Genomic DNA, 57,671 nt, shown 5'->3' with positions numbered 1-57,671 from the left:
CACGCTCAAGGCCGGCGAGACGCTCGGGGTCGTGGGGGAAAGCGGCTGCGGCAAAAGCACCCTCGCGAAGCTCATCATGGGGCTCGTCGAGCCTTCGCAAGGGTCCGTCGCCGTCGGTGGGAAGGACGTCCAGAAGCTCAGCCGGGCCGAGCGGACCAGGGCGCAGATGGTGTTCCAAGATCCGGTCGGGTCGCTCAGCCCTCGGCGTACGGTCAAAGACTCGATCGCGGAGCCCTTGCGCGCCGCCAAGGTCTCCACGACGCGGCGCGCGGAACGCGTCGAGAAGGCGCTCGGCCGGATGGAGCTCGACCCGGCGATCCTCGACCGCCTGCCGCATGAGCTCTCCGGCGGGCAGGCGCAGCGGATCGGCATCGCGCGGGCGCTGGTCGGCGAGCCCGACCTGATCGTCTTCGACGAGCCCACCAGCGCGCTCGACGTCACCGTGCAGGCGCAGATCCTCGATGTCATCGCCGATGTCGCGGCGGACGCGGGGCACGGCTCGGTCTTCATCTCGCACGACCTCGCCACCGTGCGCGGCTTCGCCGACCGGGTCGTCGTGCTCTATCTCGGCCGCGTCGTCGAGGAAGGGCCGGTCGACGAGGTCTTCGACCATCCCAAGCATCCCTACACGCGGGCGTTGCTGGGCAGCGCGCCCCGGCTCGGCGAGACCCGGACGGCGGACGTCGCGCTGGTCAAGGACCTCGACGAGGCGGACGCGGCGGCCGGATGCGCGCTGGCCGCCCGCTGCCCGTTCGTCACCGACGCCTGCCGCTCCCAGGAGCAGATCCTTCAGCCGTACGGCGAGAGCCGGGCCGCCTGCTGGCGCGTCCCCGAGCTGCCCGCCCTGATCGGAAAGAGCACCTCATGACCGACCGTCCCGTGCGGCTGGCCGTCGACATCGGCGGCACCTTCGTCGACGCCATGGAACTCGACACCCGGACCGGCGAAGTGCGCTTCCGGAAGGCCTCCACCACGCCGGCGCATCCGGCCGAGGGTGTGCTCAACGCGATCGCCGCGCTCGGCACGGACCTGTCCGAAGTGGAGCTGTTCATCCACGGCACCACGCTCGGCCTCAACGCGGTCCTCGAGCGGCGCGGCGGCAACACCGGCATCATCACCAACGAGGGGTTCCGGGACATCTTCCTGATCGGCCGGGGCAACGTGCCCGCCGACCACATGTATGACTTCCGCTACCAGCGCCCGGAAAGCCTTGTGCAGCGCCGCTTCACCGCCGGCGTGACGGGCCGTCTCGACTACAAGGGCCGGGTCATTCAAGATCTAGACCCTTCTTCCGTACGGGCAGCCGCACGTGAACTTGTCGAGGTGCAGGGGGTCACCTCGATCGCGATCTGCTTCCTGCACTCGTTCCTCGACCCCACCCACGAGCGCGAGGCGGCCCGCATCATCCGCGAGGCCTACCCGGAGGTGAGCCTGTCGCTCTCCACCGACATCGTGCGGGAGTACCGGGAGTACGAGCGGACCAGCACCACCGTGTTGGAGGCGTACATCCGGCCGATTTTCGAGCGGTACGTGGACGAGCTGGAGGCGGGGCTGGCCGCGGGCGGGTTCGCCGGGCGGTTCCTCATCATGCGCTCCGGCGGCGGCTCGATGACCGGCGCGGTGGCGAAGACCTCGCCCACGCACACCGTGCTCTCCGGGCCGGCCGGCGGGATCGTGGGCGCCGCCTACCTCGCCGAGGAACTGGGCCGGGACAATCTGCTGACCTTCGACATCGGCGGCACCTCGCTGGACGCCTGCGTCATCGAGAAGGGCGGCGCGGTCGCCGCGTACGAGGCCCAGCTCGAGCATTTTCCGCTGCTGATCCCGACGTACGATATCCGGACCATCGGCGCCGGCGGCGGATCGATCGCCTGGCTGGACCGGGGTTTGCTCAAGGTGGGGCCGCAGAGCGCGGGCGCCGCGCCCGGCCCGGTCTGCTACGGCCGCGGCGGCACCCAGCCGACGGTGACCGACGCGGCGGTGGTGCTCGGATTCGTCGACCCGCAACGGTTCCTGGGTGGCGAGATGGGGCTGGCCGACGAGGCCGCCCGCGACGCGATCCGTTCGCAGCTGGCCGAGCCGCTCGGGCTGAGCGTTCCCGAGGCGGCGGCCGGCATCTTCGACGTGTTGCTGGCCAAGACGGTCGGCGCGGTCCGGCAGATCACCGTCGAACGTGGACACGACCCGCGGGTGTTCTCGCTGCTGGCCTTCGGCGGTGCGGGCCCGCTGCTCGCGCCGCTGCTGGCCCGGGAGATGGGCATCGGCGAGGTGCTCGTGCCGTTCGCGCCGTCCGGCTTCTCGGCCTGGGGCATGCTCTCCGCCGACATCGTCAACGACTTCAGCCGTACGGTGATGACCACGCTCGACGACGCGGACCTGGCGGCGCTGGAGCCGCTGTTCAAGGAGACCGAGGCCGAGGCGGTGGCATCGCTGACCGCGCAAGGCGTTCCGTCGGGTGACGGGGTTCTGGAGCGGCAGTTCGAGCTGCGCTACCTCGGCCAGGAGCACAGCCTCATGGTGACCGTCGGGTCTGTCCTGGACGCGGCGGCCGTGCGTAAGGCTTTCGACGATCTGCACCACGCGCGCTATGGCCACACGATGAGCAATCCGTTGCAGATCCTCAATTTGCGGGTGCGCGGGATCGGCCGCACGTCGCGGCCGGCTCTTCCCACTATTGAATCCGGTGCCGGCGCCATTCCCCGCACTCACCGGGATGCCTACGACTTCGGGACCCGAGCCATCGTTCCCTTCGCTGTCTACGACCGGGAATCGTTGCGCGCGGGCGACACCTTCTCGGGTCCGGCGCTGGTGGACGAGGGCACTTCCACGACGGTGGTGCCGAGCGGGCAGCGCGTGACTGTCGACTCCCACGGCTACCTGGTTGTCACACTGGAGGTCGCGGCATGACCACACTGGACGGTGCTCGTGTCGAGGTGGTGCGCAGCTATCTGCTGTCGGCCGCCGAGGAGATGCGGGCCACGCTGATCCGCACCTCGTTCAACCCGGTCATCTACGAGGTGCACGACTTCGGGCTGTCGGTCTACGACGCGCACATGCGGCCGGTCGCCGAGGCCACCGGGCTCACCGTGTTCCTCGGCGCCAACGACTACTCGCTGCGCAAGGGCGTCGAGTACGTGGGCGTCGAGAATCTGCACCCCGGCGACGTGGTGCTGCTCAACTACCCGTACTGGAACGCGGCCCACGCCTACGACGCGACCCTGTTCGCGCCGGTCTTCGACGAGGACGACCTGATCGGCTTCCTCTGCATCCGGGCGCACTGGATGGACCTGGGCGCCAAGGATCCCGGCTACGTGCTCGACTCCACCGACATGCACCAGGAGGGCCTGATCTTCCCGGGAACCAAGGTGGTCTCGCGCGGGGAGCCGGTCAAGGACATCCACGAGCTCATCCGCTTCAACTCCCGCATGCCCGACGCGGTGCTCGGCGACCTGCACGCGCAGATCGCGGCGCTGCGCACCGGTGAGCGCCGGCTGCTGGAGATCTACGCCAAGTTCGGCCGGGAGACCGTGCTCGCCGCGATCGAGCACATCATCTCCGACGGCGAGGCCCGCACCCGGGCCGCGCTCGCGCAGCTGCCGCAGGGGACGTGGACCGCCGAGGACTACGTCGACGACGACGGCATCACCGACGATCCGGTGCTCATGAAGGTCACCGTGACCATCGCGGACGAGAGGTTCATCGTCGACTTCGCGGGCTCCTCGCCGGCCACCCGCGGGCCGATCAACATGCCGTTCGGCGCGACCGAGGCGATCTGCAAGGTCATCCTCAAGTCGCTGACCTCGCCGAACGAGCCCTCCAACGCCGGCACGGTGGCGCCGCTCGAGGTGCGGGCCGAGCCGGGGACGCTGTTCCACGCCGTCTACCCGCAGCCGACGTTCACGCTGTGGACCGGGATCGTGGCGTTCGAGCTGATCCTCAAGGCGCTCGCCCAGGGCATGCCCGACCGGCTGCCCGCCTCCAGCGGCGGCGACGTGCCCGGCTTCATGATGGTCGGCATCCACCCGGACACCGCCCAGATGTTCGCGGTCAGCAACAACGACCTGGTCGGCTGGGGCGGCACCGCCGACCACGACGGCACCGACGCGGCCACGCACGTCTCGGGGGCGACCGGCCGCGGCACCCCGATCGAGGTGATGGAGGCCCGCACCGGGATGTTCATGGAGCGCGTGGAGATCCGCACCGACTCCGGCGGCCCCGGGCGGTTCCGCGGCGGATGTGGGCTGCAGCGGGACATCAGATTCGTGACGCCGGGCGAGTTCCTGACCGTCATCAAGAAGACCAAGACCCAGCCATGGGCCTTGGACGGCGGATTGCAGCCCGACCCGAACCAGATCGTCGTCTTCCCCGGCACCGACCGTGAGCACCGGGTCAGCACCAAGCGCGTCAATGTCGTGCCCGGCGACCGGATCACCATCCTGACGGCCGGCGGCGGCGGGCATGGCACCCCGGCCGACCGGGATCCGGCGGCCGTCCGGCGGGACGTGGCCGAGGGATACGTCTCGGCCGAGGCGGCCCGCGATGTCTATGGGGTCGACCTCAATGGCTGACGGCGCCACGGTTGAAGTGATCCGGAGTCATCTCGCGTCGGCGGCCGAGGAGATGCGGGCGGCGCTGGTGCGCACCGCGTTCAACCCGGTCATCTACGAGGTGCACGACTTCGGCATCTCCATCTACGACCGGTCGCTGCGGCTGGTGGCCGAGTCGACCGGGCTGTCCCGGTTCCTCGGCGCCAACGACTACTCGATCCGCAAGGGCGTGGAATACGTCGGCGAGCTCTCCCCCGGCGACATCGTGCTGCTCAACTATCCCTACTGGAATGCGGCGCACTCTTACGACGCGACGATGTTCGCCCCGGTGTACGTCGCCGAGGAGCTGGTCGCCTACCTCTGCATCCGGGCCCATTGGATGGACCTTGGGGCCAAGGACCCCGGCTACGTCCTGGATTCCACTGACATGCACCAGGAAGGCCTGATATTTCCGGGCACCAAGGTCTACTCGCGGGGAGAGCCCGTCCACGACATCCACGAGCTGATCCGCTTCAACTCCCGGATGCCGGACGCAGTGCTCGGCGACCTGCATGCCCAGATCGCCGCGCTGCGGACCGGTGAGCGGCGGGTGGCCGAGATCTTTTCCCTCTACGGAGATCGGGTCGATGAGGCAATCGACCGATTTGTCGAGGCAGCGGCATCCTCGGCGGCCGATGCGGTGGCGCGGCTGCCGCAGGGCAGCTGGACGGCCGAGGACTGGCTGGACGACGACGGGGTCAGCGACGAGCCGATCCTGATGCGGGCCACGGTGACCATCGCCGACGGCACGTTCACCGTCGACTTCGCGGGCTCGTCGGACGCCGTACCCGGGCCGGTGAATCTGCCTCTGGGCGCGACCATCGCGACCTGCCGCGTCGCCTTCAAGGCGATCACCACCCCGGAGGAGCAGACCAACGCCGGCCATTTCGCGCCGCTGCGGGTGCTGGCCGAGCCGGGCACGCTGTTCCACGCCGTCTACCCGGCGGCGACGTTCACCCAGTGGACCGGCACGGTCGCGCTCGAGCTGATCTACAAGGCCCTCGCGCAGGGCATGTCCGACCGGCTGCCCGCCTCCAGCGGCGGCGACGTGCCCGGCTTCATGATGGTCGGCACCCACCCCGACACCGGGCAGATGTTCGCGGTCAGCAACAACGACCCGGTCGGCTGGGGCGGCGCGCCCGACCACGACGGCATCGGCCCGGCCAACCACCTCTGCCAGACCCAGGCCCGCAACACGCCGGTCGAGGTGCTCGAGGCGAAGACCGGGATGTTCTTCGAGCGGGTGGAGATCCGCACCGACTCCGGCGGCGCCGGCCGGTTCCGCGGCGGGTGCGGGCTGCGCCGGGACATCCGGTTCGTGACCGACGGCGAATTCCTTTCGGTCATCAAGAAGACGAAGAGCGCGCCGTGGGCGCTCGACGGCGGCCGGCAGCCCGAGCCGAACACCGTCGTCGTCTTCCCCGGCACCGCCCGCGAACGGCGGGTCAGCACCAAGCGCACGCCGGTCCGGGCCGGCGACCGGGTGACGCTGCTGACCGCCGGCGGCGGCGGGCACGGCGACCCGGCCGGGCGGGACCCGGCCGCTGTCCGCCACGACATGGACGAGGGGTACGTCTCCGCGGAGGCGGCCCGGGATGTGTACGGGGTGATCGTATGAGCCAGCTGCTCGCCAACTGCACCGTGCTGGACGCCAGGGTGCTCGACGGGGTGCCGCCGCAGAAGGACGCCGCGGTGTGGGTCACCGGCGACCGGATCGCGGCCGTCGGCCCGTACGCGTCGGTCGCCGCCACGGCCCGCAAAGCGGGACCGGTCGTCGAGCGTGATCTGAACGGCGCGTTCGTGACGCCCGGCCTGGCCAACATGCACACCCATTTCTCGCTGTCGCTGCCCGGCAAGGGCGGCGACCGGGTCAAGGACCTCGGCCCGCACGACCTGGCCCTCTACATGGCCGACGGCGCCCGCCGCACGCTCGAGTGCGGCGTCACCACGGTCCGCAATGTCGCGGAGAAGGATCACGCCGACTTCGCGCTACGCCGGGCCATCACCGCGGGCCGGGTGCCGGGGCCGCGCATGTTCACCGCCGGGCGGGCGCTGGTCTGCACCGGCGGGCACGGCCACGAGAGCGGCGACACCCTCGAGTGCGACGGCCCGGTCGGGTTCCGGCACGGGGTGCGCAGCCAGATCAAGGCCGGCGCCGACCTGATCAAAGTGATGATCTCGGGCGGGATCGCCGGCGAGCACGAGGGCATCGCGACCCCGCAGCTGTTCGCCGACGAGATGGCCGCGGTGATCGAGACCGCGCACGCCTGGGGCCGCAAGGTCACCGCGCACGCCGGGCCGGCCGAGGTGATCGGGGCGGCCGTGGCGCTCGGGCTGGACTGCGTCGAGCACGGCTACCAGCTCACCCCCGCGGTGGCGCGGGCGATGGCTTCGCAAGGGACCGCGCTGGTGCCCACGCTGCTGGTGACGCGCTGCAAGGAGTTCTTCGACGAGCTGGGCGTGCCCGAGTGGATGCAGTGCCGGTCGCTCGGCGCGGGGCCGCGGCACCTGGAGAGCTTCGCGATGGCGGTCGAGGCCGGGGTGGAGATCCTGCTCGGCAGCGACATGCCGCCGTTCTGGTCCTTCGAGGGGACCAACGCGACCGTACGGGAGCTGGAGAACCTCGCTTCCTCGCTGGGCCCGGCGCGGGCGCTGCACGCGGCGACCCGCGGGCCGATCCGCTGGCTCGGCGCCGAGGACGACCTCGGCACGGTCGAGGAGGGCAAGTACGCGGATCTGATCGCGATGTCCGAGGACCCGCTCGAGGACGCCTCGGCGTTCCGCGGGGTGCGCTTCGTGATGAAGGGCGGCGCTGTCGTGAGGGATGGGGAGTCCGAGTGAGCTTCGCTGAGGCCGGGGCGGCCGCCATCGCCGCCGGCATCGACGACATGTACAAGGCGTTCCTGGCCGGGGACCGCGACCGCTTCGACGAGCACCTGCACGCGGACGTCACCACCTGGGAGACCCACCTGCCCGGACCGCTGCGCACCCGCCGGGAGCTGGACGAGTACCGCACGACCAGGGACTCGGCCGGCCGGCGACCCCGCCTAGCGGTGCTGACCGCGACCGAGAAGCGGATCGACGTGTGGGGTTCGTTCGGGGTAGCCCGCTACCTGCTGGTCGCCCGGGAGACCGACACGGGTCCCGAGCAGCACAGCCGGGTGACGGATGTGCTGCGCTGCATCGACGGGCGCTGGCGCATCGTGCACCACCACTCCGAGTTGGTGCGGCCGTGACCCGGCGGCTGATCGCCACGTCGTTCGGCGAGCCTGCTGACGTGCTCCGCGTCGCGGACGTCCCCGATATTGCGGAAATTTCGCCCGGCTTCGTGCGGATCGCGGTCCGCGCCACCGGGTTGAACTTCCTCGACGTGATGCTGTGCCGGGGCGAGTATCCGGTGCGGCCGGACTTCCCGATGACGCCGGGCGTCGAGACGGCCGGGCGGGTCGTCGAGACCGGGCCGGGCGCCGAGCACCTGCTCGGCCGCGAGGTGCTGGCCTGCCCGGCGCTGCCGCACGGCGCGCTCGGCTCGTCGGTCACCATCGACGCCCGCCTGGTGGTCGAGCGGCCGTCGCACGTGGATCCGGTTACCGCTGCGGCGTTGCCGGTCACCTATCAGACGGCGTGGTTCGCGCTCGAGCGTGCTCGGGTCGCGGCCGGTGAGACCGTGCTCGTGCATGCCGGCGCCGGCGGGGTGGGCATCGCGGTCATCCAGCTGGCGGTGGCTCGCGGCGCGCGGGTGGTCGCCACCGCCGGCAGCCCGGCCAAGCTCGACGTCTGCCGGGCTCAGGGCGCCGAGGTCGCGGTCGGCTACGACGACTTCGAGAAGGCTTTCGACAGCGTCGACGTGGCGATCGATCCGGTCGGCGGGGACCTGCTCGGGCGATCGCTGGACTGCCTCGCCTTCGAGGGACGGCTGGTCAGCGTGGGGATGGCCGCCGGGCCACCGCCGCCCGTCGACCCGGGCCGGCTGATCGGCCGCAACACCGACCTGATCGGCGTCTCCTGGGGATCCCGGTATCCGTCGGCCCGGCCGGACGCGGTGCGGCACGCCTACGACGAGCTGTTCCGGATGTGCGCCTCCGGCGAGGTGCGTCCCCCGGTCAGCCGGGTGGTCCCGCTGGACGAAGCGCCCGCCGCGCTCGCCGACCTGGCCACCCGGCGCACCACTGGCAAAGTCGTCGTGCGGCTCGACGACAGCGGCCGCCCCGGCGACATCGGGCGGCCTGACGACTTCGTGTCACTCGATGAGGAGGAGGCATCATGAGCGATCAAGACGGCGACATGGAGATCTATGACCTGCGGGTCTGCGTCGACCGGATCGAAGGGCGGTCGGTCTGCGGCATGGCGGTCGGCGACTACTTCGAGCTGACCGAGAGCGCGCACCTGACCATTCCCGAGGGCAAGCATTTCTGCGTCTACGCGCTCGCCTCGGTGCTGCCGTTCCTCGCCGCCAAGCAGCGGGACCTGCCGGCCGGGGACTGGCTCGCCCAGGACTCCGACTTCATCTGCCCGGACCCCGGCGAGCGTCTCGTCATGCGGGTCTCGCGCACTCAGAAGCGGCGGATGAACTCGTCGGACCTCACCTGATGCGTACGGAAATCGGCCTTGGTCTGCAAAGCGACAAACCGGCGGGCACCTATGCCCGGCTGGCGCGCGCCGCCGAGGAGGCCGGCTTCGATGTGCTGACCGTGTTCGGGGACCTGATGTACCAGCCGCCGATCTTCCCGCTGCTGGAGATGGCGGCCGCCACCAGCCGCGTGCGGCTAGGGCCCGCGTGCCTCAACCCGTACTCGATGGCTCCTTATGAAATCGCCGGCCAGGTCGCCGCGCTTGATCTCGCCTCGCATGGCCGCGCCTATCTCGGCCTCGCCCGGGGCACGTGGCTCGGCGCGGTCGGCCTGCCCCAGCCCCGGCCCATCACCGCGCTGACGGAGGCGGCCGAGGTGGTCCGGCGTCTGCTGCGTGGCGATTCCGACGCGTACGCGGGGAGCATGTTCAGCCTTTCGCCGGGCACCGTGCTGCGCTACCACCGCTATCGCCCCGACCCGCCGCTGCTGATCGGCGCCTGGGGGCCGCAAGGAGCGGCGCTCGCCGGGCGGATCGCCGACGAGATCAAGGTGGGCGGCAGCGCGAACCCCGACATGGTCCCGGTGATCCGCTCGCGCGTCGGCAACGATGAGGTCGGCATCGTGCTGGGCGCCGTCACCGTCGTCGACACCGACGGCGAGGCGGCCCGGGCCAAGGCGCGCACCGAAGTCGCCATGTACCTGGCCGTCGTCGCCGACCTGGACCCGACCGTGACACTGCCGGACGGGCTGGTGGCGGCGGTGTCCCGGCTGGTCGACACGGGCTCGCACGCGGAGGCCGGGCGGCTCATCCCGGATGACGTGCTGGATCGGTTCGCGTTCTCCGGCACGCCCGTGCAGGTTGCTCGGCAGGCTCAGGCTCTCATCGACGCCGGGGTGCAGCGGGTCGAGTTCGGGACGCCGCACGGGCTCACCGACGATCGTGGGGTGGAGTTGCTCGGTTCCGAAGTCTTGCCTCTCTTGGTCAGGAGCTGATCGTGGAAGTGCTGCTGGTGCTCGGGCCTGGTCTCGTGGCCGACCGGGAACTGCTGGTGTCGCTGGCCGAGACCACCGCCAAGGAGCTGGGGGTGGGACTGCGGACGGTGGTCGCGAGCGGGCCGGTCGAGACGGCTGCCGCGGTCGCGGGACATGACGGGCCGGTTGTGGCGTTGCCGGCCGACTCGGCGCTGATCGGCGACGCGCCCGATTCGGTGGTCTGGTATGACCTCACGGTCGCCGACGCGGTCCTCGGGGCGAACCATCTACACGGCCGCGGGGTGTGGGGGCTGGTGTGGGCCGTTCGGCATGCCGTGCATCGGCTGCGGCGGCCGGCCGAGCGGATCGCCTACGGCGATCACCCGGAGCAATGGGCGGAAGAACGAGTCGGCGGGGCGCCATCCACAGTCGGCGTGCTGATTCACGGCGGGTTCTGGCGGTCGATCTGGGCGGCCGACCTGATGGACGCGCTGGCGATCGACCTGGCCGACCGGGGCTGGATCGGCTGGAACCTCGAATACCGCCGGCCGGACCGGCACGGCTGGGCGGCCACCACGGCCGACGTGGCGGCCGGGGTTGCGGCGGCTCGGGAGCGGCATCCGGGTGCGCGGATCGTGCTGTTCGGGCATTCGGCGGGCGGGCAGCTGGCGTTGCGGCTGGCGGCCGACGATCCCGGCATCACGCTTGCGGTTTCGCTCGCCGGGGTGCTCGACCTGGGCGAGGGGCAGCGGCGCTTCCTGGGCGAGGGGGCGATCACGACCGCGCTCGGTGGGGCGCCCGACGAGGTGCCGGAGGTCTATGCGGAGAGCGACCCGATGCGGCGGGAGCTCGCCTCGCCGGTGCTGCTGGTGCAGGGCAGCGGCGACGGTCTCGACCTGGTCGACATCAATCGGCGCTTCGCGGCGGCCTCGGGCGTCCCGCTGCTCGAGCGGCCGGGCGACCACTTCGACGTGATCACCCCGGGCTCGCCGATCTGGGTCGAGACGCTCGCGGAAGTGGAGCGCCGGATTTCACGCTCGTGAACAAGGGTCAGAACAGGCGTGGGGTGACTACCGAGACGACGGTGGTCACGGCGTCGGTGTCGTTGTACATGCTGTGCGGAACCGATGAGCGCAGGTGCACGCTGTCGCCGGGCAGCAGCCGGTGCTCGACGCCGTCGACCTCGTAGAGCAGCTCGCCGGTGATCACGTACGCGAATTCCTCTCCGGCGTGACCGTACGCGGCCTCGCGCTGCCCTCCCGGCGCGATGTGCACCAGCATCGGCTCCAGCACCAGGCCCGCGCCCCGCTCCGACAACATGCGGTAGGTCTGCTGGCCGGACACGTACTGGGTGGCGGCGTTCTCCGCCCGGGTCAGCGTGAAATGGCCGGGCAGCGGCGGCACGACCGGCTCGTGCGGCGCGGCGGGGGTCGCGTCGAAGAAGTCGGACACCGACTGGCCGAGCGCGCCGGCCACGCTGCCCAGGGCGGTCAGCCCGATCGACGAGATGCCCCGCTCGACCTGGGAGAGGAAGCCGATCGACAGGCCCGAGCGCGACGCCAGGCTGCGCAACGTGAGGCCGCGCTGCTTGCGGAACTCGCGGATGCGCGGCCCGACCTGCGCCGAAGGGGTGTCCTCGAGCTGCTCCGTGGCTGGCACACCGACCTCCCGTGGAAATGACCAGTGGTGTTTGATCGTACCTAATTTTCACCAGGCGGTCATGAACCGATCGGCGTGATCGGCTGCCAGGACAGCGGGGTCGACAGGACCATCGTGCTGGAGGGTGTGCCGTGCGCGCCGAGACGGTCGATCACCTCCTCGAACGCCTCGATCGAGGCCGCCGCGACCTTGAGCACGCAGCAGGTGTCGCCGGTGACCCGGCTGATCTCCAGCACCTCGGGCCAGGTCGGCACCTTGTCGTCGCGCAGCACGCAGGTGGGCCCGTAACAGGACATCCGGATCAGCGCGAGCACCTCCCGCCCGGTCTTGGCGAGGTCGACGTGGGCGTGGTAGCCGGTGATCACCCCGGTCTCCTCGAGCCGGCGCACCCGCTCGGCGACCGCGGGCGGCGACAGGTGCACCCGGCGGGACAGCTCGCTGTAGGAGAGGCGCGCGTCGTCCTGCAGTTCGCGCAGCAGAGCCCAGTCCATGGCGTCCATCCGGTCGCACCTTCCGATCGAAAACCGATCTCGCGAATCTAGCCCCCAACCACGGGTAATCGGTGGTCAGCACCGTTAAATCGGCATTCCGGAGGAGGCGCTCGCGGAGAAAGTATGGAGCGCGTGGAATCCGTGGACACTGCGGTCGTACGGCCGACGACGGCTGCGCAACGAGACGAACGGTCGGCCCGTAACCAGGGGCGTCCGACGCTGGAGTTCGGGCAGCGCGTGCCCTACGACTCCTACGTGCACGCCAGCACGTTGCACACGCTTCAGCGCACGCTCAGCGGCGACCCGGGCGAGATGTCGTTCCTGGTCGTCAGCCAGATCATGGAGCTGTATTTCAAGCTCATCCGGCACGAGCTGATCCAGGCTCGCGATCACGTCCGCGCTGATCAGCCGTGGCCCGCGCTGGCGCCGCTGCGCCGCGCCGCGCTGCACCTGGAGGGTCTCAACGCGGCGTGGCAGACGCTGCGCTGGATGACCCCGGGTGACTTCAACCGCTTCCGGGATCTGCTCGGCGAGGGCTCGGGTTTCCAGTCGGCGATGTACCGGCAAGTGGAATTCATGCTCGGCCTGCGCAACCCGGCCCTGATCCGCCCGTTCCGCGGGTCCGCGGCGTTCGACGAGCTCACCGCCGCGATCCAGGAGCCGAGCCTGTGGGACGAGGTGATCGCCCTCCTGGCCCGCAGCGGCCACGACATCGACCCGGAGCTGGTCGGCCGGGACAAGAGCCAGGAGCACGAGCCCGATCCGACGGTCGCCGAGGCGTGGGTGCACATCTACCGCAACGACGGGCCCGACAACCACCTGCGGATGCTCGGCGAGGCGCTGACCGAGGTGGCCGACCGGTTCGGCGACTGGCGCTACCTGCACCTGAAGGCGGTCCAGCGGACCATGGGCGCCAAGACCGGAACCGGCGGCTCGAACGGGGTGGCCTGGCTGCAGCGCAGCATGGGCCGCACCGTCTTCCCCGAGCTGTGGACCGCGCGAACGGACATGTGATGGACCTGGACGAGAAGGACCCCGGCCACCGTCACCTGTTCCACATCCCGCCGGCCGAGGGCGGCGGCTACCCCGAGGTGGCGTACTTCGCCGGCAACTCGCTCGGGCTGCAGCCGAAGGCCACGAGGACGGAGCTGAACGAGGACCTCGGCGAGTGGGCGCGGCTCGGCGTCGAGGGCCACCTGGACGCGGGCCGGCCGTGGCTGCCGTACCACGAGCTGCTGACCGCCCCAGCCGCCCGGCTGGTCGGCGCGCTGCCGTCCGAGGTGGTGGTGATGAACTCGCTCACCGTCAACCTGCACCTGCTGATGGTCTCGTTCTACCGCCCGGCCGGTAAGCGAACGAAGATCGTCATCGAGGACGCCGCCTTCCCCTCCGACAGCTACGCGGTCCGCAGCCAGGCCCGCTTCCACGGCCTGGACCCGGACGAGACGGTCGTCCGGCTGAAGCCCCGCGAGGGCGAGGACACGCTCCGCGTGGACGACGTAGTCAGCCAACTAACCGACGAGGTGGCGCTCGTGCTGCTCGGCGGCGTCAACTACCTCACCGGCGAGCTGATGGACATCCCCAGGATCACCGAGGCCGGCCGGGCAGTCGGCGCGGTAGTCGGCTGGGACCTGGCGCACGCCGCCGGAAATGTCCCATTACAGCTTCACGAGTGGGGCGCCGATTTCGCGGCCTGGTGCTCGTACAAGTACCTGAACTCCGGCCCCGGCGCGCTGGCCGGCGTGTTCGTGCACGAGCGCCACCACGGCAACCCCGAGCTCCACCGCTTCGAGGGCTGGTGGAGCACCGAGCCGTCCACCAGGTTCGAGATGACAGCCACCTCCCGCCCGCCGCGCAGCGCCGACGCCTGGCAGGTCTCGAACCCGCCGATCTTCGCGATGGGCCCGGTCCGCACCTCGCTGCGCATCTTCGACGAGGTCGGCATGGCCGCCCTGCGCGAGCGCAGCCTGCGCCTGACCACCTACCTGCGCGGCTTCCTCGACCAGGTGACAGCCACCCGCCCGCTCTCCGTGATCACCCCGCGCGAGCCGGAGCGGCACGGCTGCCAGCTTTCCGTACGGCTGCACGAGGGCAACGCGGGCGCGCTCACCAAACGGCTGCGCTTCGAGCACGGCGTGATCGCCGACGCCCGCCAGCCGGACGTCGTCCGGTTCGCGCCGGTGCCGCTCTATTCCACCTACGAGGACTGCCGCCGGGCCGCCGACGCCCTCGCCAAGACCGTGGAGGAAAACCGATGAGGGAACACGTCGCGGTGATCGGCGCCGGGCTGACCGGCGGCCTGCTCGCCTGCTATCTGGGCCGCCGCGGCTACCGCGTGGATGTCTACGAGCGCCGTCCGGACCCGCGGCTCACCGGCGCCGAGCGCGGCCGCTCGATCAACCTGGCCCTCTCCGAGCGCGGCATCGACGCCCTGCGCCGCATCGGGCTGGCCGAGGAGGTGCTCGCCGACGCGCTGCCGATGCGCGGGCGGATGGTGCACCCGCTCGGCGCGGAGCCGAACTTCCAGCCGTACAGCATTTCCGGGGACCGGGCGATCAACTCGATCGGCCGGGGCGCGCTCAACGACGCGCTTCTCGACGCGGCGTCGGCGACGCCCGGTGTGACCATCCACTTCGACCATCCGCTCACCGAGCTCGATCCGGAGACCGGGACCCTCGGCTTCGCCGATGGAAGTCAGGCCAAGGCGGACATCGTTCTGGGTGCCGACGGTTCCGGTTCCGCGACACGAGGGCTGCTTCTCGCGTACGCCGGGGACGCTTTCGAAGAGACGGTGAGTTTCCTCGACTACGGCTACAAGGAACTGACCATCCCGGCCCGGGACGGCGGCTTCGCGCTGGACCCGGGAGCGCTGCACATCTGGCCGCGCGGCACCTCCATGATGATCGCCCTGCCGAACCCGGACGGCTCGTTCACCGGCACCCTGTTCTGGCCCAACGGCGGCGCCGGCAGCTTCGCCTCGCTGGGCAGCCCGGCCGCGGTCGAGCGGCACTTCCGCAAGAACTACCCCGACCTGATGGAGCTGATCCCCGACCTGCCCGGCGACTACCGGCACAATCCGGTCGGCCTGCTCGGCACGGTCAAGTGCGGGCCGTGGCAGATGCTGGGCCGGGTCGCGCTGATCGGCGACGCCGCGCACGCCATCGTCCCGTTCTACGGCCAGGGCGCCAACGCCGCGTTCGAGGACGTCGTCGAGCTCGACCGCTGCCTCGAAGCCACCGGCGACGACTGGTCGGCCGCGCTGCCGCTGTACGAGCAGGGCCGCCGCGAGAACAGCGAGGCGATCGCCGAGATGGCCCTCGCGAACTTCGTGGAGATGCGCGACAAGGTCGCCGACCCGCTGTTCAAGCTGGGCAAGAGCATCGAGCACACCCTGGAGCGACTGCTGCCGGGCGTCTATGTTTCGCGGTACGAGCTGGTCTCGTTCTCCACCACGCCGTACTCGACGGTCCGCCGCCGGGTCCGCCGCCAGCACCAGGTCCTCGCCGGGGTGGCGGCGGCCGCCGGCGTGGTCGCGGCGGCCCTGATCGGAAAGGCGGTGCGCCGATGAAGGTGCTGCGCAACTTCGTGGCCGGCGAGTTCCGGGCGCCGAGCGACACGTTCGCCAAGTTCTCCCCGGTCACCGGCGAGCAGGTCTTCACGGTCACCGAGTCGGACCGCGGCATCGTCGACGAGGCGGTCGCCGCCGCGCGCGACGCGGTGCGCGGACCGTGGGGCCGCACCACCGAGCAGGAGCGCGCGGCGACGCTGCGCCGGATCGCCGACGAGCTCGACAAGCGGTTCGACGAGCTGGTCGAGGCCGAGGTGGCCGACACCGGCAAGACCATCGCGCAGGCCCGCACGCTCGACATCCCGCGCGGCGCCGCGAACTTCCGGTCGTTCGCCGACATCGTGGCCGCCACCGGCACCGAGTCGTTCACGACGGCGACCGCGAGCGGCGGGCGGGCGCTGAACTACGCGGTCCGCAAGCCGATGGGCGTCGTCGCGATCATCGTGCCGTGGAACCTGCCGCTGCTGCTGCTCACCTGGAAGGTCGCGCCCGCGCTGGCGTGCGGCAACGCGGTCGTGGTCAAGCCCAGCGAGGAGACGCCGGCCTCGGCGACCGTGCTGGCCGAGGCGATGGCCGCCGCCGGCGTGCCCGAGGGCGTCTTCAACCTCGTGCACGGGCACGGCCCGGAGGCGGCCGGCGAGTGGCTCACCACCCACCCCGACGTGGACGCGATCACCTTCACCGGCGAGTCGGCCACCGGCTCGGCGATCATGCGCGCCGCCGCCGACGGGGTGAAGGCGGTGTCGTTCGAGCTCGGCGGCAAGAACGCCGGGCTGGTCTTCGCCGACAGCGACCTGGACGCCGCCGTGGCCGGCAGCGTCCGGTCCAGCTTCACCAACGGCGGTCAGGTCTGCCTGTGCACCGAGCGCCTGTACGTGCAGCGGCCGGTCTTCGACGAGTTCGTCTCCCGCCTTGCCGCAGCCGCGAAGGAGCTCACCTACGGCTGGCCGACCGACGAGGGCACCGGCACGATGCCGCTGATCTCGAAGGCGCACCGCGACAAGGTGCTCGGCTACTACGACCTCGCCCGGCAGGAGGGCGCCACCGTGCTGGCCGGCGGCGGCGTGCCGCACCTCGGCGACGCGCGCGACGGCGGCTCCTACATCGAGCCCACGGTGATCACCGGTCTCGGTCAGGACGCCCGCGCCGTACGGGAGGAGATCTTCGGCCCGATCTGCCACGTCGCGCCCTTCGACGACGAGGAGGAGGCCTTCGCGCTCGCCAACGACAGCGCCTACGGCCTCGCGGGAACCGTCTGGACCCGCGACGTCGGCCGGGCCCTGCGCGCCGGGAGCCGCCTCGACGTCGGGCTCGTCTGGGTGAACACCTGGTTCCTGCGAGACCTTCGCACGCCGTTCGGCGGCATGCGAGCCTCGGGGGTGGGCCGCGAGGGCGGTCGCCACTCGCTCGATTTCTACTCGGAGTACACGAATGTCTGCGTGGACATGGCATGACAACTGTCGTTGACGAGCTTCTCGACGCCTACGCGTCGAAGAAGCCGATCGCCCCGGTGCGCGAACGGCTGATCCCGGTCGGCGACATCGACGCCGCCTATGCGGCACAGCGGGCCCAGGTCGAGATCTGGGTGAAGGCGGGACGCCGGCCGGTGGGCGCGAAGATCGGGCTGACCGCGCCCGCCGTGCAGCGCCAGCTGGGCGTCGACCGGCCCGATTTCGGCGTGCTGCTGGCCGACATGGCGGTGCCGGACGGCGCCGAGATCGACCACGGCTCGCTGCTGCAGCCACGGGTCGAGGCGGAGGTGGCGTTCGTGCTCGGCGCCGATCTGCCCGAGCGTCAGGTGACCGTGGCGGACGTCGTGCGAGCCACCGACTTCCTGCTGCCGGCCATCGAGGTGGTCGACTCGCGGATCGCCGGGTGGGACATCACCATCGTGGACACCGTCGCCGACAACGCGTCCAGCGGTCTCTATGTGCTCGGCACGTCGCCGCGGCGGATTTCGGATGTGGACCTGCGGCTGTGCGGCGCGGTGCTGGAGCACGCGGGCGAGCCGGTCTCGGTGGGCGCGGGCGCGGCCTGTCTCGGCAATCCGCTGCACGCGGTGGCCTGGCTGGCCACGACACTGGCCGCCGCCGGAAGCCCGCTGCGGGCCGGCGACGTGGTGCTGTCGGGCGCGCTGGGCCCGATGGTCCCGGCGAAGACGGGCGCGTCCTACGAGGCGCGGATCTCGGGGCTGGGATCGGTGCGGGCGAACTTCTCGACGGGAGAGCAAAGATGACGGTCGGCGTGGCCGTGATCGGGTCGGGCAACATCGGCATCGACCTGATGTTCAAGGTGCTGCGCACCTCCTCGGAGCTGCGGATGGTGGCGATGGCGGGCATCGACCCCGATTCGGACGGGCTGGCCCGTGCGAAGCGGCTCGGCATCGCCACCACCGCTAAAGGCGTCGAAGGGCTGGTCGCGCTGCCGGAGTTCGCGGATGTGGGGATCGTCTTCGACGCCACCTCGGCGGGCGCCCATCGGCACAACGACGAGGTGCTCAAGGCGTACGCGGTGAAGGTTGTCGATCTGACGCCCGCGGCCATCGGGCCCTACGTGGTGCCGCCGGTCAATCTGGCGGCGCACCCGGGCGAGCGCAACGTCAACATGGTGACCTGCGGTGGCCAGGCGACGGTGCCGATCGTCGCGGCCGTCGCCGCGGTGACCCCCGTCGCGTACGCCGAGATCGTCGCCTCCATCGCGTCGAAGTCGGCCGGTCCGGGCACCCGGGCGAACATCGACGAGTTCACCGAGACGACCGCGCGGGCCCTCGAAGTCATCGGCGGCGCGGACAAGGGCAAGGCGATCATCGTGCTGAATCCGGCCGAGCCGCCGCTGCTCATGCGCGACACGGTCTACTGCCTCTGCCCTTCCGTCGCTGATAGAACAGCCATCGCGGCATCGATCACGGCGATGGTCGCTCAGGTCCAGGAATACGTGCCGGGGTATCGCCTCAAGCAGGAGGTGCAGTTCCGGACACTCGACGACGGGCTGCTCGTGTCGGTGTTCCTAGAAGTCTCGGGCGCGGGGCACTACCTGCCGGAGTACGCCGGAAACCTCGACATCATGACGTCGGCGGCCGTGCGGACCGCGGAACGGATGGTGGCGGCATGACCGACTGCACCGGAGTCAGCGAAGCGTTCGTAGGGCCAGAAGGGCACGCCAAAGGAGGCTCTGCATGACCGAGATCTACGTGCAGGACGTGACCCTGCGGGACGGGATGCACGCCATCGGCCACCGGTACACGGTCGAGCAGGTGCGGCAGATCGCCGCGGCCCTGGACGCCGCGGGCGTGGCCGCGATCGAGGTGGCGCACGGCGACGGGCTCGCCGGGTCGAGCATCAACTACGGCCGGGGCGCGGCCGCCGACGCCGAGTGGATCAGCGCGGCCGCCGACGTCATGCGGAACGCCAAGCTGACCACGCTGCTGCTGCCGGGCATCGGGACGATCGCCGACCTGCGGGCGGCCCGCGACCTCGGGGTGACCAGCGTGCGGATCGCGACGCACTGCACCGAGGCGGACATCTCCGCGCAGCACATCGGCTGGGCCCGGGAGAACGGGATGGACGTCTCCGGGTTCCTGATGATGTCGCACATGAGCCCGCCGGCCGAGCTCGCCAAGCAGGCGAAGCTGATGGAGTCGTACGGCGCTCACTGCGTCTACATCACCGACTCCGGCGGGCGGCTCACGATGAACGACGTGGCCGAGCGGGCCGACGCGTACCGGCAGGTCCTCGACGCGGGCACCGAGATCGGGATCCACGCGCACCACAACCTGTCGCTGGGCGTGGCCAACAGCATCGTGGCCGTCGAGCACGGGGTGTACCGGGTGGACGCGTCGCTGGCCGGGATGGGCGCGGGGGCCGGCAACGCGCCGCTGGAGGTCTTCGCGGCGGTGGCCGAGCTGAACGGCTGGAAGCACGGGTGCGACGTGTTCGCGCTGATGGACGCGGCCGACGACATCGTGCGGCCGCTGCAGGACCGGCCGGTGCGGGTGGACCGGGAGACGCTGTCGCTGGGCTACGCGGGCGTGTACTCGTCGTTCCTGCGGCACGCGGAATCCGCCGCGTCGACGTACGGCGTGGACGTGCGCACGATCCTCGTCGAGCTGGGCCGTCGCCGGATGGTGGGCGGCCAGGAGGACATGATCGTGGACGTGGCGCTGGATCTTGTTGGAGAGACGAAGAATGACTGACTACGCCGACGCGCTCGACGACGCGCTCACCGGGGTCAAGGAGCTGCGGTCGGGCTCCTTCGCGACCGATGACCCCTACGCGGTGCAACGGGACGTGGTCGACCGCCGGCTGGCCCGGGGTGAGAAGGCCGTGGGGATCAAGCTCGGGCTGACCAGCCGGGCCAAGATGCAGCAGATGGGCGTCGACGAGGTCATCTGGGGGTGGCTCACCGACGCGATGCGGATCGCCGACGGCGGCTCCCTCGACCTGTCGCAGCGGATCCACCCGAAGGTCGAACCGGAGGTCGCGTTCCTGGTGCGCGGCGGGGAGATCGCGGCCATCGCGCCGGCGATCGAGGTCATCGACTCGCGATGGCTGGACTTCAAGTTCACGCTGCCCGAGGTGATCGCGGACAACACGTCGGCGGCCGGGTTCGTGGTGGGGAACTGGCAGCCGGTTCCGGCCGGCGTCGAGAACCTGGGTGTGCTGCTCGAGATCGACGGGCGCGTGGTGCAGATCGGGTCCACGGCGGCGATTCTGGGCGATCCGCGGCGGGCCTTCGCCGAGGCGGCGCGGCTCTACCCCGGCCGGGCCATCCCGGATGAGTCGATCGTGCTGGCGGGGGCGGCCACCGCGGCCGTGTCCGTCAAGCCCGGCTCCGCCGTACGCGTCGAGGTGGAAAAGCTTGGGACCGCTCAGCTGAAGGTTTCGTCGTGACCGCGCGGGTCGTGGCCGGCAAGGCCACGCCACGCGGGAGGTTTCCGCATGTGAAGGTGGCCGGCGGGTTCGTCTTCGTGAGCGGGACCAGCAGCCGGCGGCCGGACAACACGATCGTCGGCGCTTCCGTCGACGCGCTCGGGACCACTTCGCTCGACATCGCCGCGCAGACCCGGGCGGTTATCGGGAACATTTCAGACATTCTCCGCGAGGTTGGCGCGAGCCTGGAAGATCTGGTCCAGGTCACCACCTATCTCGTCAACATGAATGACTTCGGCGGCTACAACGCGGTATATGGCGAATTTTTCGACGAAAACGGGCCGACGCGAACGACCGTCGCCGTGCATCAGCTGCCCCACCCCCACCTGCTCATCGAGATGCAAGCCGTAGCGATCCTGCGCAAGGAGGCACAGCCATGACCGACCCGATCAACTTCCCCGGCTGGATCGACGAGAACAAGCACCTGCTCAAGCCCCCGGTCGGCAACAAGCAGATGTTCCCGACCGGCGACGACTTCATCGTCATGGTGGTCGGCGGCCCGAACTCGCGCACCGACTTCCACGTCGACCCGTACGAGGAGTTCTTCTACCAGGTCAAGGGCAACATGCACGTCAAGACGATGACGCCCGAGGGTCCGAAGGACGTGCACATCCGCGAGGGCGAGATGTGGGTGCTGCCCGGCAACACGCCGCACTCCCCGCAGCGGCCCGAGACCGGCTCGATCGGCCTGGTAGTCGAGCGGGTCCGCGAGGAGGGCACGCTCGAGAAGTTCCAGTGGTACTGCTTCGACTGCAACGCGCTCGTGCACGAGGTCGAGCTGCAGGTGCGCGACATCGTCGAGGACCTGCCGCCGGTGTTCACCGCGTTCTACGAGGACGAGAAGGCGCGCACCTGCGACAACTGCGGCGCGCTGCATCCGGGCAAGGGCTGATGGAGGTCATCGACGTACACACCCACGTCGTGCCGAAGGGCTGGCCGGACCTTGCCGTGGCGTGCGGCGGGGACGGCTGGCCCTGGCTGAAGGTCGAGACCGAGCGCGAGGCGGTCATCATGATCCGCGATCGCGAGTTCCGCCGGATCGACTCGTCGTGCTGGGATCCGGCCGTCCGCTTCGCGGACATGGCCGACGATGGTGTGTCACGGCAGGTGGTTTCGCCTACGCCGGTCTTTTTCGGTTATGACCGTACGCCTTCGCAGGCCGCTCGTTTGGCGCGGATCTTCAACGACTTGGCACTGGACGTCACGGCCGGCGACTCCCGGCTCATCCCGTTCTGCCAGGTGCCGCTGCAGGACCCGGCGGCCGCCTGTGCGGAGCTGGATCGCTGCCTCGCCGCCGGGCACGTGGGCGTGGAGATCGGCAACCACGTGGGCGACCGCGATCTGGACGACGCCGGGATCGTGGAGTTCCTCCAGCACTGCGCTTCCGTGGGGGCGCCGGTCTTCGTGCACCCGTGGGACATGCCGGAGGGGCCGCGGCTCGACCGGTGGATGGCGCGCTGGCTGACCGGGATGCCGGCCGAGACGCACCTGTCGGCGCTCGCGCTGGTGCTCGGCGGGGTGCTCGACCGGGTGCCCTCGTCGCTGCGGCTCTGCTTCGCGCACGGGGGCGGCAGCTTCCCGTACTGGCTGGGGCGGGCGGACAACGCCTGGGAGCGGCGCGGCGACATCGTACGCGGGAAGTCCACGATGCCGCCGAGCTCCTATGTCGACCGCTTCTACGTCGACTCGGTCGTGTTCAGCGAGCCGGCGCTACGGCTGCTCGTGGACACCATGGGCGAGGACCGGGTCGTGGTGGGCAGCGATTACCCGTACCCGCTGGGCGAGCGGCCGGCGGGCGCGGTGGTGCGGAACGCTACGTTCTTGAGCGAGGCGCAGCGGACCAAACTGCTGAGCACCAACGCCCTGGAGTTCCTCGGTCTATGAAAATCGTGGTTTTGGACGACTACCAGCGGGTGGCGCGCCGGTACGGGTCGTTCGAGTCGCTGGACGCTGAAATCGTGGTGCTGCACGAGCATCTTGACAGGCCGGCCGAGGCCCTGCGTGGCGCCGACGTCGTCGTCGCGATGCGGGAACGCACCCCCTTTTGACGATTTCCCGGATTTGAAGTTGCTGGTCACCACCGGCATGGCCAACGCCTCGATCGACCTGGCGGCGGCCGCACGCGCCGGCGTCACGGTCTGCGGCACCACCGGCTCGGGGGTCAGCACCGCCGAGCTCGCCTGGGCGCTGATCCTCGCCTGCCGCCGCCACGTGGTCACCGAGGACCGGGCCCTGCGCGAAGGCCGCTGGCAGACCACCGTCGGCTTCGACCTGGCCGGCGCCACGCTCGGGGTGCTGGGCCTGGGCCGGCTGGGCAGCAAGGTCGCACGGGTCGGCCAGGCGTTCGACATGCGGGTGATCGCCTGGAGCCAGAACCTCACCGCCGCCCAGGCCACCTCGGCCGGCGCGACGCTGGTGACCAAGGAGGGGCTGCTCGCCGCCGCCGACGTCCTCACCGTCCATCTGAAGCTGAGCGACCGCACCCGCGGCCTGATCGGCGCTCCCGAGCTGGCCGCCATGAAGCCCTCCGCCGTGCTGATCAACACCTCGCGCGGCCCGATCGTCGACGAGGCCGCGCTGGCCACCGCCCTGACCGCCGGCACCATCGCCGGCGCCGGCCTCGACGTGTACGACACCGAGCCGCTCCCGCTGGGCAATCCCCTGCGCGGCGCGCCCAACACGGTCCTGACCCCGCACCTGGGTTACGTCACCGACGCCACCTACCGCGCCTGGTACGAGCAGATCGTCGAGAACATCGCCGCCTGGCAGGCGGGCACCCCACTGCGGGTCCTGACGCCTTCCGCGGGGTGACGTGCGATCCTCTCCCGATGTGGAGAAAGATGTGGCGTGCCGTCGGATCGTGGCCCGGTTTCACGCCGATGGCCCGCAGCCTGGTCGGCGTCGACCGCTGGCTCGGCCGGGTGACCCGCGGCCGCGTCGTGGCCCTGGGCATGGCCCCGTCGCTGATGCTCACCACGACCGGCCGGCGTAGCGGGCTGCCCCGGAGCAACCCGCTGCAGTACGTCCGCGACGGCGAGAGCCTCATCGTCATCGCCTCGAACTGGGGCGGCGAGAAGGACCCCGCCTGGGCCTGGAACCTGCGCGCCAACCCCGCCGCACACGTGACCCTGGGCGGCCGCGAGCTGCCGGTCACCGCCGTCGAGGCCGAGGGCGAGGACCGCCGGCGTCTCTGGAACCTGATCGTCGACCAGTGGCCGGGCTACGAGGCGTACCGCACCCGCGCCTCCCATCGCACGCTGCGGATTTTCCGTCTGTCGCTCAGCAACGCCTCAGACTGAGGGTGATAAAACCCGGACCATGCGCATCGTGTTCGTCGCCGCCCCGCTGCAGGGGCATCTGCTGCCGCTGATCCCGCTGGCCGCGGCCTGCCGCGACGCCGGGCACGACGTGATTCTGGCGTCCGGGGGCTTTCCGTCTGATGTGCGCGGGCTGCGGACCGCCGACATCGGCGGCGGGTTCAGTCTGCCGCGCAGCGCGATCCGAGTTGCCCTGCGGCATCCGCGCGTGGCCCGTGACGAGATGCGCGGCGTTGCCGGGCTCGCGATGGTCGGCGAGCTCTTCGGGCGGGCCAACCTCGCGCTGGTCGAGCCGCTGCAGGCGCTGGCCGAGCGGGAGCAGCCCGACCTGATCGTCTTCGAGTCGCTGGGCGAGGCGGGCGCGATCGTCGGCGGGCGGTTGTGCATCCCGACGGCGTTGCAGGAAAACACGCTCTGGCCCGCTCCCGACCTCTTCCGCGCGGTCACCACCAGCAGCACGCTGGCCAAGCTCGACATCCCCAACCCCGAGCTGACCATCACTGTCATCCCGCCGAGCATGCGCGACGCGCCCGCGCCGGAGGCGATCCCGATGCGGCCGGTGCCGTGGTCGGGCGGCGGCGATATCCCCGACTGGCTGCTCGCGCCGGGCGAGCGGCCCCGGGTTCTGGTCAGCCGCAGCACCCTCGCGGGGCCGAACGACGGCGATCCGGGGCCGGCGGTCATCGCCGCGGCCGGCGCGGTCGACGCCGAGTTCGTGCTGGTGCGGCCGGCCACCACCCGCGGGTTGCCGGCGAACGTGCGCGCTGTCGACCGCGTACCGCTGGATCTTGCTCTGCCCCATGCAGCGGCCTTTGTCCATCACGCCGGGGCCGGAAGCGTCCTCGGCGGCCTGGCCGCCGGCCTGCCTCAGCTGACCACGCCGGGCGCCGGCGACCGCCGCCACAACGCCGAGTTGCTCGCCCGACGCGGCGCGGGGCTGGCGGTCGAAGCCAAGGCCATCACGGCGGCCGACCTCACGCGGCTGCTGACCGACGAGAGCCTGCGCGCCGCGGCGCAGGAGGTGGCGGCCGAGATCGCCGCGATGCCGGCGCCGGCCACTGTGGTTCCCGAGCTCGAAAAGCTCGTAAGCGGCTGACGCGACCGGGCTTTCGTGCAGGATGTACGAAAGCCAGTCGAGTGGAGGGAACCGAGCCGCATGTGCACTGTCGACTCAACCCTGACCCGCCGAGCCGCGCTCTTCGGAGGCGCGGCCGTTGTCGCGTCCGCGGCGATGGCCACGCCCGCCGAGGCGAGCGGGCACGGTCTGCGCGATCTGACCTATCCCCTGGGCCCCGACACCCCGGCCTTCTCGCCCGGCGAGGAGGCGGTCCGCCGCACCGTCACGACCATCGAGGACGACGGCTACTACATGCAGGAATGGCGGATCATCGAGCACATCGGCACCCACGTCGACGCGCCCGCGCACTTCACCGCGGGCGGGCGGGTGTCGACCGAGCTGCGGCCGTCCGAGCTGATCATCCCGGCCGTCGTCATCGACATCGCCGCGCGGGCGGCCCGCAACCCCGACACGGTCGTGACGGTCGACGACCTGCGAGCCTTCGAGCGCCGCCACGGCCGCATCCCCGACGACGCCGCCGTGCTCATGTATTCCGGCTGGGGCGCCAAGGTCGGCGACCCGGACGCGTACCGCGGCACCGACGCCGCCGGCACGCTGCACTTCCCCGGCTTCGGCGTGGACGCCTGCGAATGGCTGCTGAGCAAGCGCCGCATCCGCAGCCTCGGCGTCGACACGCTCAGCATCGACCCGGGCATCTCCGAGGAGTTCGAGACGCATCTGGCCCTCACCGGCGCCGACCGCTACGGCCTGGAAAATCTGGCCAACCTCGACCGCATCCCCCGGGAAGGCGCCACGATCATCGTCGGCCTGATCCCGTACGAGGGCGGCTCCGGCGGACAGGCACGCGTGTTCGCCAAGTGGTGACAACAATGCGGGCCCGGCCGATCGGCCGGGCCCGCTTTCACCAGAACCTCAGGCGAGGTCGTAGCGGTCGAGCTCCATGACCTTCGTCCAGGCGGCGACGAAGTCGTTCACGAACTTCTCGTGGGCGTCCTCGCTCGCGTACACCTCGGCGACGGCCCGCAGCTGCGAGTTCGAGCCGAAGATGAGGTCGACCACCGAGGCGGTCCACTTCACCTCGTCGGTGGCCACGTCGCGGATCTCGTACACGTACTCCTCGGACTCCGACGCCTTCCACCGGGTGCCCGGGGAGAGCAGGTTCGCGAAGAAGTCGTTGGTCAGCACGCCCGGCTTGTCGGTGAGCACGCCGTGCCGGGTGCCGCCGTTGCCGAGGGCCCGCAGGCCGCCGACGAGCACGGTCATCTCGGGCGCGGTCAGGTTCAGCATGTACGCGCGGTCGACGAGCAGGACCTCGGGCTGCTGCTTCTCGCCGGCGCGCAGGTAGTTGCGGAAGCCGTCGGCCCGCGGCTCGAGCACCGCGAACGACTCGACGTCGGTCTGCTCCTGGGTGGCGTCCGTGCGGCCCGGGCGGAACGGCACGGTCACCTTGACGCCCGCGTCGCCCGCGGCCTTCTCCACCGCGGCCGAGCCGGCCAGCACGATCAGGTCGGCCAGCGAGATCTGCGCGCCGCCGGCGGCGTTGAACTCGCGCTGGATGCCCTCCAGGGCCGCCACCACGGAAGCAACCGGCTGGTTGACCTCCCAGCTGCGCTGCGGCTCGAGGCGGATCCGGGCGCCGTTCGCCCCGCCGCGCTTGTCGGTGGAGCGGAAGCTGGCGGCCGACGCCCACGCGGCCGAGACCAGCTCGGACACGGAAAGGCCGGACTCCAGCACCTTGGCCTTGAGCGAGGCCACGTCGAGCTCGCTGACCAGCGCGCCCTCGGCGGCCGGGACCGGGTCCTGCCACAGCTGCGGCTCGGCGATCCAGGGGCCGAGGAAGCGGCTGACCGGGCCCATGTCGCGGTGCAGCAGCTTGTACCAGGCCTTGGCGAACGCGAGCGCGAACTCGTCGGGGTTCTCCAGGAACCGGCGCGAGATCGGCCCGTACGTGGGGTCGAAACGCAGCGACAGGTCGGTGGTGAGCATCGTGGGGACGTGCTTCTTCGCCGGGTCGTACGCGTCCGGGATGATCGCCTCGGCGTCCTTGGCGACGTACTGCTTGGCGCCGCCGGGGCCGGTGGTGAGCTCCCACTCGTACCCGAAGAGGATCTCGAAGAAGCGGTTGCTCCACTGCGTCGGCTTGTCGGTCCAGGTGACCTCGAGGCCGCTGGTGATCGTGTCGGCGCCCTTGCCGGAGGCGTGGCTGCTGAGCCAGCCGAGGCCCTGCGCCGAAAGCTCCGCGCCCTCGGGCTCGGGGCCGACGTGGTTGTCGGCGATGCCGGCGCCGTGCGCCTTGCCGAAGGTGTGGCCGCCGGCGATGAGCGCGACGGTCTCCTCGTCGTTCATCGCCATCCGGCCGAAGGTCTCCCGGATGAAGTGGGCGGCGGCCAGGAAGTCGGCGCTGCCCTTCGGGCCCTCGGGGTTGACGTAGATGAGGCCCATCTCGGTCGCGCCGACGCCCTCGCTCATCGTCTTCTCCGAGGCGTAGCGCTCGTCGCCGAGCCAGGCGTCCTCGGGACCCCAGAAGATCTCCTCGGGCTCCCAGGTGTCGACGCGGCCGAAGCCGAAGCCGAAGGTCTTGAAGCCCATCGACTCCAGGGCCACGTTGCCGGCGAGCACCAGCAGGTCGGCCCAGGAGATCTTCTGGCCGTACTTCTGCTTGACCGGCCAGAGCAGGCGGCGGGCCTTGTCGAGGTTGGCGTTGTCGGGCCAGCTGTTGAGCGGGGCGAACCGCTGGCCGCCGTCGCCGGCGCCGCCGCGGCCGTCGTGGATGCGGTACGTGCCCGCGGCGTGCCAGCTCAGGCGGATCATCAGACCGCCGTAGTGGCCGAAGTCGGCCGGCCACCACTCCTGCGAGGTGGTGAGGACCTGGACGATGTCCTGCTTGAGGGCGTCGACGTCGAGCTTGGCGAACTCGTTGGCGTAGTCGAAGTCGCCGGCCAGCGGGTTGCTCTTGGACGAGTGGGCGTGCAGCACCGACAGGTCGAGCTGGTTGGGCCACCAGTCCTTGTTCGTCCGCGGGCGTCCACCGGTGTGCGGGCGCGGCGAGTCGATCGCGGGGTTCTCGCTCTCGCTGCCGGTTGCGGTCACCGAGTCGTGCGCGACCGGGCAGCCAGAGGCCTTCGGGTCCTGGGTGTCGCTCATCAGATTCCTTCCGAACAGTCGGGGCAGGTGCCCCAATACACGACTTCCGCCTCGTCGATCACGAAGCCGTGATCGTCCGAGGCGGTGAGACAGGGGGCATGGCCGGCGGCGCACTCGACGTCGGCGATCGCGCCACAGGAGCGGCAGACGACGTGGTGGTGGTTGTCACCCACCCGGGCCTCGTAGCGGGCGGTCGCGCCGGCGGGCTGGATGCGCCGGATCAGGCCGGCGTCGGTGAGCGCTCGCAGCACATCGTAGATCGCCTGGTGGGAGACCGTGGGGTGATCGGCGCGCACCAGCTCGATCACCGTGTCGGTGTCGACGTGCCGGTGGTCGCGCAGCGCGGCGAGCACCGCCAGACGCGGACGGGTCACGCGCAACGAGACCGACCGCAGCTGCGCTGCCGGGTCGGATGTCACCGGACCAACGTAGGACCTAATCTGGAATAAATCAAGAATAGGAATCAGGGCTGGATAGGGGGTCAGGGCAAGAACAGTGTCCAGCTCTCCTCGGTGACGAAGCCCATCCGCTGGTACAACGGCAGGCCGGACGCGGAGGAATGCAGGAACGGCAGCGAGCTCCGCGTGCCGAGCCCGTGCTTGCGCGCGGTCAGCTCCACCTCGGCCGGGACCTCGTTGCCGCGGATCTGAATGCTCCACGCCACGAGACGGCGCGGGCCCAGGACAGAACGGCGGCATCGATCGGATTCGCATCACTGTTCACGGGTCCGGACCCTATGCCCGTTTCGTCAAGCGCGCTCGTACGGGATCTTCTCGCCCGCGTGTCTAGCCTGGAGAAGAGCGATGCAGGAGACAGAACTCGTTGCCCTCCGGGTCGGCCAGCACGGTGAAGCCCTCGTCGCCCTTCTGCCCCACGTCGGCCCGCACCGCGCCCAGCGACAGCAGCCGGACCATCTCGCCCTCGACGTCGCCGTCGATCGCCACCAGGTCGGGGTGGTCGCGGTTCTTGCCGGCCTTGGCCGCGCCGGTGGGTTGCAGCCAGACGCTGAGCCCGCCGCCCGGCGGCCACAGGTGGGCGTCGCCGTCGGTGCCGAAGTCGACGCGGTAGCCCAGCACCGCCGACCAGAACTCCGCCATGCGCGCCACGTCGTGCACGTCCAGCGTCCACTGCGCGAACCTGCTCGTCATGCCGGCCGCGTACCCTTCGCGCCGTGTTTCAACCCGGTGGCACAATCCGATCATGGGTGTCATCGACGATCGCATCGCGGAGCTCGGCCTGATCCTTCCCGCGCCGGTGAGCGCACCCGGCGGCGTGCGGCTGCCGTTCCAGCAGGTGCGGGTGGTGGGCACGACCGCCTATGTCGCGGGCCACGGCCCGCTCGCGCCGGACGGCACTCTCGCGGAGCCGAGGGGCAAGGTGGGCGCCGAGGTCACGATCGATGACGCGTACGGGTCGGCCAGGCTCACCGGCCTGGCGATGCTGTCGAGCCTGTCCCGCGCTCTCGGCGACCTGGACCGGATCGCCGCGTGGGGCCGGGTCTTCGGCATGGTCAACGTGGCGCCGGGCTTCGACCGCATGCCCGAGGTCATCAACGGCTTCTCCGACCTGATCCTCGAGGTGTTCGGCCACGAGGTCGGCGCGCACGCCCGCAGCGCGGTGGGCCAGGCGTCGCTCCCGTTCGGCATCCCGGTCGAGATCGAGGCGGAAGTTCATTTGAATCCCAGGTAACAAGCAGGTAACAAACCGACCGGGTGGTCGAAAATAGAGGTAGACCGGGATCGATGTCCTAGCGGCACGGGGGATCGAGACAGGGAGTCCTCATGGCCCACCTCATCAGCCGTCGCTCGGTTCTCGCCACCGGCGCGGGAGCGGCCGCCGGCCTCGCCCTCCCGGGCGCTTTTCTGCAGACCGCCGCGCAAGCCCACAGCCGCCTCAATTTCACGCTCAACGCCGTCACGCTCGACGGCGGCGAGCAGGTCGTCGCCGTCACCCTCGACGCCGGCCGGCTCGGGCCGATCGACCCGGCCTCGCTGACCACCGGCACGTTCAGCGTGCACGCCAAGGCCACCAGCCCGATCCCGCTCGCGCCGGGCGACCAGATCTTCAGCGAGTACGACCTCGACCGCGCGGTGACCGCGGCCCGCCTCGACCGGCGCGGGAACATCGTGCTCGAGCTGGACTATGCCGAGGGGCAGGTGGGCGGCGGCACGCTCGGGTACATCGCGAGCAAAGGCCGCAACGTCCGGCTCGATCTGACGTACACGATCACGCAGAACGCGCCGCTGACCCGGCGCCACGGCGGGCCGATCACGATCGAGCGGTTCGTGCAGGGCCGGCTGTCCAATCCGGAGGTCGACGCGTACAGCTACCACGTCTCCGGCTCGGGCATGAAGTATCGGCTCTACTCCCCCGGCCACCACCGGGGACGCGCGCTCGTCGTCTGGCTGCACGGCGGCGGCGAGGGCGCTTCCCTGCCGGACAACTACTACGACAACGAGACCACCCTGCGGGCGAACCGCGGGGCGCTCGGCTTCTCGACGCGGGAAGCGCAACGGATCTTCGACGGCGCCTATGTGGTCGCGCCGCAGAGCACGTCGTTCTGGCTCGAGGACGGCGACCGTTTCGCCCCGCAAATTCTGGAGATCATCCGCGAAGTCGTACGGAAAAACGCCGTTGATCCTCGAAAGATCCATGTGGTCGGCTGTTCCAACGGCGGCTATATGAGCATGAAAATGACGACCGTCTACCGTGACCTTTTCGCGTCGTCCGTGCCGATCTGTGGCGTGGTCGAGGCGCTGACGGAGGGCGCGCCGCCGCAGCTGCCCGACCCCGAGCTGGCGGCGATCCGCACCCCCACCTGGCTGGTCGCCTCGCTCGACGACGACACCGTGGACCCCGAGGCCAACACGATCCACGCGCACGACGTGATCCCGGGCGCGCGGATGACCCTGTACGACCACGTCATCTGGAACGGCCATCAGTTCCCGGGCCACTGGTCGTGGATCTACGTTGCCCGCAATGACCCGAGTATCCGCGGAAAACACATTTGGCAATGGATGGCCGGGCAGCGCAATGACGAGTGAAAGACGTGCGACATAGGAAATCCACAAGAAACGTCTGCTGTTTAGCGTGCCCGGCTGTGACAGCTCGAATATTCGGGGTGATCGCCGCGATCGCGGTCCCCCTCGCGCTGGCCGTCCCCTCGACGGCCGCGGCGACCACCCCGGCGACAACAACGGCCCTGCCCGACCCCACGGCGCGCGGACCATACGGACACCAGGTCATCGAGGAGGCCAAGTTCGGCCTCGCCACCATCCAGGAACCCAACTCCGACGGCGCCGCGCCCACGCCCGGCACCTCGCAGGCGGCCGAGCAGGTCGAGATCCGCGGCCAGCTGTACATGCCGGACTATTCGCTGCGCACCAAGCCCTCCCCCTTGATCGTGCTGGTGCACGGCAACCACGGCTCGTGCGACTCCGGCCAGGACTCGGCGACCGCGTCCTGCGCGCAGTTCAAGCACAACGAGGACGGGTACGCCTACCTCGCGGAGAACCTCGCGACCTGGGGCTATACCACGTTCTCCATCTCGCAGGACCAGCTGATGATGCGCCAGGACAACAACAAGGGGAAGGGCATGCACAACCGGCGCATGCTCATCGCCGCCACCCTGGACGCGATCAGCGCGGCGAGCAGGGCCAAGGGCCTGCCGATCGACGCGCACACCACGATCGGCACCACGCTCTCGGGCCGCCTCGACATGACCCGTATCGGCCTGATGGGGCACTCCCGCGGCGGCGACGCGGTATCGAACTTCCTGGACTACAACCGGATCCGCACCGACGGGCCGCGTTACCCGATCAGCGGCGTCATCTCGCTGGCACCGGTGGATTACGAGCGCAAGGCGCCGTACGGGATGCCGTACATGACGATCCTGCCCATGTGTGACGGCGACGTCTCCAATCTGCAGGGCGCCCGCCTGTTCGAGCGCAGCCAGTACGTCAACCCGGACGATCCGTTCCCGCGGATCCAGGTCGAGCACCTCGGCGCCATCCACAACTGGTACAACACCGTCTGGTACGCCGACGGCGGCGCGGACGGCCAGGCCAACAACGACGCGGCCTGCGGCAACTCGGCGCCGTTCGCGACCACCAACATCCACCCGCACAACCTGCGGCTCTCCGGCGCGGCCAGCTACACCGACCCGGCCCGGAACTACGCCATCGACAACTCCGACCCGCTGAACCCCGCGGTCAACACGAAGATCTCGGGTGACGCCGAGCGGATGGGCGACCAGGAGAAGCTGGGCCTGGCCACGATGGCCGCGTTCTTCCGGCGGTACATCGGCGGCGAGGGCGCGTTCGACCCGTACATGACCGGCGAGCTGTCGAACACCCCGTCCGGCCTTCAGGTGCCGGCGTCAGCCTGCCCGACGAGCGACTCGGGCAAGGCGATCCCGTGCAACGAGCGGGTCAACACCACCTACTTCGCGGCGCCGCAGGAACGGGTCGACGTGATCCGGCCCGAGGTGGAGAACCCGCTGACCCTGAACTCTCTGGGCGGCACGCTGAGCGGGAACGGCTTCGCCACCTACGACTGGTGCAACCCGGAGCCGATGGACTTCGCGCCGGCGCAGCTCGGCAAGACCGGCCTGCCCACCGCCATGAAGCAGTGCCCGCTGCCGGCGGCCACCGCGCTCGGCGGCCAGAACGGCACCCGCGAGAACAGCCCGATCAACCACTCGTACGGCCGCCAGCTCACCCTGGCCTGGGACCAGAGCTCGCCCGCGACGCTCACCGCCCAGATCCCGGCCGCGTCGCAGAACGTCAGCGGTCTCGAGGCCCTCGCGCTGGACGCCGCGGTCAACTTCTTCGACACCCGCAACCCGGGCGCCGACAACCGGGGCGACAACACCCGGGACGCCGCCACCGGGAGCTGGCCCAACGAGAAACCCACCTCGTACGACCCGGCGTCGACCACGCAGCGCTTCCAGATCGTGCTGACCGACCTCGACGGGCACAGCGCCTCGGTCGACGCCGGCGACCCGCGCTGGGGCAACGCGCTGCACATGTCGACCGGCACCAACACGCCGAACACGCACATCGTGCTGGACCAGATCCGGGTGCCGCTCAAAGCTTTCGCCGGTGTCGATCTCTCGGCCCTCGAGAAGCTCGAGCTGCGCTTCACCGACTCGGGATCGATCCAGCTGGCCGACGTGCGGTTCCAGGAGGCTCTGGCTCGGGGCGCGCAAATCCTCTCCGACGGGACGAACAAGGCAAACGGCGCCGGCTACGGCCGCTACGCGCTCGGAGGTCCGATCCCGGCCTCCTACCTCGCTTCCTACGACAACAGGCCCGGCAACGTGAAGCTGGCCGACAGCGGCACCCGCTGGACCGTCGACGACGACAAGCAGCAGTGCCCGAACGCGCAGTTCACCTCGATCCAGTCCGCCGTCGACCATGCGTCGCCGTGGGACACCATCGTTGTCTGCGCCGGCACCTACCAGGAGTCCTCGACTCCGGTGAACGCCAACGCCAACCCCGTGATGACCGGCGCGCGGAACGGCCTCACCATCACCAAGTCACTCAAGATCAAGGGCGCGGGCGCCGACAAGGTGACCATCGAGCCCGACCAGTCGCTGGCGACCCTGGCCGGCACCGAGCCGTACCTGCGCGACGGCGGCGGCAACGTCATCACCGTGTCGAGGCAGTCGCTCGGCTCCACGGATACCAACGAGATGTTCGTCGACATCTCCGGCGTGACGGTCACCTCCGGGAACACCTGGGCCGAGGCCGGCATCGCCTACTTCGGCGCCGCCGGCCGCATCTCCGACAGCGTCGTCGGCCCGATGAAGGTGGCCACCACCGACGAGGAGAAGGCCGCGCACCCGCACGGCTGGGGCGTCATCAAGACCGGCATGGTGCAGGGCACTGGTTCCGGCACGGTCGAGAGCGAGCTCACCGTCGCCGACAGCGTGGTCACCGGCTACCAGTCCGGCGGCATCCTCTTCGACGGCGCCCGCGGCAAGGACGGCGCGGCCGACAACCTCGTCCGCACCGGCATCCGCAACCACGGCTACGTCTTCGGGACGGTCGTGACGGGCGGTGGCGCCGGCATCCGGTACACGAGCGGGGTGGACGGTTTCGTCGACGACAGCCGCATCACCGGCGGCTTCGCCCTTACCGACGCCGGCACGGTCACGGCTTCCGGGGACATCATCACCGGCAACGGTTACGCGGCCTCCAACGACGGCGACACACCCTTCGTCATCACGCGGAGCTACTTCGGCGGCAAGCCGGTCGTCTCGGGGTCGGTGGTCATCGCCAAGCCGCTCTCGTCGCCGCCGCGCTCGGTCCCGACCAGCTTCGGCCGCGTCGCCGACCACTCCCCCACGGCTACGCTGGCCGACCCCGGTCGCGGCACGGTTTTCCAGGTCGGCACGGCGGTCACCCCGCTGGTCACCGCCACCGACGACTTCGCGGTGAAGTCCGCCTCGCTGCTCGTCGACGGCGTCAAGGTGGGCACCACGTCCACCTCGCCGTACCAGTTCAGCTGGACACCGACCGCCGCCGGCAGGGTGGTGCTCCAGGCCCTCGTCGCCGACTCGTCCGGCCACACGCGCCTCTCCGCACCGGTCACCTACACCGTCGCCGCACCCCCCACCGTGAAGATCAACAAGATCCAGACCAACCCCTTCACGGGTACGGCTACCGTCAGCGTCACGGTCAACAGCTCCGGAACCGTCACCCTCACCGGCGACAAAGTCGAAACCGTCACGTCCAAGGTGAACCACGCCGGAACCGCAACGCTCGGCGTGTCGGTGACGCCCGCCTACCGCCAGGCCCTGATCAGGGCAGGCAGGCTCGACGTCACGGCAAATGTCACGTTCACCAACGCGGCCGGCCAGACCGCGAGCCAGCCCATCACGGTGACGCTCGTCAAGAGGTAGCTGGTCGTTGGGCCCTCCCGTTTCCTGAAAGCGGGAGGGCCTGTGGACGGCGGCGCGAAAGTGTCATACCGCGGTGCTTGAATCAGCCCCACCCAGTTACGGGTGGGGTTCAGTAGCAGTCGAGCGCCGCGGCAAGCTGCGCCGAGAGCAGGTCGCGGTCGGGTGCCGCGGCGAGCCGCGCCTAGAGCGGGTCGCGGTCGAGCGTCGCGGCCAGCCGCGCCGAGAGCTGGTCGCCGTCGCCGCCGCCGGCGGACTCGTAGAAGCCTCGCGCGATCGCCAGATCGGCCCGGCACTCGTCGAGGCGGCCCAGTTCATACAGCACCTGGGCGCGGTGGGTGCGCGCGAAGGCGGCCCCGCGCAACTCGCCCACAGTCCCCGCCGTGACGGCCGCCCGGTCCAAGGTGTCCAGCGCTTCGTGAGGAGCGCCGTCCTGCTGCTGTGCCCGGCCGAGGTTGACCAGATGCAGCGCCTCGGCCGCGGCGAACCCCAGCCGGTGCGCGGCGTCCGCGGCCCGCGTCAGATGGGCGACTGCGTCCGCGTATCGAAGCTCGACCTGCGCCAGACCGCCAAGCAACGCCTCGGCGTGGCTCAGGACCCACGCATCGCCCAGCGGAGTGAGGATCCGCAACGCCGCGTCGCAGGCTTTCCGTGCCGCCACGGTGTCGCCCAGCCCGGTCTGCGCCCACGCTTCGAGAAGGCGCGCCGCCCCTTCCTCCCACCCGCCGACTTCGGCCACGGCACCCTCCCGGCCACCGGCCGCGGCACCCTCGCCACCACCGAGCGCGGCGCCCTCCCGGTGCCGGGTGCCGAGGAAATCGCCGAGTGCCTTCAAGGCGGCGGCCGGCTGGCCCTGCTGGCTGTGCAGGAAGGCGAGAAACAGCAGCGTGCGCGGGAGCGGCGCGATCTCCCGGGCGGTTCGCACGTCGGCGAAGGCGCGGTCGAGGTCGCCGCCGGACGCCTCGAACCACGCGGCGAACAGCAACGCGTCGACCCGCTCGGCCTCGGGCGCGTCCGAGCCGGCCGCGGCCAGGATGTCGCGGCTTCGCCGGGCGGCTTCGGCGCCTGCGCCCAGGAAGATCCAGGCCCAGCCGAAGCCGTTGACGATCCGGAGGGCCAGCATCGGGTTGTTGGCCTTCGCCCAGGCGAGCGCGGCGTCGATGTCGGCCCGCTCGGCGCGAACGAAAGCCAGATGCCGCGCCTGCTCCCCGCCACGCAGGCCCTCGGCCGCCAGCAACGCCGCCTCGCCGAACCAGTCCGCGTGCGCACGCGAAGCGACCTCGGCCGATTGCGACCGCTCGCGGGCGTAAGCGCGCACGCTGTCGAGCAGCCGGTAACGCACCCCGTCGCCGGTCACTCCGGCGATGGCCAGCGAACGGTCCACCAGCCGGTCGAGCACGTCAAGCGCCGCCGCGGACGGCACGTCCAGTGCGCCCATCACGCGCTCGGCGGCCTCCAGCGAGGCGCCGCCCACGAAGGTGGCCAGCGCCCACAGTCCACGCTGGTCGTCCGGGAACAGCAGGTCGTAGCTCCAACCGATGGCCGCCCGCAGCGTGCGCCGCCGGGCGGGCCGGCGGCTGTTCGGATCGTTGAGCAGCGTGAATCGGTCGCCCAGGCGCCGGGCGATCTCGGGGACCGGCAACGCTTTCGCCCGCGCCGCGGCCAGCTCGATCGCCAGCGGCAGACCGTCCAGTTGGCGCACCACCCCAGCGACGTCCTCATCCGGCCCGATGCGGCGGTGGCGCCCGGCCCGTTCCCGGAACAAAGTCGCGGCCGCGTCCGGCGGCAACGGCTCCAAGGCTTGGACGATCTCTCCATCGATTCCCAGCGGCACCTGACTTGTTGCCAGAAGCCGGACGCCGGGCGCGGCCCCCAGAATGCGGGCGATGACCGGGGCGAGGGATTCCACCAGGTGCTCGCAGTTGTCCAGCAACAGCAACGTGTGCAGCCCCCGCAGCCGCTCGACGACCATCGGCTCGGTCGCCTCCGCGATCGAGAAAGCCTCTCCGACAGCCCGCCACAGCTCACCAACACCGGTCTCCGACGAGCCAACCGACTCGAGTCGCACGAGCCAGCCGCCGCGCTCGGTGGCCACGGACAACGCAAGCCGCGTCTTGCCCACCCCGGCAGGCCCGACCACCGTCACCAAACGCTCGTCAGCCACCAGGTCGCTTATCACCGACAAATCCGCATCCCGGCCGATCAGCGACGCTGCCAGCGGCGGCAGGTTCCCCGGCGCCAGCGCGGCATCCTGCACCAGAATCAGGCGCTCGAGATCCCGCAGCGCCGACCCCGGATCCACCCCGAGCTCCTCCGCGAGCAGCGCCCGCGCCCGCCGATAAGCCGCCAGCGCATCCCCTTGACGCCCATCCCGGTACAACGCCGTGATCAGCAGCCGCCACAGCTCCTCGCGCAGCGGATGCTCTGCCACGAGCGTCTCCAACTCGCCGACCAGCGCGCCCGCCTCCCCGGCATCCAGCCGCGCCGCGACATGCCGCTCGGCCAGCCGCAGCCGAGCCTCGCCCAGCCGCGCCCGCCAAGGCCCGAGCCATTCACCATCGCCGGCGTCCGGCAGAATCTCCGGGCTGGTGAAAAGCGATAGCCCCGCGTCACCTCGCAGAACCTCCAGCGCGTCGACCGCCCGCGGGTCGACGTGCAGCGTGTAGCCGTTCGCGTCGCCGCTGACCAGATCCGGATCGCCCAGCACCCGCCGCAGCTTCGACACCTTGGCCTGCAAAGCGTTCGGCGTGGCGTCCCCGCCCCACAGGTCCTCGATCAGCCGCGAGGCCCGCACCGGCCGCCCCGCCTCCAGCGCGAGCCGGATCAGCACCTCGGTCGTCTTGCCGCCCGGCAGCGTCAGCGGCACCCCGTCGCGGGTCAGCGCGACCGGCCCCAGCACCGCCACCACCAGCACTGACGCAGCTTAAGTCGGCAGCGTCAGCCGCGCGTCAGCCGTTGCGGCGAGAGTGCCTCCATGACCGACGTCCACGACATGGTCGAGACCGCGTTGAGGCTGCTCACGCGCGCACAGGCCGCCGCGGTCACCACCCGCGACCGGCAGACCGTAGCGATCGCCTGCGCATACCTGGCCGGCGACCTCGACCGGGTCGACGTGCTCGCCCGGGAGCACTTGGCCGACCACCCCGACAACAACCTCGTAGCCCGCCTGTCCCGAAGGGAACTCCCATGACCCGCAAGCTCACCGCCGCGCTGCTCATCGCCGCCGCCGTGCTCACCAACGTCGCCTTCACCGCGCTGGGCAGCGTCTTCGACTACCCCGACATCCTCAAGAAGCCCACCGACGAGATCCTCGCCGCGTTCCTCGCCAACGAAAGCACGGTGATCGCCTGGTTCGCCGTTCTCGCGCTCTCGGCCGCCCTGTTCGCACCCATCGCCATCGGCGTCGGCCGGTTGTCTTCCCACCGCGCGATGCGCATAGCCGTGCCGATCGGCATAGCCGCGGCGGTGGTCCAGGTCGTGGGTCTCTCCCGCTGGGTGTTTTTGATTCCCTCGTACGCCTCCGCAGGCGACCGAACCGCATTCGAGACCGCTCATCACGTCCTCGGCACCCTCATCGGCGAGACGCTCGGCTATGCCTTGACCGCCGCGTGGACGCTGCTGGTGCTGGTCGCGCTGGGCCGGGCGTTCGCGGGGAGCTGGTTCCCGGCGCTGGGCGGCGTCGCGGCGGTGCTGATCGCCACCGGCGTGGTCTCGCCGCTCGGCGTGCCCGGCGTCGACTTCGCGAACTTCCTCGGCTACGTGCTGTGGAGCGTCTGGCTGCTCGCGTTCGCCGCGACCCTGCTGTGGCACCGCTCCCCGGCACGCGTCAGTCCCGTGGCCGCCCGGCGCTGAGCGACACGCGCGGGGCGGCGGGATTTGCCCGTCGTCGATACGCTGCGGCCGACCGCGAGCCCTGCACCGACGCCGGAGGCCGCAGATGACCGTCGATGGTCCGATCACCGGGACGACGCCGCGGTGGCGCGAGTCCTATCTCGGTGGCTCCGCCGAGGCCGAGCGCAAGCAGTTCGCCCGGATGGCCGAGCAGATCATGCAAGCCCAGCTCAAGAATCGGAAACGCGGCGGCCCGATAGTCGCCGGCTTCCAGGCCAAAGGAACCTTCGCGGTGGCGGAGGCCGAGCTGCGCTTCCTCGACCTGCCGGCCGACCTGCAAACAGGTTTCGCCCAGCCGGGAGCGGCCTATCGGACAGCCGTGCGGTTCAGCAACGCCGAGGGGCGGATCCTCGACGACCACCAACCGGATCTGCGCGGGGCCGCGCTACGGGTCACCGTGACCGACGACGAGCAGCACGACCTGCTGATGACCAACGCGCCGGTGGCGCACGCGCGGAACGCACGGCAGTTCTGCGAGTTCGCCGTGGCCACCGCGGGCGGCGGGATCGGGCGCGTCGCCGGGCTCGTCAAGCTGGCGTTCACGATCGGGCCGTTCGAGACGGTTCGCATGGCGCGCAACGTTCTTGCCGGACGCACCCGGATCACCAGCGTGGCGACCGAGACCTACTGGAGTCGCACGCCGATCGCGTGGGGCGAGCACGCGCTGCAGTATCTGTTGCGTCCGTGGCCCGGCACCCCGCAGGCCGATCCCGCGCCGCCGGGCGACCCCGATTTCCTCGGCACGGAGATGGAAACCCGGCTCGGCCTCGGCGACGTGCGGTTCGAGCTGTGCGTGCAGCGCTTCCGCAACGGAGACGAGACGCCGATCGAGGACGCGGCCGTCGACTGGCGCTCGCCGGCGGCGCCGCCCGAGGCCATCGCCGTGCTGACGATCTTCCAGGGGACGACTCATCAACGGGAGGTGCACGGGCTGCGGTTCAACCCATGGAACACCACCGAGGAGTTCCGGCCGCTGGGCAACCTCAACCGGGTGCGCAAGGCCGCCTACGACGCCAGCGCCGCGCACCGCGACCGGGAGCGCTGGCTCACCGAAGTGCCGACCCGCAACCGGATCGCGGGCGCGGCCATGCGGGGCATCTTCGGTGTGGTCAACCGGTTCCGGCCGTGGCACCGGCTGCCGGACGCGCTGTCGCTGCTCAACCTGGCCGCCCTGCGGGACGTGCTGCGCCGGGACAACCTGATCGACACCGAGGTGCGCGAGGCGCCGCCGCGAGCCAGGCCGGTTCCGGCACAAGACAAACCCCGCGAATTCCGTACGAGAAATGGCACTTGGAACGACCTCTCGGAACCGGACATGGGCGCCGTGGGCGCCGCCTTCGGGCGCAACGCGCCCGCCACCCACCGGCCGGAGCTGGACGATGAGCCGAACCCGCTCGTGGTCAGCCGTGAGCTGCTGCACCGGGATGCGTTCAAGCCGGCGACGTCGCTGAACATCCTGGCCGCGGCGTGGATCCAGTTCCAGGTGCACGACTGGGTGGTGCACGCGCGGCACCCGCTGGGCGTCGACGACGTGCGGGTGCCGCTGCCGCCGGACGTGCCGGGCTGGCAGAACACGCCGGGCGGGCCGCTGGAGCCGGAGATGCGGATCGGCGGCAACATCAGCCGGGGCATCGGCGCGGACGGTGTCGAGCTGCTCTTCGGCAACGTCGCCTCGCACTGGTGGGACGGGTCCGAGGTCTACGGCACGAGCGACGACAACGCCTTGCGGGACGGCGCGAAGCTGCGGCTGGACAACGGCTACTTGCCGGTCGATCTCAACGGGTCGGAGATCACCGGTTTCAACGAGGCGTGGTGGCTCGGGCTGAGCAGCATGCACACGCTGTTCGCGCGCGAGCACAACGTGCTCTGCGACGAGCTGCGCGAACGCAACCCGGGCTGGACCGACGAGCGGATCTACCAGACCGCGCGGCTGATCGTGGCGGCGCTGATCGCGAAGATTCACACGATCGAGTGGACTCCGGCCATCCTCGCGACGGACGTGCTCGACCGGGCGATGCACGTCAACTGGAACGGCGTCCCGGCCAAGGACTGGCTCAGCCGGGTCGGGCTCTGGCTGACCGACGTCAATGCGTTGCACGGCATTCCGAAGACCGTTCCGGATCACCACGGCACGCCGTACTCATTGACCGAGGACTTCGTGACCGTCTACCGCATGCACCGGCTGATTCCGGACGACTATGCGTTCCGCGACGCGGCGAGCGGCAATCTCGTACGCGAAAGCCGGTTTTTGGATCTGCAAGGAAACCGCGCCGACGACGTGCTGCGCGAGCTCGGCCTGACGGACGTGCTGTATTCGTTCGGCGTCGCCCACCCGGGCGCGATCACGCTGCGGAACTATCCCCGGGCGCTGCTGAATCTCGAGCGGGAGGGCGAGCTCATCGACCTGTCGGTGGTCGATCTGGTGCGCACCCGGCGCCGCGGCGTGCCCCGTTACAACGATTTCCGCGCCGCTTTGCACCTGCCTCGCATCGAGCGGTGGGAAGATTTACATCAAAACCCCGATATCGTACGGCGATTGCGCGCGATTTATCGGACCGTGGACGAGGTCGACACGATGGTCGGGCTGTTCTCCGAGACGCCGCCGGAGGGTTTCGGGTTCTCGGACACGGCGTTCCGGGTCTTCATCCTGATGGCCTCGCGGCGGCTGCAGAGCGACCGTTTCCTGACCGCCGATTACCGGCCCGAGATCTACACCCGGTTCGGGCTCGACTGGATCGCCGATACCACGATGACGAGCATGATCCATCGGCATTGCCCGGAGTTGGTCACACTGCTGCCCGAGGGTCGCAACGCGTTCGCACCATGGTCGTAGACTTCGCCGCGTGACTGACAGGTCGGCCGGATTGTCCGAAATAGACGCCACCGTGGCGCACCCCGCGCGGCGGTACAACTACTGGCTCGGCGGCAAGGACCACTACGCCGCCGATCGCGAGTCGGGCGACCAGCTCGAGCGGATGTTCCCCAAGGTGCGGCTGGGCGCGCTGGCCAACCGGGCGCTGCTGCGGCGCGCCACCCGGTTCCTGGCCGCCGAGGCCGGCATCCGCCAGTTCCTCGACATCGGCACCGGTCTGCCGACGGCCGACAACACGCACGAGGTCGCGCAGTCGGTGGCGCCCGAGAGCCGCGTCGTCTACGTCGACAACGACCCGATGGTCATGGTGCACGCGCGGGCGCTGCTCACCAGCAGTCCCGAGGGCCGCACGTCGTACATCGAGGCCGACCTCAACGATCCGGGCGCAATCCTCGCCGACCGGACGACCCGCGAGACGCTGGACTTCGACCAGCCGATCGCGCTGATGCTGATCGCCGTGCTGCACTTCATCCGCGGCAACGGCGCGGCCCAGCCGATCGTCCGCGAGCTGCTGGAGGCGCTGCCGGCCGGCAGCTTCCTGGTCGCCACCCACGCCACCAGCGACTTCGGCACCCCCGAGCAGCAGCGGCTCTACCAGCAGTTGATGGACGAGCGGAAGACCGACGTCTGGACCCGCCCGCGGGACGAATTCGCCGAGCTCTTCGACGGCCTCGAGCTGGTGGCGCCGGGCGTCGTGCCGGCCAGTGAATGGCGGCCCGAGCCCGGCGCCGAGATCCCCGAGCGGTCCGACATCAACGTGTGGACCGCCGTGGGGCGCAAGCTCTGACTAGGACGAGAACGACCAGAGCTGACAGGTGTTGTTGAGCCACATCCAGAGGTTCACCCGGTTGCCGTTGGCGGTCCCGCAGTTCACGTCGTCGAGGACCATGCCGCTGTTCTCGACGACCAGCTCGTAGCGGCCGTTGCCGGCCGGGATGACCGCCCACTGCTGGCAGTTGTTGCCCAGCGACGACCAGAGCTGTGCCACGGTGCCCAGGGCCAGGCCGCAGTTCTGCGCGTCCAGGACCTTGCCCGAGTTGACGTTCGTGATGGTCCACTTGTTGGCGCCGACGCTGTTGAACCGCCACTGCTGGCAGGAGTTGCTCAGGTTCTGCCAGACGTCGAGCAGGGTGCCGTCGCCGGTGCCGCAGTTGATGGCGTCCAGCACCTTGCCGGCCGCCAGGTTGGTCAGCCGGTAGGTCGCGCCGTTGACCGGGAACGTGACGCTCTTGGAGTACCCGACCGCGACGATGTTGGACTGCACCGAGTTCTCGGTGGCGTCGGTCGGGTAACCGCTGGTCATCACGCCCTCGAAGAACGAGCCGACCGAGCCGTTGCTGTTGTCGCCGCCGATGCCCAGGATGATCGCGCCCTGCTTGGTCATCGGCCGGTAGCCGGACTGCGTCGGCAGCCCGCCGTTGTACCGCGTCGCGAGGCTGCCGGACTGCGCGTTGCCGTCCTTGATCGCGTACGTGGTGGTGCCGTTGTTCTTGGTCATCGCGGTCACGAACGCGCTGTTGCGGCCGGTGTTGGCGGTGTTGGAGCCGTTGCCGCCGGCGAACAGGCCGTTCTCGAGGTCGGCCATGACCTTCGGGTTGGAGCCGCTGCACGGCGAGAACCAGCAGAGCGTGCCGAAGTAGATGGCGTCCATGTCGCCGTTGCCGGTGTCGTTGTTGTTCGTCTCGGCGTTGCCGTAGTCGAAGCAGCAGCGGTTGTTGACGTGGGTGCCCTCGGTGACCATGTACATGCCCTCGGGCGCGCTGCCGGTGGCGACGCCGTTGGTGGCGTTGTTGCGGTACCCGTTGCCGGCCGAGATGTAGACGCCGTAAACCTTGTGGCCGCCCGCGGTCACCGGCAGGGCCGCGGCGTTGGCGCCCTGGTCGGCGGTGGGGTTGGCGCCGCCGCCGGGAGCGATGGTCAGGTCGTTGTGGCGCGACGTCTGGTCGTAGATCCGCACGATCGTGCAGTACGTGCCGTTGCAGAAGTTGTCCTGCGTCGCGGCGTTGGCGTACCCGCCGGCGCTGAGCACGCCGACGTTGGTGGTGGCGCCGTCGGACCAGCGGCGCACCTGGTAGAGCGAGCCGCTGTAGGAGCCGAAGAGCGCGCGGGTGGTGGAGTGCGCGGCGACGCAGGGGGTGCCGCCGCTGGCGTAGATGTCGCACGGCCCGGTGCCGGCGGCGTTGGCCGTGCCCGACACGGCGAACGCGGCCGCCGCGGTGAGGACGGAGGCGAGGACGACTCGCCACAGAGATCGGAGACGCATCGAGTGCCTTTCACTGCGTGGGGAGTCGCGGATGTGAACGTTAACAAATCTTTGCCTCTTAATTTCACACTTGTCAATGGGGTCCCCGATCGCGCGAGATCGCACCCGCGGGATCGCTCATGCCGTGATGCTTGCGGCCGATGCTTCCGCCATCAGCGCCGGCTGGACGGGGCAACGCAGGTGAGCGGGTCAGAGATCGCAGTCGCCGAGCGGGCGGACCCCGCCGAGTTACTGGCACGCAGCCGCGACATGCTGCGCGTCTCCGAGTACGAAGCGGCGATGGATCTCGCCTCGCGGGCGGCGGCCGGGGACGATCCCCTGGTCCGGGCCGAGGCCCTGTCGGTGCTGGCCAACTGCCGTCGGGCGCGCGACGAATACCCGGAAGCCCTGGAGCTGGCGCTGCGCGCCGCCGAGGCGGGCCGGGAGACCGGCTATCCGGCGGCCGAGGCGCGGGCCCGCAGCGAGGTCGCGCGGGCGCTGCTGGCCTCCGGCGAGACCGACGAGGCGCTGCTCGAGAGCCTGAGCGCGCTGGAGCTGGCCGAGGCGGGCGGCGACCTGAGCGCGTACGTGACGGCGCTGACCGCGGTCGGGAACGTCTACCTCGCGCTGCAACAGTTCGACCTGGCCGTCCAGCTGTGCGAGCGCGGCGCCGAGACCGCCCGGCTGGTCGGCGACGAGATCGCCAACGCGGCCCTGCAGGACACGGTGGCGTGCGCCCTGATGGGCATCGCGGAGGCGGCCCGGGACGAGGGCGACGAGGAGGGCTCGGTGCGCGCCGCGCTGGCCGCCGCCGAGCGCTCGCAGGCCGCCATGGTGATCGCCCGCGAGCACGGGCACCGGCGCAACGAGGCGTGCGCGCTGGCGAACTACGCCGAGGCGCTCGGCGCGGCCGGCTTCCCCGGCAAGGCGCTGACCCTGCTCGAGTCGTGGGAGATCGACCTGGCGCGGGACGCGGCCTACACGATCACCCACCACCTCGACACCCGCGGCGGCATCTGCCTGGCCCTCGGCCGGTACGAAGAGGCGGCGGCATTGTTCTCGCAGGCGCTCGACGTGGCCGAGAGCAAGAGCGCGGCCATGATGTTCTGCGAGCACCTCGCCGAGGCGTACGAGAGAAGTGGCAATCTCGCGGGCGCGCTGGCCTCGTACAAGAAATTCCACCTGCTGTATCGGCAGGTGGCCTCGGAGGCCGCCCAGCGCAACGCCCGGGTCGCCGCCGTCCGGATGGAGACCGAGCAGGCCAAGGCGCTCGCCGAGCGGGAGCGGCTGCGGGCGGACGGGCTGCTGCGGATGTCACTCGAGGACCCGCTGACCGGGCTGGCCAACCGGCGCCGGCTCGACGAGCAGCTCGCGGCCCACCCCGACGGCATGGTCGCCCTGATCGATGTGGATCACTTCAAGCGGGTCAACGACGAGTTCTCCCATCAGATCGGCGACGAGGTGCTGCGGGCGCTGGCCGGGCTGCTGACGGCCGGTTGCCGCGGGGACGATCTGGCGGCACGGTACGGCGGCGAGGAGTTCGCCCTGCTCTTCCGGGACCTGTCGGCATCCGAGGCCGTCGAGGCGGCCGAGCGGGTCCGGCGGATGGTCGAGGAGTTCGACTGGGGGATCATCGCGCCCGGGCTGGCGATCACCGTGAGCATCGGCGTCGCCGGCCTTCTCCGGGACGCGGACGCGCGGCTCTACGAGGCGAAGAAGGCGGGCCGCAACCGGGTCGCGATGCATTGACGGCACTCGATCGGTGAGCCATGATGGCCGCTGACTTGGTGGGGAGTCAGCGTCAGCTTGCCGACGAAGGGTCCCCCACACCATGCTGAAACGCTTCCTGCTCCTCGCGCTGCTGCTCGGACTTTCGATGGGTTTCGCGGCGCCACGGGCTTTCGCGGCCACGAAGAGCGTCTACATCCCGGCGTCCTGGGCCGCCACCGGTGAGGTGCCGTGGACCCAGAACCGCACGAAGGAATCGGCGAACTTCATCCTTCTCTGGGGCGAGAAATCGGGGACGAATCCGGTGTCGGCCCCGTCGCCGTACAACTTCAATCCCGACAACATCCTCCAGCAGCTGGAGTCGGTGTACTCGTTCTATGTGAACTCCATGAAGTTCACGCCGGAATCGGGACTGCTCGCCACGTACAAAATCGATGTGATCGTCACCCAGATCTGGAATCGCACCGAGCTGAACGCGTGGGCGACCGGCGGAAGCGCCGACGGCAAGGTCGGCGTCATCAACATCGCGCCCGCCGCGGCGCTGCCCGGATCCTGGGGACTCGCCCACGAGCTGGGACACGTGTTCCAGAATCTGACCTTCCTCGGCAAGTCCGGAATGGGCTTCACCGACGCGTCGGCCGGGACTTTCTGGGAGTCCAGCGCCGAATACATGGCGATGCAGGTCTATCCCGACGGTGGCGCCGGCGACCTCACCCGCTTCCTGCGCACCGAGAACCTGGCGTATTCGTCGAGCCGCCACCACTACGGCGCGTGGATGCTCGTGCAATACCTCGTCGACCGTTACGGGAGCATCGACATCTTCAACCGGATGTGGAACGAGGCCCGCAACACCGAGCATCCCCTGGAAACGTATCGCCGCATCGCCGGACTCACCCAGGCACAGCTCAACGCGCAACTCGCCGAATACGCACAACACCAGGTGACGTACGACTACAGCAATCGTTCCCACGTTCTGCCGTTCATCACCAATGTGTACGGGGCCGGCTTCATCAACGCGTACAACGGTGTGGCGGTCGACGCCGTCAACCAGTCGGCCGGGCACTATGCGATCCCGCCCGCCCTGGCGCCCTCCGACTACGGCTACAACAAAATCAAGCTGATCCCGGCGTCGTCGGGCGCGCTGATCCGGCTGCATTTCAAGGGCCACGTGAACAGCGCGGCCGGCTCGGGCTGGAGCTACGGCTTCGTCGCGGTCAAGAACGGGGTGCCGCGCTACGGTCCGGTGTCCACCTCGCCCGACGGCGAGATCACCTTCCAGACCCAGACCGGCGAGAACGAGGTCTACCTGGTCGTGCTCGGGGCGCCGTCGTCGGTGCACCACTACGCGTTCCTCGACGGATACACGAAGAACTACCGCTACCCGTACGAGTTCGGCATCACGGGCGCGACGCCGTCAGGCTACGAGCCCGGCTACGTCAAGCCGGCCGCGACCGGCGGCGGCCACTGGCACTCGAACGGCGGCGGCTGGGTCGACAATCGCGCCAACGTGGCCGCCACGGCCTACGTCGGCCCGCGGGCGGCCGTCTACGGCAACTCGACGGTCAGCGGCAACGCCCGCATCGAGGGCCTGGCCTGGGTCAACTCGGGCGCCACGGTCGGCGGCAACGCGGTCGTCAAGGACAACGCCCTGGTCCAGGGCGGCGCCAACCTCTCCGGCAGCGTGGTCGTCGGCGGCGACGCCGAGCTGGCCATCGCCTGCGGCTCCGGCACGTACCTGCTCTTCAACCCCGACCGGGCCTGCGACGGCCGCACCGGCGAGACCGACGTGAACCCGGCGGTGACCCGCTTCACCGACGCCGAGGTGGCCGTCAACGGCACCACGACGCCAACCACTCCCCCGACCACCCCGCCCACCACACCCCCGACCACCCCGCCCACCACGTCGCCCACGACGACCCCGCCGGCCGGCCGCTCCTGCACGGCGACGATCGCCGTCACCGGCAGCTGGACCGGCGGCTTCCAGGGCGAGGTCACGGTCACCGCCGGCGCCGGCGCCATCAGCAGCTGGACGGCCACCTGGCAGCTGGCGTCGGGCCAGAAGATCACCCAAGCCTGGAGCGCCGACGTCACCACCTCGGGCACGACGGTGACCGCCCGCAACGCCTCATGGAACGGCGCCTTGGCACCCGGCGCCAAGACCACCTTCGGCTTCCTGGCCGACGGCTCCCCCAGCACCCCGGCGGCCACCTGCGCCGCCTCATAACCGAGACTTCCAGCGCGCCGCCGTCAGGCTCCGGCGGCGGCGCGCTGGATGACCTCCTCGGTGGTCAGCGGGCTCGGCGGGTGATGGCTCAGGCAGAACGGGGCCTGTATCTTCACGAAACCCGCCCCCTCGATCGCCGCGTAGAACTCACCGCGGTCCATACGTCCCACGTCCGGGATCGGGCTGCCCTTCACGCGGGCGATCTCCTGGGCCGCGTCGATCTGGGTCATGCTGGTCAGCAGGCCGAAGAACTGGGTGGCGGCGTTGCCGGGAATCCGATTGTGCAGGCTCTTGGGCGCCTGGGTGGCGAAGACAAGGCCAAGACCGTACTTCCGGGCCTGTGAGGCCAGCATCAGCGTGCTGTGAGTGCAGGGCGTCATCGCGCCGGACGGGGCCAGATTTTGCGCCTCATCCATCACCAGGAGACCGCCCAAGGGGCGGTCGGTGGCGGGATGCCGCTTGATCCAAGCGAACAGAGCGACCTGGAGCTGGTTGACGAAGGTCTGCTGCTGCTTCAGCTCGGGTAGGCCGACGAAGCTGATCACGGAAATCCGGGCGCGCTTGCCGGGTGGCGGCGTCAGCAGCTCGCCGGGATCGGCGAGGGCCGCGACGCCACCGAGCAGCGGGTCGTTGATCGTCGCGGCCGTCAGGAGCTGTGACATCTTCGCCGCCAGCTTGATGCCGTCGTCGCCGAGGTCGCTGACGCCCTCGGGCAGATCGCCGAGCAGGTCGATCAGGGCCGGCAGATCTCCACCACCACGGCGGGCATAGTGAACCAGGGCCTGGCGGAGGACGGATTGGCTGAGCCGCGCCTTGTCGGTGTTGCCTTCGGCGCGGGCATGCGGCGCCAATGCGGCTACCGCCACTTCGATTCCCGCTTCCAACGTGTCCGGGTCATCCACGATCTCCGCGAAATCGGGCAACGGACGGAAGCTCAGCGGCCGACCGCTTCGCCGCCGCGGCGTCCAGACCACGACGTCGGTGTTCGCGAAATATTCGGCGGCACGGTCGGCGTCGCCGAGCCACCACGACGCCGGCGGCGATGGGTGGGGATCGCCGAGGCGCGCCAGGTCGTTGTTGGTGTCCAGCACGATGGCCGAGACGCCCTGAAGGGCGCACTCCTCGATCAGGCGACGGATGAGCACCGTCTTACCCGAGCCCGATCCGGCGAAGATCGCTGTGTGTCGGCGCAACGCCTCGAGCGAGACGGCGACCCGGCCGCTGCCGTCAATCTGCTCGCCGATCTCGATCGCCGAGCCGACGGGGCCGGATGCGACCGGCTCGGGGGCAATCGGCTCGGGGGCCACCGACTCGGACGCGATCAGGGACTCCCGGAGAACGCTGATCTCGTCAGTCGGCCGGCGCCGCGCGAACCAGGATCGGAGCGCCTCCTCACCGTACTCGGCGATCAGCCCGTGCAACGCCATCAGCCGGACCACGTCCTCGTCCGGGAAGGGCAGCGTCTCTCCTCCGGCCTGCCGGAAGGCCTTTATCACCTCCTGGGTGCGGGTACCCGCCGACCAGGGAGCCGTTCGCAGCAGGAACAGCCGGCGCCGCGTCACGCCTTCGGTGAGGCCGGCCGAGGTGGTCGCGTTCTTGATGCGATTGAGCGCGGCGATGTGATGGGTCGCCGCGATCGCCCGGAACGACCAGTGCTCCTCGTCCTCGTCGTTCGCGTCGAGCGCACGGCGCAGGCGGGCGTGCAGCGCGGGCTTGCCACCGGACTGCGGATCGATCGCGTACATCTCGCCGGCCGGGCCCTGTTCCGCGATCCAGGCGGTGAGACCCGCGCGGAGCAGTTCGGGCACGATGACATCCTCGGTGTCCTTGTGGAAGGCCGGCCCGGGATCGGAGATCTTCAGAAGCTCGTCGTGCCGGGCGTCGAAGCCGGCGGTCTCCGAGCCGGTCGCGGGCTCGTCGGCGACCGGGACTTCCGGGCGCTCCGGAACCGCATACAGGAGGTGCTCCAACTCCCGGATCTCGCCGTCGGCGAGGCAAGCCCGGACGTGCCGATCCACCGTTCGCAGCAGCTCGCGAGGCGTGAACTGCTCCGCCTCGGCAAACGCCCCCGGCTGCACCGGCCAGGTCGGATACGGCGGCTCAAAATCGACCTCGGCGAAACGTGACGCGAACCGGCGAGCGACCAGAGCCTCGCCGACCTGCCGCGAGGGGATCTCCTTGAGACGCACGGCTTCTCGGAAGCGGTCCTGCACCGTGTCAGTGACCTGATCCTTGATGTCCTGCCAGGTCTTGGGAAGGCATGCCACCACGGACAGCGTGCGTCGCGTGCTCTCCCGCAACGACATCAGGCCGCCGGCGATCTGCTCGAGCAGCAGCGAGGTCTGCCAGTTGGCGCGGTCCCCGGCCGCGGTGGACTTCACCGACTGGGCGATGAGGACGTCGATCTGGTCGACCGCGACGATCGTCGGGCCAGTGAGCGCCAGCAGCCGGGAGATGTCGCGAACGATCTCCTGGGCGGAGCGCTTGCCGCGACGCATCCCCCAAGCGGCTCGGTCGCCTGGTTGCTCCTCGTCGTTCGAGCAGAGGAAGCCGTAGCCGATGTCCTGCGCCGATGTCGACCCCGACGCCTGAAGCGCCAATGCCCGGGCGGTGTCCTGGCAGTCCATGCCGATCTGCCGATGATGCTTGCGGAGCAGATCGATGAACGCGTCCAGCGCCGGCCGGGTGAGCTCGTACTCGCCGATCAGCGAGCGGCGCACCGGACGCGGGGCGTCGATCAGCTCTGCCAGTTGGCGCAGGAAGAACACGAGCTGGCTGTCACCGTCGGGACGTTGCCGGGCGAAGCCGTCGATGAGCGCGATCGTGGTGCTGCGCCAGAACGCCTTCGACTCGAGCATCTCGATCAGGAAGAAGTAGCCACCGTCGACCTGTACCCGCTCGCGCACGGTGCCCAGCAGGTGGGTCTTGCCGGTTCCACGCTGCCCCTGGAGCGCGATTCCCATCGGGCTGTCGGTGTTGCGGGCGGCCTCATCGACGCCCTCCATCACGAGGTCGAGAATGTCCTGATGTAACCCTTCGACGTGATAGGGCGAGGCACGCCATACGTCGTCCGGAGTGGGCGCCCAGCTCAGCCGGAGGGCCGCCAGGGCTCGCCGCTGTGCATCGTTCATCGCGCCGGCCCGTCAGACGCCGATGGCGATGAGGTGCCTGAGTTGATTGCCGATCGTCACCGCTGCGGCGCGTTGCCCCTCGGTGAGGGCCTTCTGGTTGGACTCCGGCACGAGGCTGACATCGCGTGATCGGTTGAGCTCGAGGAGGGCGACGTCGAGATCCGGCCGGCCCACGTCCGGCAACGCGTCGCGAAGGTCCTCGATCATGATCCAGTCACCGGGACGAGGCGACAGCGACGCGTACGCCTTCCGGATACGCTCCTCGAGATCGCCGTCCGCCGCGACGGGCGGCATCCCCGCGGCCAATCGCAAGCGGAACAGGTCCTGCGGCTTGGTACCGGTTTGGCTGATCAAATTGCGGAGGAATCCCAGCGCCGCGTATAGGGCGAGGCCGATCGTGCCCGACCCGGCCGGCTGCTCCCCATCGAGTTCGGCAACCGCGCGATCATGACCTTTCTGGGTCAACTCGAGAGTCATCGGCCGCCCGCCCGTCTCGATGTATCCCCACTGCACGAGCTCATTGCGTTTGGCGGCTTTGAGGCTGTTGCCGACGACCTTGTTCTCCAGCGGCGCGGCACTGATCATCAGCGTGAGGAGGACGTACCGCTGAACCGATGTAAGCTCTTTTTCCGGCATTTTCCGGTCGCTCCTCAGGACGCCCGAGGGCGCCGTTGATCTCGGACTCGACGGCAGGGCGCCGCTTACCGGCACGATTCTGCCGATGCGCCCGCCCATGTCGCAAGGTCGTCCATAAGTGCTGCCAATATCTGACACGGCGGCGCCTTGCCGATCTTTTCCACGCCTGCTCATGGGATTTTCTGAAACATCCGTTCGAGGCGTCAATAAATGGATCATGAATGGACCGGTTGCCATTTCTCCGAGCCGCCGGGCAGCATGACGCTCGTGTCGCTGAGGCCGCCGTCGGACGCCTGGGCCGTCGCGATTCACGCCGCCGAGCGGTCGGACGAGCCGATCGGCTCCGGCATCGTGGTCGACACCAATCTCGTGCTGACCTGCGCCCACGTGGCCTTTCTCGACGACGCCCCGCGCGAGTTGTGGGTGTCGTTCCCCAAGGCGGACGTCGGCTACCGGGAACGACGCCGGGTACGCCAGTGCCTGGTCAACGGCAAGCCCGACGAGAACGTCGACGTGGCCTTGCTCGAGCTGGTCGATCCAGTGCCCGCCGCGGTCACGCCGGCCACGCTGCGCTGCCTGAGCGGCAAGGCCCTCATCGAGCGCTCCTGGTGGGCGTTCGGTTTCACCAAGGCGATGCCGAGCGGGTACTCGACGCACGGGCTGATCGCCGATGACCGCGGCCACGGGAAGGTCCACCTGTCGATCGGCTCGGAAACGCTGGTGGACCGGGGGTTCAGCGGCACCGCGGTGTGGTCGCCGGACTACCGGGCTGTGGTCGGCATCGTCGAGTCGCACGGCGCCGGCGGCGACGCGCAGGCGCTCACCCTCCGATACGCCGACGACCGGTTGCCCGGCCTGAAGCTGAGCTCCCTGGCGGCGTGGCGGCCCGCGGACGCCGACGAGGCCGCTCTCGCCGCCTGGGGCTGGACACTGGTCGCCGACGACGAGGCGGGCCGCCACTGGATACCGCGAGGACGTGGCGTGGCCGTCGCCGGCGAGGGCGGCTACCGCTTCCGGGGCCGTGACGCCGCGCTGCACCGGCTGGTCGGCTCACTCGACCACCCGGTTCCGTCCGGCCGCCCGCTGGTCGTGACCGGCTCGCCGGGAACGGGGAAGTCCGCGGTGCTCGGCCGGCTGGTCACCTCCGCCGACCCCGAACTGCGAAACCAACTTCCGCACGATGACAGCGGGGTGCGCGCGACTCCCGGTTCGGTTGCATGCGCGGTCCACGCCAAAGGGAAGAGCGCGCTGGAGGTCGCGGGTGAGATAGCTCGAGCGGCCGGCGTCGGTCTGCCCGCCGCCCCAGTCGACCTCACCCCCGCGCTACGCGACCGGCTCGCGGGCCTCCGTGCCCGGTTCAACCTGATCGTCGACGCCCTGGACGAGTCGGCCGAACCCGAGCAGGCCCGCTTGCTGGTGCGCGAGGTTCTGCAGCCGCTGGCGCGGGACGGGCGCGCGTTCGGCGTCCAGGTGATCGTGGGCACTCGTCGCGCCGACGGGCTCGGCAGCCTTCTCGACGAGTTCGGCGACAATCCGGACCTGGTCGATCTGGACGACCCCGACTACTTCGCCGAGTCGGATCTCGTCGAATACACCGTGGCCACCCTTCGCCTGGTCGGCGATCCACGCCCCGGAAACCCGTACGAGCAAGACTCGGTGGCCCGCCCGGTGGCCCGCCAGATCGCCCAGTTCGCTCGCCGGAACTTTCTGGTAGCCGGACTCGTGGCTCGCGCGCACGCTCTGCACGACACGATGGCAGTCGACACCGACGCGACGGTGTTCGCCGGTGACATGGCCTCCGCCCTCAACACCTATCTCGATGGACTGCCCCCAGCGGGTGGCACCTCAGCACGCCTGCTGCTGACTGCCCTGGCCTACGCCGAGCCGCCGGGTCTCACCCCACGATTGTGGCGGCTGGCGGTGAGTGCGGTCGGCGGCACGGCGAGCGAGGAAGATCTGCGCCGCTTCGCCCGGACCTCGGCGGCGAACTTCCTGGTGGAGAACGCCGACCCGGTCATACCGAGCTACCGGCTGTTCCACCAGGCGCTCAACGACGAGCTCACGGCGGGCCGGTTCGGCGATCAGGAAAGGCTTGTCCGCGCCTGGATGGCCGACGGCCACGAGGCGGGCTGGGATGCCGCTCCCGTCTATCTCCGGCGCTTTCTGGCCGGTCACGCCGCCCGCGCAGGGCTGCTCGACGACCTTCTCGCCGACGACGAGTTCCTCCTGAACGCCGAACTCGACCGTCTGCTCCGGGTCGCCGACGCGACCACCACAGAACGGAGCCGGGCACGGGTGGCATTGTTGCGGCGTACTCCTTCGGCGCTGGTCGCGGAGGCCGGCGAACGTGCCGCTCTCTTCTCGGTCGTCGACCGCATCGACGGGCTGGGCGCTGACATCGCTGTCACCGGCGCGCCGTATCACGCGGCTTGGACCCACACGCGGCCCCGCCAGGAGCGCACTGTCCTGGAGGGCCACTCGCAGGCCGTGTACGACGTGTGTCCGATCCGGGTCCAGGGCCGCCATCTGCTGGCCTCAGCCGGCGAGGACGGCGATGTGCTGTTCTGGGATCCGTTGACCAACCAGTCCGAACGGCTGCTGCACGCGCACGAGGACTGCGTCCGTGGGCTGTGCGCGGTGCGGGCCGGCTGGGAGACGCTGCTGGCCACGGCGAGTCACGACGGCACCGTCCGGCTTTGGGATCCGGTCGGCGGCCAGATGGTGCACGAGCTGCGGGATCACGAGGAGTGGGTACGCAACATCTGCGCGATCCCCGGCCCCGACGGCGACCTGCTCGCGTCGGCCGGTGACGACTGGACGATCCGGATCTGGGATCCGGTCACCGGTGCCCTTCTGCATGCGCTCACCGGGCACACCGGCTGGGTGACCGCCGTGACGCATGTTCCGGCATACGGACGCGACCTGGTCGCCTCCACCGGATACGACGGCACCGTCCGCCTCTGGGATCCGGTCGCCGGGCGGGAGCTTCTGCGCTTCACGGGCCACACCGGCTGGGTGACCACGCTGTACGCGGTTCGCACCGACCAGGGCACGCTGATCGCGTCGGCCGGCTACGACGGCACGGTCCGGCTTTGGGATCCGGTGTCCGGGCTGGAAGCGGGCCGCTTGGCGACCGGCGTCCCCATGACGGATCTGTGCACGATCGACCTCGCGGACGGCCGGCTCCTGGTCGCCACGGGCGAGGACGGCGCCATCCGGATCTGGGACGCGACGACCCGGCGGGCCCGGCCGTCGCTGTTCGGTCACTCCAGCTGGATCCGCGCGGTCTGCGAGTTGCCGCTGGACGACCGCCGGTTGCTCGCCACCGCCGGCGAGGACGGCACCGTTCGCCTGTGGGATCCGGACGGAGGCCTGCCCGGCCCGGTCGCTGACGGACGTCGCCTGCGCGCCGTGACCTCGCTCTGCACCGTTGTCGCCGGCGGTCGCGAGGCGGTGGCGTCGACCGGCAGCGACGGCAGCGTCCGACTCTGGGATCCGGCCGACGGCACGGAGATCGACGAGTTCTCCGCCGACGTCGGAACCCTCAACGACCTATGCGTGGTCGACAACGACGGCGACACCCTCCTGGTCGCGGCCGGAAGCGACGGCTCGGTGCAGCTGTGGTCGGCGGCGTCCGGCGAGCACGACCTGCCGATGACCGAGCACTTCGAATCGGTCAACGCGGTCCGCGCGCTACCCGGGGACAGTGGCACGATGATCGCGTCGGCCGGAGACGACGTGACCATCCGGCTGTGGCGGCCGCACGACAGGGTCGTCCGGGAAGGTCTGACCGGCCACACCGACTGGGTGACCGCGCTGGCGGTCACCGTGCGGGACGGCCGGGCGGCGCTCGCCTCGGCCGATAAGAACGGCACCGTCCGCCTATGGGACTCCGACGGCGCCGCTCTCTGGACCCAACATGGGCACTCCGACGCCGTGAACGCCCTGTGCGCGATCGGTCCGCTGATAGCGTCGGCCGGCGCGGACGGCGTCATCCGCCTCTGGGAACCCGGGAACGGCCGGCCGCACGGCACGCTGACCGGCCACACCGGCGCGGTGACCGGCATCTGCGCGCTGCCTGGCGCAGGCCGGGAGATACTGGCCTCGGTCGGCGCGGACCGCACCGTACGCCTCTGGGACGTGGACTCCGGCCGCACACTACGCACGATCCCGGTCCATCATCCGGCTCTGAGCTGTCACTATGTGGCCGGCCGCCTGGTCGTCGGGCTCAGCCAGGGCCTGCTGGCCCTGACCATCGAGTCCTAGATCTTCCGGAAGCGGCTCTCCGCCTCGTCGATCGCGGCGAGCTGGGCCACGATCTCGGCCGGTGAGGTCTCGCCGACTACCTTCTGTAGCAGCGGAGTGTGGTCGAGCACCAGGTCTCGGAGGCGGCGCAGCGGGGGCGGCGCGTGGTGGAAGATCTTCCCCAGCGCGTACGCCTGACGCACCTGGCGAGCCGTGTGTGGCTTGCGTGGGGCCTCGAAGGCGTCTAGCGCGGCGCGCACCGCTTCGTGGTTGGAGAGGTCCACGCCGGCCAGGCGGCGGCCCAGGAAGTAGCCGTCCTCGGTGGCCATGCCGGCGCCGTACGCGGCGTAAGGGCTGGTCGGGTGGGCGGCGTCGCCGACGATGGTGACGCGGCCGCGGGACCACTGCTTCAGCGCTCGGCGGTCGCGCAGCACCCAGCGCTGCACGTCGGGCGGCGCGGTCGCGGCGATCAGCTGCGGGAGCGGCGCGGGGAAGCCGTGGGCCATGCGGGTCGCGGTCGCGTGTGGATCGGCCGTGAAGGCCGTGGTGGCGTCGTGCGCGCCCAGCACCCACCACTGGAAGCCGTCGCGGCCCTGGCTGCGGATCGACGTCCAGCTGCCCTGCACGGTGGGGCCGTGGGTCAGGATGCACTGGGCCCGCTCCTCGGTGACGCTCATGTCGAACGTGAAGCCGCCGAAGATGTGCAGGTTGTGCTCGCGTTTCGGCTCGTCGCCCCACAGCGTGCGGCGCACCAGCGAGTCGATCCCGTCCGCGCCTACCAGCACGTCGGCGGTCACGAGCTCGCCGTCGGCCATGCGTAGGCGTACGCGATCATGGTCTTGATCGAAGCTCTCGACGGAGCTGTTGACCTGGAGGATGCCGGGTGGCAGCGCGGCGAGAAGGCGCTCGTAGAGGTCGGGGCGCAGCAGGCCGATGAAGCCGCCGCCGTATTCGCGCACCACCTGCTCGGGCAGGATCACCCGCACCCGGGCGTGCCCGCTCATCGAGCGGAACTCGGAGCGGCAGGGCGCGCCCAGGTCCTCGGTGTCGACGCCGAGCAGGCCGAGCGCCTTGATCGGCGGAGGCCACAGATTGAGGATGTTGCCCGCCGGGCGCGCTCGCGGATAGCGCTCGAGGAGCACCACCTCGTGACCGGCCTGATGTATCGACAGCGCCGCGGCCATGCCCGCCGGCCCCGCCCCGATGATCGCCACCCGTCCCATGGGCCACCTCCAAGACCGTAGTGTGCGCTACGGTTAGCCCGTCGGGCAAGATGGGGCGGTGACGTCGGACGGATCGCTGGAGATCAGGCCCCCGCGGCAACAGCGCAGCCGGGAGGCGTGGGGTCGCGTGCTCGACGCCGGGGTCGCGCTCCTGGAGGAGGGCGGCTACGAGGCGTTCACCATCGCCGCGGTGTGCGAGCGCGCGGGCGTGCCGCCGCGGGCGCTGTATGCGCGGGCGGACAACAAGGACGCGTTGTTCCT

Annotated in this window: 48 protein-coding genes (2 of these 48 cut by a window edge); 37 read left to right on the top strand and 11 right to left on the bottom strand. The window is 70.3% G+C overall.

What is annotated here, in order from left to right; genetic code table 11:
• The 10 genes in view from ACQPZX_RS12190 to ACQPZX_RS12145 are tightly spaced (at most 2 nt apart) and all read left to right on the top strand, a layout consistent with a single transcriptional unit that may run on beyond the window.
• Positions 1 to 868: the 3' portion of a dipeptide ABC transporter ATP-binding protein gene (locus tag ACQPZX_RS12190; RefSeq protein WP_433385202.1), read on the top strand. 1,094 nt of this gene lie to the left of the window's left edge; 868 of the gene's 1,962 nt are visible here — the last part of the coding sequence; its start codon lies beyond the left edge, outside the window; its stop codon occupies positions 866 to 868.
• Positions 865 to 2,907, top strand: a complete 2,043-nt coding sequence (locus ACQPZX_RS12185) for a hydantoinase/oxoprolinase family protein (protein ID WP_433378717.1) — start codon at positions 865 to 867, stop codon at positions 2,905 to 2,907. The genes ACQPZX_RS12190 and ACQPZX_RS12185 overlap by 4 nt, the downstream gene beginning before the upstream one ends.
• On the top strand, positions 2,904 to 4,568 hold the full coding sequence (locus ACQPZX_RS12180) for a hydantoinase B/oxoprolinase family protein (protein WP_433378714.1): 1,665 nt from the start codon (positions 2,904 to 2,906) through the stop codon (positions 4,566 to 4,568). Before ACQPZX_RS12185 ends, ACQPZX_RS12180 begins: the two co-directional genes overlap by 4 nt.
• A complete protein-coding gene (locus ACQPZX_RS12175; protein WP_433378711.1) occupies positions 4,561 to 6,204 on the top strand; it encodes a hydantoinase B/oxoprolinase family protein in 1,644 nt (547 codons plus the stop codon). The genes ACQPZX_RS12180 and ACQPZX_RS12175 overlap by 8 nt, the downstream gene beginning before the upstream one ends.
• Positions 6,201 to 7,427 carry an amidohydrolase family protein gene (locus ACQPZX_RS12170; RefSeq protein ID WP_433378708.1) on the top strand — a complete coding sequence of 409 codons (1,227 nt, stop codon included), beginning with the start codon at positions 6,201 to 6,203 and terminating at the stop codon, positions 7,425 to 7,427. The genes ACQPZX_RS12175 and ACQPZX_RS12170 overlap by 4 nt, the downstream gene beginning before the upstream one ends.
• A complete protein-coding gene (locus ACQPZX_RS12165) occupies positions 7,424 to 7,822 on the top strand; it encodes a nuclear transport factor 2 family protein (protein ID WP_433378705.1) in 399 nt (132 codons plus the stop codon). The genes ACQPZX_RS12170 and ACQPZX_RS12165 overlap by 4 nt, the downstream gene beginning before the upstream one ends.
• A complete protein-coding gene (locus tag ACQPZX_RS12160; RefSeq protein WP_433378702.1) occupies positions 7,819 to 8,853 on the top strand; it encodes an NADPH:quinone oxidoreductase family protein in 1,035 nt (344 codons plus the stop codon). Before ACQPZX_RS12165 ends, ACQPZX_RS12160 begins: the two co-directional genes overlap by 4 nt.
• Complete coding sequence (locus ACQPZX_RS12155) at positions 8,850 to 9,176, top strand: TIGR04076 family protein (RefSeq protein WP_433378699.1); 327 nt, start codon at positions 8,850 to 8,852, stop codon at positions 9,174 to 9,176. Before ACQPZX_RS12160 ends, ACQPZX_RS12155 begins: the two co-directional genes overlap by 4 nt.
• A complete protein-coding gene (locus ACQPZX_RS12150) occupies positions 9,176 to 10,150 on the top strand; it encodes an LLM class flavin-dependent oxidoreductase (RefSeq protein WP_433378697.1) in 975 nt (324 codons plus the stop codon). The genes ACQPZX_RS12155 and ACQPZX_RS12150 overlap by 1 nt, the downstream gene beginning before the upstream one ends.
• Before the next feature lie 2 nt (positions 10,151 to 10,152).
• On the top strand, positions 10,153 to 11,172 hold the full coding sequence (locus ACQPZX_RS12145) for an alpha/beta hydrolase family protein (protein WP_433378694.1): 1,020 nt from the start codon (positions 10,153 to 10,155) through the stop codon (positions 11,170 to 11,172).
• Positions 11,173 to 11,179: 7 nt separating this feature from the next.
• Here ACQPZX_RS12145 and ACQPZX_RS12140 read toward each other — a convergent pair whose 3' ends face one another.
• Together ACQPZX_RS12140 and ACQPZX_RS12135 are read right to left on the bottom strand one after the other, a co-directional pair.
• Complete coding sequence (locus ACQPZX_RS12140; protein WP_433378691.1) at positions 11,180 to 11,788, bottom strand: helix-turn-helix domain-containing protein; 609 nt, start codon at positions 11,786 to 11,788, stop codon at positions 11,180 to 11,182.
• A gap of 59 nt (positions 11,789 to 11,847) precedes the next feature.
• Positions 11,848 to 12,288 carry an Lrp/AsnC family transcriptional regulator gene (locus ACQPZX_RS12135; protein WP_433378688.1) on the bottom strand — a complete coding sequence of 147 codons (441 nt, stop codon included), beginning with the start codon at positions 12,286 to 12,288 and terminating at the stop codon, positions 11,848 to 11,850.
• A gap of 114 nt (positions 12,289 to 12,402) precedes the next feature.
• Here ACQPZX_RS12135 and ACQPZX_RS12130 point away from each other — a divergent pair, with 114 nt between their 5' ends.
• From ACQPZX_RS12130 to ACQPZX_RS12055, 16 genes are all read left to right on the top strand, one after another.
• Positions 12,403 to 13,293, top strand: a complete 891-nt coding sequence (locus ACQPZX_RS12130; RefSeq protein ID WP_433378685.1) for a tryptophan 2,3-dioxygenase — start codon at positions 12,403 to 12,405, stop codon at positions 13,291 to 13,293.
• The gene (kynU, locus tag ACQPZX_RS12125) at positions 13,293 to 14,537 is read left to right on the top strand and encodes a kynureninase (RefSeq protein WP_433378682.1); all 1,245 of its coding nucleotides are present in this window, start codon (positions 13,293 to 13,295) and stop codon (positions 14,535 to 14,537) included. Before ACQPZX_RS12130 ends, kynU begins: the two co-directional genes overlap by 1 nt.
• Positions 14,534 to 15,847 (top strand): FAD-dependent oxidoreductase, encoded by a 1,314-nt coding sequence (locus ACQPZX_RS12120; RefSeq protein WP_433378679.1) that lies wholly within the window; start codon positions 14,534 to 14,536, stop codon positions 15,845 to 15,847. The genes kynU and ACQPZX_RS12120 overlap by 4 nt, the downstream gene beginning before the upstream one ends.
• The gene (locus ACQPZX_RS12115) at positions 15,844 to 17,301 is read left to right on the top strand and encodes a 2-hydroxymuconic semialdehyde dehydrogenase (RefSeq protein WP_433378676.1); all 1,458 of its coding nucleotides are present in this window, start codon (positions 15,844 to 15,846) and stop codon (positions 17,299 to 17,301) included. The genes ACQPZX_RS12120 and ACQPZX_RS12115 overlap by 4 nt, the downstream gene beginning before the upstream one ends.
• Positions 17,298 to 18,083 carry a 2-keto-4-pentenoate hydratase gene (locus ACQPZX_RS12110; protein ID WP_433378673.1) on the top strand — a complete coding sequence of 262 codons (786 nt, stop codon included), beginning with the start codon at positions 17,298 to 17,300 and terminating at the stop codon, positions 18,081 to 18,083. Before ACQPZX_RS12115 ends, ACQPZX_RS12110 begins: the two co-directional genes overlap by 4 nt.
• Positions 18,080 to 18,958, top strand: coding sequence for an acetaldehyde dehydrogenase (acetylating) (locus ACQPZX_RS12105; RefSeq protein ID WP_433378670.1), 879 nt, complete (start codon positions 18,080 to 18,082; stop codon positions 18,956 to 18,958). Before ACQPZX_RS12110 ends, ACQPZX_RS12105 begins: the two co-directional genes overlap by 4 nt.
• Before the next feature lie 64 nt (positions 18,959 to 19,022).
• Positions 19,023 to 20,039: a 4-hydroxy-2-oxovalerate aldolase gene (gene dmpG / locus ACQPZX_RS12100; RefSeq protein ID WP_433378667.1), complete on the top strand. Its 1,017-nt coding sequence runs from the start codon at positions 19,023 to 19,025 to the stop codon at positions 20,037 to 20,039.
• Positions 20,032 to 20,736 (top strand): 2-keto-4-pentenoate hydratase, encoded by a 705-nt coding sequence (locus ACQPZX_RS12095; protein ID WP_433378665.1) that lies wholly within the window; start codon positions 20,032 to 20,034, stop codon positions 20,734 to 20,736. The genes dmpG and ACQPZX_RS12095 overlap by 8 nt, the downstream gene beginning before the upstream one ends.
• Complete coding sequence (locus ACQPZX_RS12090; RefSeq protein WP_433378662.1) at positions 20,733 to 21,155, top strand: RidA family protein; 423 nt, start codon at positions 20,733 to 20,735, stop codon at positions 21,153 to 21,155. The genes ACQPZX_RS12095 and ACQPZX_RS12090 overlap by 4 nt, the downstream gene beginning before the upstream one ends.
• Positions 21,152 to 21,667, top strand: a complete 516-nt coding sequence (locus ACQPZX_RS12085; protein WP_433378659.1) for a 3-hydroxyanthranilate 3,4-dioxygenase — start codon at positions 21,152 to 21,154, stop codon at positions 21,665 to 21,667. Before ACQPZX_RS12090 ends, ACQPZX_RS12085 begins: the two co-directional genes overlap by 4 nt.
• Positions 21,667 to 22,659, top strand: a complete 993-nt coding sequence (locus ACQPZX_RS12080; protein WP_433378656.1) for an amidohydrolase family protein — start codon at positions 21,667 to 21,669, stop codon at positions 22,657 to 22,659. The genes ACQPZX_RS12085 and ACQPZX_RS12080 overlap by 1 nt, the downstream gene beginning before the upstream one ends.
• A complete protein-coding gene (locus tag ACQPZX_RS12075; protein WP_433378653.1) occupies positions 22,656 to 22,823 on the top strand; it encodes a hypothetical protein in 168 nt (55 codons plus the stop codon). Before ACQPZX_RS12080 ends, ACQPZX_RS12075 begins: the two co-directional genes overlap by 4 nt.
• Positions 22,824 to 22,836: 13 nt before the next feature.
• Positions 22,837 to 23,586 carry a D-2-hydroxyacid dehydrogenase family protein gene (locus ACQPZX_RS12070; protein ID WP_433378650.1) on the top strand — a complete coding sequence of 250 codons (750 nt, stop codon included), beginning with the start codon at positions 22,837 to 22,839 and terminating at the stop codon, positions 23,584 to 23,586.
• Between the two features lie 17 nt (positions 23,587 to 23,603).
• Positions 23,604 to 24,074, top strand: a complete 471-nt coding sequence (locus tag ACQPZX_RS12065; protein WP_433378647.1) for a nitroreductase/quinone reductase family protein — start codon at positions 23,604 to 23,606, stop codon at positions 24,072 to 24,074.
• Between the two features lie 19 nt (positions 24,075 to 24,093).
• The gene (locus ACQPZX_RS12060; RefSeq protein WP_433378645.1) at positions 24,094 to 25,188 is read left to right on the top strand and encodes a nucleotide disphospho-sugar-binding domain-containing protein; all 1,095 of its coding nucleotides are present in this window, start codon (positions 24,094 to 24,096) and stop codon (positions 25,186 to 25,188) included.
• Between the two features lie 60 nt (positions 25,189 to 25,248).
• A complete protein-coding gene (locus ACQPZX_RS12055; protein WP_433378642.1) occupies positions 25,249 to 26,034 on the top strand; it encodes a cyclase family protein in 786 nt (261 codons plus the stop codon).
• Between the two features lie 48 nt (positions 26,035 to 26,082).
• Here ACQPZX_RS12055 and katG read toward each other — a convergent pair whose 3' ends face one another.
• The 4 genes from katG to ACQPZX_RS12035 form a co-directional block, all read right to left on the bottom strand.
• Positions 26,083 to 28,314, bottom strand: a complete 2,232-nt coding sequence (gene katG, locus ACQPZX_RS12050; RefSeq protein ID WP_433378640.1) for a catalase/peroxidase HPI — start codon at positions 28,312 to 28,314, stop codon at positions 26,083 to 26,085.
• Positions 28,314 to 28,733, bottom strand: coding sequence for a Fur family transcriptional regulator (locus ACQPZX_RS12045; protein WP_433378637.1), 420 nt, complete (start codon positions 28,731 to 28,733; stop codon positions 28,314 to 28,316). Before ACQPZX_RS12045 ends, katG begins: the two co-directional genes overlap by 1 nt.
• Positions 28,734 to 28,795: 62 nt before the next feature.
• Positions 28,796 to 28,978, bottom strand: a complete 183-nt coding sequence (locus tag ACQPZX_RS12040) for a hypothetical protein (protein ID WP_433378635.1) — start codon at positions 28,976 to 28,978, stop codon at positions 28,796 to 28,798.
• A gap of 121 nt (positions 28,979 to 29,099) precedes the next feature.
• Entirely contained in the window at positions 29,100 to 29,462 is a 363-nt protein-coding gene (locus tag ACQPZX_RS12035; protein ID WP_433378632.1) for a VOC family protein, read from the bottom strand.
• 52 nt (positions 29,463 to 29,514) lie between these two features.
• Here ACQPZX_RS12035 and ACQPZX_RS12030 point away from each other — a divergent pair, with 52 nt between their 5' ends.
• The 3 genes from ACQPZX_RS12030 to ACQPZX_RS12020 all read left to right on the top strand — a co-directional run bounded on the left by ACQPZX_RS12030 (position 29,515) and on the right by ACQPZX_RS12020 (position 35,221).
• Positions 29,515 to 30,003, top strand: a complete 489-nt coding sequence (locus tag ACQPZX_RS12030) for a RidA family protein (protein ID WP_433378629.1) — start codon at positions 29,515 to 29,517, stop codon at positions 30,001 to 30,003.
• 92 nt (positions 30,004 to 30,095) lie between these two features.
• Positions 30,096 to 31,358, top strand: a complete 1,263-nt coding sequence (locus ACQPZX_RS12025; protein ID WP_433378627.1) for a prolyl oligopeptidase family serine peptidase — start codon at positions 30,096 to 30,098, stop codon at positions 31,356 to 31,358.
• 317 nt (positions 31,359 to 31,675) lie between these two features.
• Positions 31,676 to 35,221, top strand: coding sequence for an Ig-like domain-containing protein (locus ACQPZX_RS12020; RefSeq protein WP_433378624.1), 3,546 nt, complete (start codon positions 31,676 to 31,678; stop codon positions 35,219 to 35,221).
• Positions 35,222 to 35,402: 181 nt separating this feature from the next.
• Here the strand turns inward: ACQPZX_RS12020 and ACQPZX_RS12015 are convergent, their stop codons facing one another.
• Positions 35,403 to 38,132: a BTAD domain-containing putative transcriptional regulator gene (locus ACQPZX_RS12015; RefSeq protein WP_433378621.1), complete on the bottom strand. Its 2,730-nt coding sequence runs from the start codon at positions 38,130 to 38,132 to the stop codon at positions 35,403 to 35,405.
• A 60-nt stretch (positions 38,133 to 38,192) separates the two neighbouring features.
• Between ACQPZX_RS12015 and ACQPZX_RS12010 the strand changes: the two genes are divergently transcribed.
• The 4 genes from ACQPZX_RS12010 (at position 38,193) to ACQPZX_RS11995 (ending at position 42,768) form a co-directional block, all read left to right on the top strand.
• Positions 38,193 to 38,408, top strand: coding sequence for a hypothetical protein (locus ACQPZX_RS12010; protein WP_433378619.1), 216 nt, complete (start codon positions 38,193 to 38,195; stop codon positions 38,406 to 38,408).
• Positions 38,405 to 39,070, top strand: a complete 666-nt coding sequence (locus ACQPZX_RS12005) for a hypothetical protein (protein WP_433378616.1) — start codon at positions 38,405 to 38,407, stop codon at positions 39,068 to 39,070. Before ACQPZX_RS12010 ends, ACQPZX_RS12005 begins: the two co-directional genes overlap by 4 nt.
• Positions 39,071 to 39,155: 85 nt before the next feature.
• Positions 39,156 to 41,942, top strand: a complete 2,787-nt coding sequence (locus ACQPZX_RS12000; RefSeq protein WP_433378613.1) for a peroxidase family protein — start codon at positions 39,156 to 39,158, stop codon at positions 41,940 to 41,942.
• A gap of 10 nt (positions 41,943 to 41,952) precedes the next feature.
• Entirely contained in the window at positions 41,953 to 42,768 is an 816-nt protein-coding gene (locus ACQPZX_RS11995; protein ID WP_433378610.1) for an SAM-dependent methyltransferase, read from the top strand.
• Here the strand turns inward: ACQPZX_RS11995 and ACQPZX_RS11990 are convergent, their stop codons facing one another.
• The gene (locus ACQPZX_RS11990) at positions 42,769 to 44,244 is read right to left on the bottom strand and encodes an arabinofuranosidase catalytic domain-containing protein (protein ID WP_433378607.1); all 1,476 of its coding nucleotides are present in this window, start codon (positions 44,242 to 44,244) and stop codon (positions 42,769 to 42,771) included.
• 180 nt (positions 44,245 to 44,424) lie between these two features.
• On the opposite strand from ACQPZX_RS11990, the gene ACQPZX_RS11985 reads away from it, so the two are divergent.
• Together ACQPZX_RS11985 and ACQPZX_RS11980 are read left to right on the top strand one after the other, a co-directional pair.
• Positions 44,425 to 45,972 (top strand): diguanylate cyclase, encoded by a 1,548-nt coding sequence (locus tag ACQPZX_RS11985; RefSeq protein ID WP_433378604.1) that lies wholly within the window; start codon positions 44,425 to 44,427, stop codon positions 45,970 to 45,972.
• A gap of 82 nt (positions 45,973 to 46,054) precedes the next feature.
• The gene (locus ACQPZX_RS11980; RefSeq protein WP_433378601.1) at positions 46,055 to 48,175 is read left to right on the top strand and encodes a DUF6055 domain-containing protein; all 2,121 of its coding nucleotides are present in this window, start codon (positions 46,055 to 46,057) and stop codon (positions 48,173 to 48,175) included.
• A gap of 23 nt (positions 48,176 to 48,198) precedes the next feature.
• Here the strand turns inward: ACQPZX_RS11980 and ACQPZX_RS11975 are convergent, their stop codons facing one another.
• Both ACQPZX_RS11975 and ACQPZX_RS11970 read right to left on the bottom strand, forming a co-directional pair.
• Positions 48,199 to 51,306: a helicase HerA domain-containing protein gene (locus ACQPZX_RS11975; protein WP_433378598.1), complete on the bottom strand. Its 3,108-nt coding sequence runs from the start codon at positions 51,304 to 51,306 to the stop codon at positions 48,199 to 48,201.
• A gap of 12 nt (positions 51,307 to 51,318) precedes the next feature.
• Complete coding sequence (locus tag ACQPZX_RS11970; RefSeq protein ID WP_433378595.1) at positions 51,319 to 51,942, bottom strand: hypothetical protein; 624 nt, start codon at positions 51,940 to 51,942, stop codon at positions 51,319 to 51,321.
• Between the two features lie 267 nt (positions 51,943 to 52,209).
• Between ACQPZX_RS11970 and ACQPZX_RS11965 the strand changes: the two genes are divergently transcribed.
• Positions 52,210 to 56,208 (top strand): trypsin-like peptidase domain-containing protein, encoded by a 3,999-nt coding sequence (locus tag ACQPZX_RS11965; RefSeq protein ID WP_433378593.1) that lies wholly within the window; start codon positions 52,210 to 52,212, stop codon positions 56,206 to 56,208.
• On the opposite strand, the gene ACQPZX_RS11960 is transcribed toward ACQPZX_RS11965, so the two are convergent.
• Positions 56,205 to 57,410 (bottom strand): FAD-dependent oxidoreductase, encoded by a 1,206-nt coding sequence (locus ACQPZX_RS11960; protein ID WP_433378590.1) that lies wholly within the window; start codon positions 57,408 to 57,410, stop codon positions 56,205 to 56,207. The genes ACQPZX_RS11965 and ACQPZX_RS11960 overlap by 4 nt on opposite strands.
• 58 nt (positions 57,411 to 57,468) lie before the next feature.
• On the opposite strand from ACQPZX_RS11960, the gene ACQPZX_RS11955 reads away from it, so the two are divergent.
• Positions 57,469 to 57,671: the 5' end (the start) of a TetR/AcrR family transcriptional regulator gene (locus ACQPZX_RS11955; RefSeq protein WP_433378587.1), read on the top strand. The gene runs 400 nt beyond the window's last position; 203 of the gene's 603 nt are visible here — the first part of the coding sequence; it begins with the start codon at positions 57,469 to 57,471; the stop codon falls past the right edge of the window.

Source organism: Actinoplanes sp. CA-142083 (assembly GCF_050942195.1).
Lineage (GTDB): Bacteria > Actinomycetota > Actinomycetes > Mycobacteriales > Micromonosporaceae > Actinoplanes.
The sequence above is the reverse complement of the archived record's forward strand: the minus strand, read 5'-3'. Positions and strand labels throughout refer to the sequence as shown.

Bases quoted from the DNA above. Each gene is read 5' to 3' on its own strand.
- ACQPZX_RS12010 (WP_433378619.1), top strand. From the start codon at position 38,193: ATGACCGACGTCCACGACATGGTCGAGACCGCGTTGAGGCTGCTCACG.
- ACQPZX_RS12155 (WP_433378699.1), top strand. From the start codon at position 8,850: ATGAGCGATCAAGACGGCGACATGGAGATCTATGACCTGCGGGTCTGC.
- ACQPZX_RS12085 (WP_433378659.1), top strand. From the start codon at position 21,152: ATGACCGACCCGATCAACTTCCCCGGCTGGATCGACGAGAACAAGCAC.
- ACQPZX_RS12135 (WP_433378688.1), bottom strand. From the start codon at position 12,288: ATGGACGCCATGGACTGGGCTCTGCTGCGCGAACTGCAGGACGACGCG.
- ACQPZX_RS12025 (WP_433378627.1), top strand. From the start codon at position 30,096: ATGGCCCACCTCATCAGCCGTCGCTCGGTTCTCGCCACCGGCGCGGGA.
- ACQPZX_RS12130 (WP_433378685.1), top strand. From the start codon at position 12,403: ATGGAGCGCGTGGAATCCGTGGACACTGCGGTCGTACGGCCGACGACG.
- ACQPZX_RS11970 (WP_433378595.1), bottom strand. From the start codon at position 51,942: ATGCCGGAAAAAGAGCTTACATCGGTTCAGCGGTACGTCCTCCTCACG.
- ACQPZX_RS12180 (WP_433378714.1), top strand. From the start codon at position 2,904: ATGACCACACTGGACGGTGCTCGTGTCGAGGTGGTGCGCAGCTATCTG.
- ACQPZX_RS12095 (WP_433378665.1), top strand. From the start codon at position 20,032: ATGACTGACTACGCCGACGCGCTCGACGACGCGCTCACCGGGGTCAAG.
- ACQPZX_RS11975 (WP_433378598.1), bottom strand. From the start codon at position 51,306: ATGAACGATGCACAGCGGCGAGCCCTGGCGGCCCTCCGGCTGAGCTGG.
- ACQPZX_RS11960 (WP_433378590.1), bottom strand. From the start codon at position 57,410: ATGGGACGGGTGGCGATCATCGGGGCGGGGCCGGCGGGCATGGCCGCG.
- ACQPZX_RS12060 (WP_433378645.1), top strand. From the start codon at position 24,094: ATGCGCATCGTGTTCGTCGCCGCCCCGCTGCAGGGGCATCTGCTGCCG.
- ACQPZX_RS12115 (WP_433378676.1), top strand. From the start codon at position 15,844: ATGAAGGTGCTGCGCAACTTCGTGGCCGGCGAGTTCCGGGCGCCGAGC.
- ACQPZX_RS12150 (WP_433378697.1), top strand. From the start codon at position 9,176: ATGCGTACGGAAATCGGCCTTGGTCTGCAAAGCGACAAACCGGCGGGC.
- dmpG (WP_433378667.1), top strand. From the start codon at position 19,023: ATGACCGAGATCTACGTGCAGGACGTGACCCTGCGGGACGGGATGCAC.
- ACQPZX_RS12030 (WP_433378629.1), top strand. From the start codon at position 29,515: ATGGGTGTCATCGACGATCGCATCGCGGAGCTCGGCCTGATCCTTCCC.
- ACQPZX_RS12065 (WP_433378647.1), top strand. From the start codon at position 23,604: ATGTGGAGAAAGATGTGGCGTGCCGTCGGATCGTGGCCCGGTTTCACG.
- ACQPZX_RS12080 (WP_433378656.1), top strand. From the start codon at position 21,667: ATGGAGGTCATCGACGTACACACCCACGTCGTGCCGAAGGGCTGGCCG.
- ACQPZX_RS11980 (WP_433378601.1), top strand. From the start codon at position 46,055: ATGCTGAAACGCTTCCTGCTCCTCGCGCTGCTGCTCGGACTTTCGATG.
- ACQPZX_RS12005 (WP_433378616.1), top strand. From the start codon at position 38,405: ATGACCCGCAAGCTCACCGCCGCGCTGCTCATCGCCGCCGCCGTGCTC.
- kynU (WP_433378682.1), top strand. From the start codon at position 13,293: ATGGACCTGGACGAGAAGGACCCCGGCCACCGTCACCTGTTCCACATC.
- ACQPZX_RS12170 (WP_433378708.1), top strand. From the start codon at position 6,201: ATGAGCCAGCTGCTCGCCAACTGCACCGTGCTGGACGCCAGGGTGCTC.
- katG (WP_433378640.1), bottom strand. From the start codon at position 28,314: ATGAGCGACACCCAGGACCCGAAGGCCTCTGGCTGCCCGGTCGCGCAC.
- ACQPZX_RS12020 (WP_433378624.1), top strand. From the start codon at position 31,676: ATGCCGGACTATTCGCTGCGCACCAAGCCCTCCCCCTTGATCGTGCTG.
- ACQPZX_RS11990 (WP_433378607.1), bottom strand. From the start codon at position 44,244: ATGCGTCTCCGATCTCTGTGGCGAGTCGTCCTCGCCTCCGTCCTCACC.
- ACQPZX_RS12035 (WP_433378632.1), bottom strand. From the start codon at position 29,462: ATGACGAGCAGGTTCGCGCAGTGGACGCTGGACGTGCACGACGTGGCG.
- ACQPZX_RS12055 (WP_433378642.1), top strand. From the start codon at position 25,249: ATGTGCACTGTCGACTCAACCCTGACCCGCCGAGCCGCGCTCTTCGGA.
- ACQPZX_RS12075 (WP_433378653.1), top strand. From the start codon at position 22,656: ATGAAAATCGTGGTTTTGGACGACTACCAGCGGGTGGCGCGCCGGTAC.
- ACQPZX_RS12120 (WP_433378679.1), top strand. From the start codon at position 14,534: ATGAGGGAACACGTCGCGGTGATCGGCGCCGGGCTGACCGGCGGCCTG.
- ACQPZX_RS12110 (WP_433378673.1), top strand. From the start codon at position 17,298: ATGACAACTGTCGTTGACGAGCTTCTCGACGCCTACGCGTCGAAGAAG.
- ACQPZX_RS12000 (WP_433378613.1), top strand. From the start codon at position 39,156: ATGACCGTCGATGGTCCGATCACCGGGACGACGCCGCGGTGGCGCGAG.
- ACQPZX_RS12175 (WP_433378711.1), top strand. From the start codon at position 4,561: ATGGCTGACGGCGCCACGGTTGAAGTGATCCGGAGTCATCTCGCGTCG.
- ACQPZX_RS12105 (WP_433378670.1), top strand. From the start codon at position 18,080: ATGACGGTCGGCGTGGCCGTGATCGGGTCGGGCAACATCGGCATCGAC.
- ACQPZX_RS12185 (WP_433378717.1), top strand. From the start codon at position 865: ATGACCGACCGTCCCGTGCGGCTGGCCGTCGACATCGGCGGCACCTTC.